The organism is Vibrio sp. 10N.261.52.C2 (assembly GCF_041471425.1).
Lineage (GTDB): Bacteria > Pseudomonadota > Gammaproteobacteria > Enterobacterales > Vibrionaceae > Vibrio > Vibrio crassostreae_C.
In genome coordinates this window covers 1-57671 of record NZ_JBFROH010000001.1, presented here as the reverse complement: position 1 = coordinate 57671, position 57671 = coordinate 1, and the positions used below count along the sequence as shown (strand labels likewise).

The 57671-nt window shown below is 46.1% G+C and carries 60 protein-coding genes (1 of these 60 running past the window's edge); 35 read left to right on the top strand and 25 right to left on the bottom strand.

Features of this window, described 5'->3' with window-relative positions:
- The 4 genes from gyrB to dnaA all read right to left on the bottom strand — a co-directional run.
- On the bottom strand, positions 1 to 225 hold the 5' portion of the coding sequence (gene gyrB, locus AB4307_RS00300) for a DNA topoisomerase (ATP-hydrolyzing) subunit B (RefSeq protein WP_017058811.1). The gene continues 2193 nt to the left of window position 1, outside the view; the window shows 225 of its 2418 coding nt (coding positions 1–225); the start codon lies at positions 223 to 225; the stop codon falls past the left edge of the window.
- Between the two features lie 17 nt (positions 226 to 242).
- Positions 243 to 1322 (bottom strand): DNA replication/repair protein RecF, encoded by a 1080-nt coding sequence (gene recF, locus AB4307_RS00295; protein ID WP_017058810.1) that lies wholly within the window; start codon positions 1320 to 1322, stop codon positions 243 to 245.
- Between the two features lie 53 nt (positions 1323 to 1375).
- The gene (dnaN, locus tag AB4307_RS00290) at positions 1376 to 2476 is read right to left on the bottom strand and encodes a DNA polymerase III subunit beta (protein WP_017058809.1); all 1101 of its coding nucleotides are present in this window, start codon (positions 2474 to 2476) and stop codon (positions 1376 to 1378) included.
- An 81-nt stretch (positions 2477 to 2557) separates the two neighbouring features.
- A complete protein-coding gene (gene dnaA, locus AB4307_RS00285) occupies positions 2558 to 3979 on the bottom strand; it encodes a chromosomal replication initiator protein DnaA (protein WP_017058808.1) in 1422 nt (473 codons plus the stop codon).
- A gap of 311 nt (positions 3980 to 4290) precedes the next feature.
- Here dnaA and AB4307_RS00280 point away from each other — a divergent pair, with 311 nt between their 5' ends.
- From AB4307_RS00280 to glmU, 23 genes are all read left to right on the top strand, one after another.
- Positions 4291 to 5040, top strand: a complete 750-nt coding sequence (locus tag AB4307_RS00280) for an amino acid ABC transporter substrate-binding protein (RefSeq protein WP_009848135.1) — start codon at positions 4291 to 4293, stop codon at positions 5038 to 5040.
- A gap of 135 nt (positions 5041 to 5175) precedes the next feature.
- A complete protein-coding gene (locus AB4307_RS00275) occupies positions 5176 to 5847 on the top strand; it encodes an amino acid ABC transporter permease (protein ID WP_372128555.1) in 672 nt (223 codons plus the stop codon).
- Entirely contained in the window at positions 5844 to 6581 is a 738-nt protein-coding gene (locus AB4307_RS00270) for an amino acid ABC transporter ATP-binding protein (protein ID WP_017063027.1), read from the top strand. Before AB4307_RS00275 ends, AB4307_RS00270 begins: the two co-directional genes overlap by 4 nt.
- A gap of 206 nt (positions 6582 to 6787) precedes the next feature.
- Positions 6788 to 6922, top strand: coding sequence for a 50S ribosomal protein L34 (rpmH, locus tag AB4307_RS00265; protein ID WP_004735800.1), 135 nt, complete (start codon positions 6788 to 6790; stop codon positions 6920 to 6922).
- Positions 6923 to 6967: 45 nt separating this feature from the next.
- Entirely contained in the window at positions 6968 to 7291 is a 324-nt protein-coding gene (rnpA, locus tag AB4307_RS00260; protein WP_017055478.1) for a ribonuclease P protein component, read from the top strand.
- Positions 7258 to 7515 carry a membrane protein insertion efficiency factor YidD gene (yidD, locus tag AB4307_RS00255; protein ID WP_004735802.1) on the top strand — a complete coding sequence of 86 codons (258 nt, stop codon included), beginning with the start codon at positions 7258 to 7260 and terminating at the stop codon, positions 7513 to 7515. The genes rnpA and yidD overlap by 34 nt, the downstream gene beginning before the upstream one ends.
- 2 nt (positions 7516 to 7517) lie before the next feature.
- Positions 7518 to 9140, top strand: a complete 1623-nt coding sequence (gene yidC / locus AB4307_RS00250; protein ID WP_017058806.1) for a membrane protein insertase YidC — start codon at positions 7518 to 7520, stop codon at positions 9138 to 9140.
- A 130-nt stretch (positions 9141 to 9270) separates the two neighbouring features.
- Entirely contained in the window at positions 9271 to 10632 is a 1362-nt protein-coding gene (gene mnmE / locus AB4307_RS00245) for a tRNA uridine-5-carboxymethylaminomethyl(34) synthesis GTPase MnmE (protein WP_029235098.1), read from the top strand.
- 50 nt (positions 10633 to 10682) lie between these two features.
- Positions 10683 to 11117, top strand: coding sequence for an FMN-binding protein MioC (mioC, locus tag AB4307_RS00240; protein ID WP_017058804.1), 435 nt, complete (start codon positions 10683 to 10685; stop codon positions 11115 to 11117).
- 482 nt (positions 11118 to 11599) lie between these two features.
- Positions 11600 to 13495, top strand: a complete 1896-nt coding sequence (gene mnmG / locus AB4307_RS00235; protein ID WP_017058802.1) for a tRNA uridine-5-carboxymethylaminomethyl(34) synthesis enzyme MnmG — start codon at positions 11600 to 11602, stop codon at positions 13493 to 13495.
- Positions 13495 to 14127, top strand: a complete 633-nt coding sequence (rsmG, locus tag AB4307_RS00230; protein WP_017058801.1) for a 16S rRNA (guanine(527)-N(7))-methyltransferase RsmG — start codon at positions 13495 to 13497, stop codon at positions 14125 to 14127. The genes mnmG and rsmG overlap by 1 nt, the downstream gene beginning before the upstream one ends.
- Positions 14128 to 14141: 14 nt before the next feature.
- Positions 14142 to 14915 (top strand): ParA family protein, encoded by a 774-nt coding sequence (locus AB4307_RS00225; RefSeq protein WP_372128554.1) that lies wholly within the window; start codon positions 14142 to 14144, stop codon positions 14913 to 14915.
- A 23-nt stretch (positions 14916 to 14938) separates the two neighbouring features.
- Positions 14939 to 15820: a ParB/RepB/Spo0J family partition protein gene (locus AB4307_RS00220; RefSeq protein ID WP_017058799.1), complete on the top strand. Its 882-nt coding sequence runs from the start codon at positions 14939 to 14941 to the stop codon at positions 15818 to 15820.
- Positions 15821 to 16012: 192 nt separating this feature from the next.
- On the top strand, positions 16013 to 16402 hold the full coding sequence (locus AB4307_RS00215) for a F0F1 ATP synthase subunit I (RefSeq protein WP_017058798.1): 390 nt from the start codon (positions 16013 to 16015) through the stop codon (positions 16400 to 16402).
- Positions 16403 to 16410: 8 nt separating this feature from the next.
- The gene (gene atpB / locus AB4307_RS00210; RefSeq protein WP_017058797.1) at positions 16411 to 17208 is read left to right on the top strand and encodes a F0F1 ATP synthase subunit A; all 798 of its coding nucleotides are present in this window, start codon (positions 16411 to 16413) and stop codon (positions 17206 to 17208) included.
- A gap of 48 nt (positions 17209 to 17256) precedes the next feature.
- On the top strand, positions 17257 to 17514 hold the full coding sequence (gene atpE, locus AB4307_RS00205) for a F0F1 ATP synthase subunit C (RefSeq protein WP_004411110.1): 258 nt from the start codon (positions 17257 to 17259) through the stop codon (positions 17512 to 17514).
- A 59-nt stretch (positions 17515 to 17573) separates the two neighbouring features.
- Positions 17574 to 18044, top strand: a complete 471-nt coding sequence (atpF, locus tag AB4307_RS00200; protein ID WP_032545592.1) for a F0F1 ATP synthase subunit B — start codon at positions 17574 to 17576, stop codon at positions 18042 to 18044.
- A gap of 15 nt (positions 18045 to 18059) precedes the next feature.
- Positions 18060 to 18593: a F0F1 ATP synthase subunit delta gene (atpH, locus tag AB4307_RS00195; RefSeq protein WP_017058795.1), complete on the top strand. Its 534-nt coding sequence runs from the start codon at positions 18060 to 18062 to the stop codon at positions 18591 to 18593.
- A 13-nt stretch (positions 18594 to 18606) separates the two neighbouring features.
- Positions 18607 to 20148 (top strand): F0F1 ATP synthase subunit alpha, encoded by a 1542-nt coding sequence (gene atpA, locus AB4307_RS00190; protein ID WP_010433235.1) that lies wholly within the window; start codon positions 18607 to 18609, stop codon positions 20146 to 20148.
- A gap of 48 nt (positions 20149 to 20196) precedes the next feature.
- Entirely contained in the window at positions 20197 to 21063 is an 867-nt protein-coding gene (gene atpG, locus AB4307_RS00185) for a F0F1 ATP synthase subunit gamma (protein WP_016794171.1), read from the top strand.
- Between the two features lie 34 nt (positions 21064 to 21097).
- Complete coding sequence (gene atpD, locus AB4307_RS00180) at positions 21098 to 22501, top strand: F0F1 ATP synthase subunit beta (protein WP_048610850.1); 1404 nt, start codon at positions 21098 to 21100, stop codon at positions 22499 to 22501.
- Positions 22502 to 22519: 18 nt separating this feature from the next.
- Positions 22520 to 22942 (top strand): F0F1 ATP synthase subunit epsilon, encoded by a 423-nt coding sequence (locus AB4307_RS00175; protein ID WP_004735742.1) that lies wholly within the window; start codon positions 22520 to 22522, stop codon positions 22940 to 22942.
- A gap of 182 nt (positions 22943 to 23124) precedes the next feature.
- Positions 23125 to 24486, top strand: a complete 1362-nt coding sequence (gene glmU, locus AB4307_RS00170; protein ID WP_065676899.1) for a bifunctional UDP-N-acetylglucosamine diphosphorylase/glucosamine-1-phosphate N-acetyltransferase GlmU — start codon at positions 23125 to 23127, stop codon at positions 24484 to 24486.
- Positions 24487 to 24610: 124 nt separating this feature from the next.
- Here glmU and punC read toward each other — a convergent pair whose 3' ends face one another.
- Positions 24611 to 25822, bottom strand: a complete 1212-nt coding sequence (gene punC / locus AB4307_RS00165; RefSeq protein WP_248638737.1) for a purine nucleoside transporter PunC — start codon at positions 25820 to 25822, stop codon at positions 24611 to 24613.
- A 163-nt stretch (positions 25823 to 25985) separates the two neighbouring features.
- On the opposite strand from punC, the gene punR reads away from it, so the two are divergent.
- Positions 25986 to 26900, top strand: coding sequence for a DNA-binding transcriptional activator PunR (punR, locus tag AB4307_RS00160; RefSeq protein ID WP_372128553.1), 915 nt, complete (start codon positions 25986 to 25988; stop codon positions 26898 to 26900).
- 99 nt (positions 26901 to 26999) lie between these two features.
- On the opposite strand, the gene ilvA is transcribed toward punR, so the two are convergent.
- The 5 genes from ilvA to ilvG are packed head-to-tail and all read right to left on the bottom strand — an operon-like array spanning position 27000 to position 33335.
- The gene (ilvA, locus tag AB4307_RS00155) at positions 27000 to 28544 is read right to left on the bottom strand and encodes a threonine ammonia-lyase, biosynthetic (RefSeq protein WP_048610859.1); all 1545 of its coding nucleotides are present in this window, start codon (positions 28542 to 28544) and stop codon (positions 27000 to 27002) included.
- Between the two features lie 2 nt (positions 28545 to 28546).
- Entirely contained in the window at positions 28547 to 30388 is a 1842-nt protein-coding gene (gene ilvD, locus AB4307_RS00150; RefSeq protein ID WP_048610861.1) for a dihydroxy-acid dehydratase, read from the bottom strand.
- 33 nt (positions 30389 to 30421) lie between these two features.
- Entirely contained in the window at positions 30422 to 31390 is a 969-nt protein-coding gene (locus AB4307_RS00145) for a branched-chain amino acid transaminase (RefSeq protein ID WP_210447661.1), read from the bottom strand.
- Between the two features lie 12 nt (positions 31391 to 31402).
- Positions 31403 to 31687: an acetolactate synthase 2 small subunit gene (gene ilvM, locus AB4307_RS00140; RefSeq protein ID WP_017055442.1), complete on the bottom strand. Its 285-nt coding sequence runs from the start codon at positions 31685 to 31687 to the stop codon at positions 31403 to 31405.
- A 1-nt stretch (position 31688) separates the two neighbouring features.
- The gene (ilvG, locus tag AB4307_RS00135; RefSeq protein WP_102331971.1) at positions 31689 to 33335 is read right to left on the bottom strand and encodes an acetolactate synthase 2 catalytic subunit; all 1647 of its coding nucleotides are present in this window, start codon (positions 33333 to 33335) and stop codon (positions 31689 to 31691) included.
- A 472-nt stretch (positions 33336 to 33807) separates the two neighbouring features.
- On the opposite strand from ilvG, the gene AB4307_RS00130 reads away from it, so the two are divergent.
- Positions 33808 to 35331 (top strand): YifB family Mg chelatase-like AAA ATPase, encoded by a 1524-nt coding sequence (locus AB4307_RS00130; RefSeq protein ID WP_017058783.1) that lies wholly within the window; start codon positions 33808 to 33810, stop codon positions 35329 to 35331.
- Between the two features lie 62 nt (positions 35332 to 35393).
- Here the strand turns inward: AB4307_RS00130 and AB4307_RS00125 are convergent, their stop codons facing one another.
- The 6 genes from AB4307_RS00125 to AB4307_RS00100 form a co-directional block, all read right to left on the bottom strand.
- Positions 35394 to 36350: a DUF2860 domain-containing protein gene (locus AB4307_RS00125; protein WP_017069572.1), complete on the bottom strand. Its 957-nt coding sequence runs from the start codon at positions 36348 to 36350 to the stop codon at positions 35394 to 35396.
- A 140-nt stretch (positions 36351 to 36490) separates the two neighbouring features.
- Positions 36491 to 37090 carry a thiol:disulfide interchange protein DsbA/DsbL gene (locus AB4307_RS00120; protein ID WP_017063015.1) on the bottom strand — a complete coding sequence of 200 codons (600 nt, stop codon included), beginning with the start codon at positions 37088 to 37090 and terminating at the stop codon, positions 36491 to 36493.
- Positions 37091 to 37145: 55 nt separating this feature from the next.
- On the bottom strand, positions 37146 to 38132 hold the full coding sequence (locus AB4307_RS00115) for a serine/threonine protein kinase (RefSeq protein ID WP_372130748.1): 987 nt from the start codon (positions 38130 to 38132) through the stop codon (positions 37146 to 37148).
- Positions 38133 to 38205: 73 nt separating this feature from the next.
- Positions 38206 to 39624, bottom strand: a complete 1419-nt coding sequence (gene ccoG / locus AB4307_RS00110; protein WP_372130741.1) for a cytochrome c oxidase accessory protein CcoG — start codon at positions 39622 to 39624, stop codon at positions 38206 to 38208.
- A 326-nt stretch (positions 39625 to 39950) separates the two neighbouring features.
- Positions 39951 to 40214 carry a YihD family protein gene (locus AB4307_RS00105; RefSeq protein ID WP_009848104.1) on the bottom strand — a complete coding sequence of 88 codons (264 nt, stop codon included), beginning with the start codon at positions 40212 to 40214 and terminating at the stop codon, positions 39951 to 39953.
- 131 nt (positions 40215 to 40345) lie between these two features.
- Positions 40346 to 40513, bottom strand: coding sequence for a hypothetical protein (locus tag AB4307_RS00100; RefSeq protein ID WP_004739323.1), 168 nt, complete (start codon positions 40511 to 40513; stop codon positions 40346 to 40348).
- Positions 40514 to 40796: 283 nt separating this feature from the next.
- Here AB4307_RS00100 and AB4307_RS00095 point away from each other — a divergent pair, with 283 nt between their 5' ends.
- Positions 40797 to 41588 carry a sporulation protein gene (locus tag AB4307_RS00095; RefSeq protein ID WP_372098867.1) on the top strand — a complete coding sequence of 264 codons (792 nt, stop codon included), beginning with the start codon at positions 40797 to 40799 and terminating at the stop codon, positions 41586 to 41588.
- 156 nt (positions 41589 to 41744) lie between these two features.
- Entirely contained in the window at positions 41745 to 42398 is a 654-nt protein-coding gene (trhA, locus tag AB4307_RS00090; RefSeq protein ID WP_017063010.1) for a PAQR family membrane homeostasis protein TrhA, read from the top strand.
- Here trhA and AB4307_RS00085 read toward each other — a convergent pair.
- The 6 genes from AB4307_RS00085 to def all read right to left on the bottom strand — a co-directional run bounded on the left by AB4307_RS00085 (position 42395) and on the right by def (position 48894).
- The gene (locus AB4307_RS00085) at positions 42395 to 42970 is read right to left on the bottom strand and encodes a DUF3157 family protein (RefSeq protein ID WP_017065828.1); all 576 of its coding nucleotides are present in this window, start codon (positions 42968 to 42970) and stop codon (positions 42395 to 42397) included. The two genes, trhA and AB4307_RS00085, sit on opposite strands and share 4 nt — an antisense overlap.
- A 26-nt stretch (positions 42971 to 42996) precedes the next feature.
- Complete coding sequence (locus AB4307_RS00080; RefSeq protein ID WP_029235459.1) at positions 42997 to 44442, bottom strand: TrkH family potassium uptake protein; 1446 nt, start codon at positions 44440 to 44442, stop codon at positions 42997 to 42999.
- 95 nt (positions 44443 to 44537) lie between these two features.
- Positions 44538 to 45914: a Trk system potassium transporter TrkA gene (gene trkA, locus AB4307_RS00075; protein WP_004735766.1), complete on the bottom strand. Its 1377-nt coding sequence runs from the start codon at positions 45912 to 45914 to the stop codon at positions 44538 to 44540.
- A 109-nt stretch (positions 45915 to 46023) separates the two neighbouring features.
- Positions 46024 to 47304 carry a 16S rRNA (cytosine(967)-C(5))-methyltransferase RsmB gene (gene rsmB, locus AB4307_RS00070; protein ID WP_017058774.1) on the bottom strand — a complete coding sequence of 427 codons (1281 nt, stop codon included), beginning with the start codon at positions 47302 to 47304 and terminating at the stop codon, positions 46024 to 46026.
- A 92-nt stretch (positions 47305 to 47396) separates the two neighbouring features.
- Positions 47397 to 48344: a methionyl-tRNA formyltransferase gene (gene fmt, locus AB4307_RS00065; RefSeq protein ID WP_017058773.1), complete on the bottom strand. Its 948-nt coding sequence runs from the start codon at positions 48342 to 48344 to the stop codon at positions 47397 to 47399.
- A 37-nt stretch (positions 48345 to 48381) separates the two neighbouring features.
- Positions 48382 to 48894 (bottom strand): peptide deformylase, encoded by a 513-nt coding sequence (gene def / locus AB4307_RS00060; protein WP_017058772.1) that lies wholly within the window; start codon positions 48892 to 48894, stop codon positions 48382 to 48384.
- Positions 48895 to 49034: 140 nt separating this feature from the next.
- Here def and AB4307_RS00055 point away from each other — a divergent pair, with 140 nt between their 5' ends.
- From AB4307_RS00055 to AB4307_RS00040, 4 genes are read left to right on the top strand one after another with little or no spacing between them, the layout of a single operon-like run.
- Entirely contained in the window at positions 49035 to 50126 is a 1092-nt protein-coding gene (locus tag AB4307_RS00055) for a LysM peptidoglycan-binding domain-containing protein (RefSeq protein ID WP_372130738.1), read from the top strand.
- Positions 50123 to 51235 (top strand): DNA-processing protein DprA, encoded by a 1113-nt coding sequence (gene dprA, locus AB4307_RS00050; RefSeq protein ID WP_372130735.1) that lies wholly within the window; start codon positions 50123 to 50125, stop codon positions 51233 to 51235. Before AB4307_RS00055 ends, dprA begins: the two co-directional genes overlap by 4 nt.
- A gap of 3 nt (positions 51236 to 51238) precedes the next feature.
- The gene (locus AB4307_RS00045) at positions 51239 to 51715 is read left to right on the top strand and encodes a DUF494 family protein (protein WP_029235095.1); all 477 of its coding nucleotides are present in this window, start codon (positions 51239 to 51241) and stop codon (positions 51713 to 51715) included.
- 12 nt (positions 51716 to 51727) lie between these two features.
- Positions 51728 to 52297: a DNA topoisomerase family protein gene (locus tag AB4307_RS00040; RefSeq protein ID WP_372130732.1), complete on the top strand. Its 570-nt coding sequence runs from the start codon at positions 51728 to 51730 to the stop codon at positions 52295 to 52297.
- Between the two features lie 88 nt (positions 52298 to 52385).
- Here AB4307_RS00040 and AB4307_RS00035 read toward each other — a convergent pair whose 3' ends face one another.
- Both AB4307_RS00035 and purE read right to left on the bottom strand, forming a co-directional pair.
- On the bottom strand, positions 52386 to 53516 hold the full coding sequence (locus tag AB4307_RS00035; RefSeq protein ID WP_102321074.1) for a 5-(carboxyamino)imidazole ribonucleotide synthase: 1131 nt from the start codon (positions 53514 to 53516) through the stop codon (positions 52386 to 52388).
- A 5-nt stretch (positions 53517 to 53521) separates the two neighbouring features.
- Positions 53522 to 54007: a 5-(carboxyamino)imidazole ribonucleotide mutase gene (purE, locus tag AB4307_RS00030; protein WP_004735777.1), complete on the bottom strand. Its 486-nt coding sequence runs from the start codon at positions 54005 to 54007 to the stop codon at positions 53522 to 53524.
- A 195-nt stretch (positions 54008 to 54202) separates the two neighbouring features.
- Between purE and tsaC the strand changes: the two genes are divergently transcribed.
- The 4 genes from tsaC (at position 54203) to AB4307_RS00010 (ending at position 56892) form a co-directional block, all read left to right on the top strand.
- Positions 54203 to 54760, top strand: coding sequence for an L-threonylcarbamoyladenylate synthase type 1 TsaC (tsaC, locus tag AB4307_RS00025; RefSeq protein ID WP_017058767.1), 558 nt, complete (start codon positions 54203 to 54205; stop codon positions 54758 to 54760).
- Positions 54761 to 54779: 19 nt separating this feature from the next.
- Positions 54780 to 55697 (top strand): oxygen-dependent coproporphyrinogen oxidase, encoded by a 918-nt coding sequence (gene hemF, locus AB4307_RS00020; RefSeq protein ID WP_372100684.1) that lies wholly within the window; start codon positions 54780 to 54782, stop codon positions 55695 to 55697.
- Positions 55698 to 55774: 77 nt separating this feature from the next.
- Positions 55775 to 56605, top strand: coding sequence for a shikimate dehydrogenase (gene aroE, locus AB4307_RS00015; protein WP_017067739.1), 831 nt, complete (start codon positions 55775 to 55777; stop codon positions 56603 to 56605).
- 17 nt (positions 56606 to 56622) lie between these two features.
- Positions 56623 to 56892 (top strand): DUF1488 family protein, encoded by a 270-nt coding sequence (locus AB4307_RS00010; protein WP_017058764.1) that lies wholly within the window; start codon positions 56623 to 56625, stop codon positions 56890 to 56892.
- Here AB4307_RS00010 and AB4307_RS00005 read toward each other — a convergent pair.
- Positions 56889 to 57434, bottom strand: a complete 546-nt coding sequence (locus AB4307_RS00005) for a gamma carbonic anhydrase family protein (protein ID WP_017058763.1) — start codon at positions 57432 to 57434, stop codon at positions 56889 to 56891. The genes AB4307_RS00010 and AB4307_RS00005 overlap by 4 nt on opposite strands.
- Positions 57435 to 57671 lie beyond the last annotated feature (237 nt).

The window sequence follows — 57671 nt, the reverse complement described above, 5'->3', positions numbered from 1 at the left end:
GCCGTCATCGCTCACAGACACAGAACTATCTTCATGGATAGTTACAATGATGTCATTACAGTGACCAGCTAGCGCTTCATCAATAGAGTTATCTACCACCTCAAAAACCATGTGGTGCAGACCGGTACCATCATCCGTGTCGCCAATGTACATTCCAGGACGCTTACGTACCGCATCCAGACCCTTCAGTACTTTAATACTCGATGAATCGTAATTATCTGACATAGTTACTCTCTGACTAATTATCCTTGCTCTATTTTGCCATGTTCCACATGAAACATCCTGCTATTTTCGTCATGCATATCTGCAATCTGATCAGCGGTAATAGAGCTTACAAAAACTTGAGCCTGGGTCGCCTTTAAACACTCAGCAAGACGTGCTCGGCGTTGGCTATCTAATTCGGAAGCGAAGTCATCTATCAAATAGATGCACTGCTTACCTGTCATTTGAGTGAGGTGTTGCCCTTGTGCTACTCGTAGCGCGCACACCATCAACTTCAATTGACCTCGTGACAAGACATCTTCCACTGGAGTGCCGTTCACTTTTATCTTCAGATCCGCTTTGTTTGGCCCACTAAAGGTGTAACCAAGCTGCTGATCCCTTTCAAAATTCTTTTCTAATATATCGGCGTACGGGGTGTCTTTGTCCCAGCCACGATAGTAGTTAATCTTTATCTCAAACTCAGGAAGGAAGGTCGCACAGATTTCTTCGGCGACTTCTTTGAGCTGATCAACGTAGGTGGCACGCCACTGACTGATGCTTTCTGCTAAACGGGCCAATTCTTGGTCCCAATAGCTCAGCTCTCGATAGTGCGTTGCCGTTTTCAATAAGGCGTTTCGCTGCTTATTGAGGCGCTTTACCCTGCCCCACGCATCATAAAAGCCCGACTCACTGTGGAAGACTCCCCAATCAATGAATGCTCGGCGATGCTTAGGTCCATCGGTTAGTAAATCAAACCCTTCAGGGTGAATCAACTGCAAAGGTAAGACTTGAGCTAACTGAGCCAACTTTTGCCCAGTTTGACCGCTTATTTTAACCTCTGTCGTGCCATCGCGCTGCTTATTAATGCCAATTGGCAGCTCAAATTGATCCGAGGTCATAAAACGGCCATGTACAAACAGCTCACTACACTCGTTTTGTATGATACGACCGGTAAGTGAACTCTTGAATGAGCGACCATGTCCGAGCAGATACACAGCTTCAAGGACACTGGTTTTGCCGCTTCCGTTAGCCCCTATAAGAAAGTTAAAGCCTGATGACGGTTGAATGTCACAGGCTTCAATATTTCTAAACTGCTTAACGATTAAGCGCGATAAAGGCATAACGTCTTCATATTAATCTTCAATCACGACTCGGTAGGTCAACATAGGGCTGCTTATAAGCGAATTGGCATAACAACGTACATCGCGCTGTCATCTTGTGCGTTCTCGATAAGAGCACTCGCATTGGCGTCTGACATTGAGATGCGAACCTGTTCACAACGCAGTGTGTTCAGAACATCCAATACGTAGCTTACGTTGAAGCCAATCTCTAGCGCGTCACCGTCGAAGTTAACATCGAGTACTTCTTCTGCTTCTTCTTGCTCTGGGTTGTTCGCGGTAATGCGCATCTCGCTATCCGCAAGGTTAACGCGAACACCACGGAATTTTTCATTCGATAGAATCGCAGCACGAGAAAATGCTGAACGTAATTCATCACAGCCAGCTTCAAGTGTCTTGGTGGTATTTTGCGGCATTACGCGGCGATAATCAGGGAAACGACCATCAACCAGCTTAGAAGTGAAGACATAGTTGTTCACTTCAGCTCGCACGTTAGAGTTACCAATTTGCAGTGTTACTGGCTGTTCAGGTGCATCCAATAGCTTCACTAACTCTTGAACACCTTTACGAGGAACAATGATCTGCTTCTGAGCAAAATCCGCACCCAGTTGTGCTTGAGATACTGCCATACGGTGACCATCGGTCGCTACGCTGCGCAGGATAGAGCCTTCAATCTCAAACAACATACCGTTGAGGTAGTAACGAACATCTTGGTTAGCCATTGAGAATTGTGTTTTCTCGATAAGACCGCGAAGTTCAGCTTGTGTCACTGACACTTCAACTTCACTGCTCCAGTCTTCAATATTTGGAAAATCTGCCGCAGGTAATGTTGCTAAAGAGAAGCGGCTACGACCAGAGCGAACCTGAATACGGTCACCATCCAATACCACCGTGATCACTGAGTTATCTGGCAATCCACGGCAGATATCTAGGAATTTACGTGAAGGTACGGTAATGCTACCCGCTTCGAAATCACCTTCAAGCGTTACACGGCTGATCAGTTCAACTTCTAGATCCGTCGCTGTCATCGACAACACGTTATCTTCTACTTTAATCAGTAGGTTTCCTAGAATTGGAAGCGTTGGCCTGCCACCGAGTGCGCCAGATACTTGTTGTAATGGCTTAATCAGGTGACTACGTTCAATGGTAAATTTCATATCTTGCTCTTACGGTCTAAATGGCACTGCGTAATAGTACGTGGCCAAGATTCTGCTTATTAAGGTTAAGAATACTGTGTATTAAGAAGAAAGGGTACGAATCAAGTTCGAATAATCTTCTTTAATGTCGTGGCTCTCTTCACGCAGCTGAGCAATCTTACGACAAGCATGCAGTACCGTCGTGTGGTCACGACCACCGAATGCATCGCCAATCTCAGGCAAGCTATGGTTTGTTAGCTCTTTCGCCAGTGCCATCGCCAATTGACGTGGACGAGCAACAGAACGAGAACGACGCTTAGACAATAGATCAGCGACTTTGATTTTGTAGTACTCGGCTACTGTCTTTTGAATGTTATCAATAGTGACCAGTTTTTCTTGCAGTGCAAGTAGGTCACGCAGTGCTTCACGCACGAAGTCGATCGTGATCGGGCGGCCAGTGAAGTTTGCATTCGCAATAACACGGTTCAATGCGCCTTCCAGTTCACGAACGTTAGAGCGTAGACGCTTGGCAATAAAGAACGCCACTTCATCCGCAAGGTGAATTTGGTGGTCTTCGGCTTTCTTCATCAAGATCGCAACACGTGTCTCAAGCTCTGGTGGCTCAATCGCTACCGTCAAACCCCAGCCGAAACGAGATTTAAGACGATCTTCTACCCCGTTGATCTCTTTTGGATAACGGTCAGACGTTAGGATGATCTGTTGATTGCCTTCAAGCAGCGCGTTAAAGGTATGGAAGAACTCTTCTTGAGAACGCTCTTTATTAGCAAAGAATTGGATGTCATCGATAAGCAATGCATCAACACTACGGTAGTAGCGCTTAAATTCTTCGATCGCGTTGTTTTGCAGAGCCTTTACCATATCCTGAACAAAACGCTCTGAGTGCATGTAAACCACTTTCGCATTCGGCTTATTATCAACAATGGCGTTACCCACCGCATGCAACAAGTGCGTTTTACCTAAACCAGTGCCGCCGTATAGGAACAACGGGTTGTAGGCTGTACCTGGGTTATCAGAAACCTGACGTGCCGCAGCCAAACCGAGTTGGTTCGACTTACCTTCAACAAAGTTATTGAACTTATGTTTTGGGTTCACGTTTGAGCGGTGATTCAAGTCAACCGCGACAGGCTCTTCATCACGCCAGATATTATGGACAGGTTTGCGAGCTTGTAATTGCGCAGGTGCTGATGACTCAGCGGCCACATCAGCTGCAGTGCGAGTCTGAGTTGGTGTCGGTGTCGCAGGCTTTGGTGCAATCACACGCTTGCTTCCCACTTCAAAATGAAGATGTGGGATATCGTTACCGCAATATTCTTGCAGCAGACGGTTAATGCTATTTAGATACTTATCACGAACCCAATCGAGTACGAAACGGTTCGGTGCAAATAGAGTTAGAGTATTGTCATTGAGTTCCGCTTGTAACGGACGAACCCACATACTGAATTCTGTAGCTGGTAACTCTTCTTGAAGCTGTTGCAAACACTGCAACCAAAGCGAAGATGACACGGTGCCCTCACTCTATTTAAAGTAATATGAAATGACCGCTAATTTTACCTGTTGATAAGTCAGATCACCAGCAATTGATCACAGATCCAGTGAATAAGATCCAAGTTATTCACAATAAATTTGTAATTTATCGGTGGATCCACACATCTTGCCCCTAATTTACTCACACAATGATCCACTTATGCCCGGATCCTTGCTAGTTATCCCCAAATCGGGAATTCAATCTGGTTATGGTTAATAACATCTGGTTATTTATTCTAGTGAGCATTTTCCCAGTAACATCCAAACCCATAAATATAAGGAGTTACCAAATGAATAACTGGATTAAGGCTGCAATTGCGGCTATCGCACTCTCTGCTGCTACTGTTCAAGCTGCGACTGAAGTTAAAGTCGGCATGTCTGGTCGCTATTTCCCGTTTACGTTCGTTAAACAAGACCAGCTACAGGGTTTTGAAGTGGATTTATGGGATGAGATCGGTAAGCGTAACGATTACAAGGTTGAATACGTAACGGCAAACTTCTCTGGTCTGTTTGGTCTTCTTGAAACGGGTCGCATCGATACCATTTCAAACCAAATTACAATGACGGATGCACGTAAAGCGAAATACCTATTCGCAGACCCATACGTAGTAGACGGCGCACAAATTACCGTTCGTAAAGGTAATGACAGCATTAAAGGCATCGAAGACCTTGATGGCAAGACGGTTGCGGTAAACCTAGGCTCAAACTTTGAACAACTGCTTCGCAGCTACGACAAAGATGGCAAGATCAATGTCAAAACCTACGATACAGGTATTGAACATGACGTGGCACTGGGTCGTGCCGATGCATTCGTAATGGATCGCCTATCAGCACTAGAGCTTATCAAGAAGACTGGTCTACCATTACAACTAGCAGGTCAGCCATTCGAAACAATTGAAAACGCTTGGCCTTTCGTCGACAACGATAACGGCAAAAAACTGCAAGCAGAAGTAAATGAAGCATTAGCAGCAATGCGCGCAGATGGTACGCTAGAAAGTATCTCTCAGAAATGGTTTGGTGCGGACATTACTCAGAAGTAATTACTCACTTTCTCCATTCAAGGCCCACTGCTTTATACAGCGGTGGGCTTTTTGCTTTTGTGCACTGATTAAAAAACCTGATACAACAGTACTTACATATAGAACAAAACTGCCAATAAAAATACGAGATAGATTATGGGATTTGACTTTAATTACATGCTAGAGCTGTTGCCAATACTACTGAAGTATTTAGGCACCACGATGGAGATGGCGACCTGGGGCTTGTTCTTTGCTCTGATCCTGTCTCTGATACTGGCGAATATTCGTGTATTCAAAATCCCAGCGCTCGACCAACTGAGCCAGCTGTACATTAGCTTCTTCCGAGGCACACCACTGTTGGTGCAGCTGTTCCTCCTTTATTACGGCTTACCACAAGTCTTCCCGTGGATGGTTGGGTTGGATGCCTTCAGCGCCGCTGTGATTGGCTTAACCCTGCACTTTGCCGCGTATATGGCAGAAAGTATTCGTGCCGCGATTATCGGTATTGATCGCAGCCAGATGGAAGCCAGCCTTTCGGTCGGTATGACAACCAGCCAAGCGATGCGCCGAGTGATCTTACCGCAAGCAACTCGCGTGGCACTGCCGTCGTTGATGAACTACTTCATCGATATGATCAAGTCGACTTCACTTGCCTTCACCCTAGGTGTCGCCGAAATCATGGCTAAAGCTCAGATGGAGGCTTCTTCAAGTTTCCGCTTCTTCGAGGCTTTCTTAGCAGTCGCACTGATTTACTGGGGCGTGGTGGTTATCCTCACTCGTATTCAAATTTGGGCCGAAGTGAAACTGAATAAGGCGTATGTACGATGATCAAATTACAAAGTATCCACAAGCAGTTTGGTGACACCGAAGTTTTGAAAGGGATCGACCTAGAAATCAAACAAGGTGAGATAATTGTCATCATAGGTTCAAGTGGTACGGGTAAATCTACCCTACTGCGTTGTGTGAATTTTCTAGAGCAAGCCGATCAAGGCACGATTTCGATTGATGATATCAAGGTTGATACTCAGAAACACACTAAGGCAGAGGTGCTTGCACTGCGTCGTAAGACCGGTTTTGTGTTCCAAAACTATGCACTGTTCGCTCACCAAACCGCGAGACAGAATATTGCTGAAGGTTTAATTACCGTTCGTGGTTGGAAAAAACAGCAAGCCCATGAAAAAGCACAACAAATACTTGATGATATTGGCTTAGGTGACAAAGGTGATAGCTACCCAGCCGCGCTCTCTGGTGGCCAGCAACAACGGGTGGGTATTGGCCGTGCAATGGCACTACAACCCGAGCTTTTACTGTTTGATGAGCCGACTTCAGCGCTCGATCCTGAGTGGGTTGGCGAAGTGCTTAACCTAATGAAAAAACTGGCAAATCAGCATCAAACCATGCTGGTGGTTACCCATGAAATGCAGTTCGCGAGAGAGGTCGCAGACCGAGTGATCTTCATGGCTGACGGTCATATTATCGAGCAGGGATCTCCACAGGATATTTTTGGTAATCCACAGGATCCTAAATTAAAAAAATTCTTAAATAAGGTTGGGATCGACTAAGGATCCTTGTGATTTTAGTTATTCTACGTATAATCCCCCGACCGGAATTTTAGTTAACCCAATCATTGACACTTTTTGTGACAGTGATTACAATTCCGCCTCTTTGTTGAGAGGCGTCGGTTTTCCTTTCTTATATAAAGAAGAGAAAAAATGCCCACGCCGGGTTTAACAAAAACCTAAAACTACTGATCAGTAAGGTAATTACAATGAAACGCACTTTTCAACCTACAGTTCTAAAGCGTAAGCGTACTCACGGTTTCCGTGCTCGCATGGCTACTAAGAACGGTCGCGCAACAATCAATGCACGTCGTGCAAAAGGCCGTAAGCGTCTTTCTAAGTAATCTTTGATTATTTTGAATAAGCTAGCCTTCGGTCGGGAGTTACGCTTGTTAACTCCCGAACATTATCAAAATGTCTTCAAGCAAGCTCATCGAGCTGGCTCCCCTCATTTCACCATCATTGCCCGAAATAACTCTCTTTCAAATCCTCGTCTTGGATTAGCCGTTCCGAAAAAGCAGATTAAAACCGCCGTGGGTCGTAACCGATTCAAGCGTCTTACTCGTGAAAGCTTTCGTAACACTCAACACAAACTTCCTAACAAAGATTTTGTTGTAATCGCTAAGAAGAGCGCGCAAGATTTAAGCAATGAAGAAATGTTCAAGCTACTCGACAAATTATGGCTTCGCCTGTCTCGCCCTTCGCGTGGATAGCGCTAATACCCATCTATTTTTATAGATGGTTTATTAGTCCACTCATCGGCCCACGCTGCCGATTTACTCCAACCTGCTCTTTATATGCGATAGAAGCGTTGAAAGCTCACGGTTTTGTAAAAGGGTGTTGGTTATCAGGCAAACGTCTATTAAAATGCCATCCTTTGAACGAAGGGGGCTTTGACCCCGTTCCACCAGTCCAAAAACAAGACAGAGATAAATAACGATGGATTCTCAACGTAATATCCTGTTAATCGCATTGGCTTTGGTTTCTTTCCTACTGTTCCAACAATGGAACGTAGCTCAGAATCCAGCACCACAAGCGGTTGAGCAGGCACAATCTGGCAGCACCCTACCAGCGCCATCTTATGCAGATGATCTAGACCCGGCTCCTGGTCAAGTTGCTTCTTCTGCTAAAACTATCACAGTAACAACTGATGTACTGACTCTGTCAATTGATACGGTTGGTGGTGATGTCGTTAAAGCAAACCTAAACGATTACTCTGCTGAGTTCGATTCTGAAGATACGTTTGTTCTTCTTAAAAACGAACCAGGTCACCAATTTATCGCACAAAGCGGTCTAGTGGGTCCTCAAGGTATCGATTTAAGCAGCACAAACCGCCCAAGCTACACAGTTTCAGCAGACAGCTTCACGCTTGCTGATGGTCAGGATGAACTACGCATCCCGATGACTTACCAAGCGAACGGCCTTGATTACACGAAAACATTCATCCTTAAGCGTGGCAGCTACGCAATGGATGTTGAATACGATGTAGTCAACAACTCTGGTAACAACGCGACATTCGGCATGTACGCTCACCTGCGTCAGAACGTAATGGATGACGGCGGTAGCCTAACAATGCCAACTTACCGTGGTGGTGCTTACTCTACGGAAGATACGCGTTACAAAAAATACAGCTTCGACGACATGCAAGATCGCAACCTGTCTCTTAACCTAGCAAACGGTCAAGGTTGGGCAGCGATGATTCAGCACTACTTTGCAAGTGCATGGATCCCACGCGACGAAGCAGGCAGCAACCTTTACACTCGTGTAATTGGTAACCTTGGCGACATCGGTGTTCGCATGCCGAACAAAACCATCGCTACTGGCGACGAAGCAAACTTCAAAGCAACGCTTTGGGTTGGTCCTAAACTTCAAGACCAAATGGCTGCTGTTGCACCTAACCTAGACCTAGTAGTTGACTACGGTTGGTTATGGTTCATTGCTAAACCACTTCATACTCTGCTTTCGTTCATTCAAGGCATCGTTGTGAACTGGGGTCTGGCAATCATCTGTCTAACTTTCATCGTTCGTGGTGCTATGTACCCACTAACGAAAGCTCAGTACACGTCTATGGCGAAAATGCGTATGCTTCAGCCTAAGCTGACTGCAATGCGTGAGCGTATCGGCGACGACCGTCAACGCATGAGCCAAGAAATGATGGAGCTTTACAAGAAAGAGAAAGTAAACCCACTAGGTGGCTGTTTACCTATCCTTCTGCAAATGCCTATCTTCATTTCGCTATACTGGGCACTAATGGAGTCTGTTGAACTGCGTCACTCACCGTTCTTCGGTTGGATTACTGACCTTTCAGCACAAGACCCATACTACATCTTGCCACTTCTGATGGGTGCTTCAATGTTCCTAATCCAGAAGATGAGCCCGACAACTGTAACGGATCCAATGCAGCAGAAGATCATGACCTTTATGCCGGTTATGTTCACATTCTTCTTCCTGTTCTTCCCTTCAGGTCTGGTTCTATACTGGCTAGTATCGAACATCGTAACTCTGATTCAGCAAACGCTTATCTACCGCGCGCTGGAAAAGAAAGGCTTACATTCTAAGTAAGTTCGATAATAGAAAGAGACAAAGAAAGGCGACCAAAAGGTCGCCTTTTTGTTTTTAGCTGATTACAATTCAGCTAATTGATTAATCGTGAGCGCCCCTTTTTGGCTTTCACATGCTAGCAGGCACAACTATGACTACAGATACGATTGTTGCTCAAGCGACTGCACCCGGCCGTGGCGGCGTCGGTATTATTCGCGTTTCAGGCCCACAAGCAGCCCAAGTTGCGCTTGAAGTTACCGGCAAAGTACTGAAACCACGTTACGCTGAGTACACCCCTTTTAAATCTCACGATGGTTTAGAGCTAGACCAAGGCATCGCGCTTTACTTTCCTAACCCGCACTCGTTTACCGGTGAAGACGTTTTAGAGCTGCAAGGCCACGGTGGTCCTGTGGTAATGGATATGCTCATCAAGCGCATCCTCGCTATTCCAGGGCTACGCGCAGCACGCCCAGGTGAGTTCTCGGAGCGTGCCTTCTTGAACGACAAGATGGATTTAACCCAAGCAGAAGCGATTGCTGACCTCATTGATGCCAGTTCAGAAGAAGCGGCGAAATCAGCTCTGCAATCGTTACAAGGCGAGTTTTCAAAACGCATTAATACGCTGGTGGATTCTCTGATTCACTTACGCATCTATGTTGAAGCCGCTATCGACTTCCCAGAAGAAGAGATTGATTTCCTTGCTGACGGTAAAGTAAGTGCTGACTTACAAGCTATCATCGACAACCTCGAAGCGGTTCGCCAAGAAGCCAATCAAGGTGCCATCATGCGTGAAGGTATGAAGGTGGTGATTGCAGGTCGTCCTAATGCCGGTAAGTCGAGCTTACTGAATGCATTATCGGGTAAAGACTCCGCGATTGTGACTGATATTGCAGGTACAACCCGTGATGTACTTCGTGAACATATCCATATTGATGGTATGCCACTGCACATTATTGATACCGCAGGCCTGCGTGAAGCCTCGGATGAAGTCGAAAAAATCGGTATTGAACGCGCTTGGGAAGAAATTGCTCAAGCCGATCGCGTTTTATTTATGGTCGATGGCACCACTACCGATGCAACCGACCCGAAAGATATCTGGCCAGATTTCGTTGATCGTCTGCCGAATAACATCGGAATGACCGTGATTCGTAACAAAGCCGATCAAACCGGTGAAGATCTCGGGATTTGCCATGTTAATGATCCAACTCTGATTCGACTATCAGCAAAGACGGGACAAGGCGTTGATGCACTACGTAATCACTTAAAAGATTGCATGGGCTTTGCTGGTGGCAATGAAGGTGGCTTCATGGCACGTCGTCGCCACTTAGATGCCCTAGAACGCGCATCTGAGCATCTAGATATTGGCCAGCAACAGCTCGAAGGCTATATGGCAGGGGAAATCTTGGCAGAAGAACTGCGTATAACGCAGCAACACCTTAACGAGATTACTGGTGAATTCAGTTCCGATGACCTACTCGGCCGTATCTTCACCTCTTTCTGTATTGGTAAATAACCTTTAAAGGCCGGCTCATGCTGGCCTTTTTCTTTAGTAAGGACAGCTTAATGATCCACATTATTACAGGCAGCACCTTAGGTGGTGCAGAGTACGTTGGCGATCACCTTAATGATCTTCTTGAAGAGCAAGGCCACGAGATCACCCTTCATAATCAGCCTGAATTCGATGATATTCCCCAACAAGGCTTTTGGTTGCTGGTGACTTCAACTCATGGTGCGGGTGAATTTCCAGATAATATTAAGCCGTTTATCGACGCATTGACCCAGCAATCTCCAGATTTAAGCCCGGTTCGCTTTGCTGTCGTGGCGCTTGGTGATTCGAGTTACGATACCTTCTGTTTGGCGGGAAAATCAGTCCACAGCCAGATGAAAGAGCTCGGTGCTCAGCCTATTTCTGACTGTTTTACCATCGATGTATTGGAAACTCCGGTACCAGAAGACGCAGCAGAAGCTTGGTTCAACGATCATAGCGACCAGTTTTAACCTCTCTCGTCTCTCAAAAAGCGGCTTATGCCGCTTTTTTTGTCTCTGAACATCGTGATTGTGAATAACTTTTTTTCAAAAACACCGAAAATTAGCGATCTATTTTCAATTTCTGCTGTGGATAAGATCATACATATACGGTGATTAACCTATAGTTATCCAAATAACAAGTTTTAGGCTAATTTCCTCCTGTGAATAAGTAGCCATTTTGATCCCAGCTAATCCTCATCCTGATCAAAGTTAGATCACATCATTTGATCCAAAAAAGATCCATGATCTCGTTGATCATTTCCGACTTATCCACAGATACCCTCGATCCTAATAATAGATCTAATAAAAGATCTCCTTAAAGATCTTATCTATATTAATTAAAAACAGCTTTTTCGAAAAATCCCAAAAACGTTTTCTCAGGCTATGAAAACAGGTAGAATATCGCTCCTTTTTATCAATCTAGAAAACGTTTGAATACCTGAGGTCGGTTCATGCTTTATCACGAAAAATTTGACGTCATCGTTGTTGGTGGTGGCCATGCAGGAACGGAAGCCGCACTCGCATCTGCACGTACTGGTCAAAGTACGTTATTGCTTACTCATAATATCGATACACTAGGACAAATGTCTTGTAACCCAGCCATTGGCGGGATCGGTAAGGGCCACTTGGTAAAAGAGGTCGATGCAATGGGTGGATTAATGGCGCAAGCTATTGATCATGCAGGTATTCAGTTCAGAACATTGAACGCATCAAAAGGCCCTGCGGTTCGTGCTACTCGTGCACAAGCTGACCGCGCACTGTACAAAGCCTTTGTTCGTAACGTTCTTGAAAACACGCCAAACCTGACTTTGTTCCAACAGTCGGTTGATGACTTGATCGTTGAACAGGATCAAGTGGTAGGTGTGGTAACGCAGATGGGCCTTAAGTTCCGCGCAAGCGCTGTGGTTCTGACTGTGGGCACATTCCTAGGCGGCAAGATCCATATTGGTATGGAAAGTTCTTCAGGTGGCCGTGCTGGTGATCCACCATCGATCGCACTGGCTGACCGTCTTCGTGATCTTCCATTCCGAGTTGATCGCCTGAAAACAGGTACTCCTCCTCGTATCGATGCGCGTAGCGTTGATTTTTCTGAGCTTGAGGTTCAGCACGGTGATAACCCGACGCCTGTTTTCTCGTTCATGGGCAGCCGAGCTCAACAACCTCGTCAAATTCCATGTTACATCACGCATACCAATGAAAATACGCATGACGTAATTCGTGCCAACCTTGATCGCAGCCCTATGTACGCGGGTGTGATTGAAGGCATTGGCCCTCGTTACTGCCCTTCGATTGAAGACAAAGTAATGCGTTTTGCTGACAAGAACAGTCACCAAATTTTTATTGAGCCAGAAGGTCTAACGACTCACGAGCTATACCCGAATGGTATCTCTACCAGTCTGCCGTTTGATGTACAGGTTCAAATTGTTCGTTCGATGAAGGGTTTTGAAAATGCTCATATCGTTCGCCCTGGCTATGCGATTGAGTACGATTTCTTTGATCCTCGCGACCTTAAGCTGACTTACGAAACTAAGTTTATCAAAGGTCTATTCTTTGCGGGTCAAATCAACGGTACCACTGGCTATGAAGAAGCGGCTGCACAAGGCTTGATGGCCGGTCTGAATGCAAGTTTGTTTACTCAAGGCAAAGAAGGCTGGAGTCCACGTCGTGACCAAGCTTACATGGGCGTGCTTATCGACGACCTATCTACCATGGGTACCAAAGAACCTTACCGCATGTTTACGTCTCGCGCGGAATACCGTCTGCTGCTTCGTGAAGACAACGCCGATATCCGCTTGACTGAAAAGTCGCGTGAACTTGGCCTTGTTGATGACGCTCGTTGGGCTCGTTTCAACGAGAAGATGGAAAACATGGAGAAGGAGCGTCAACGTCTGAAAGAGACTTGGATTAATCCAAAATCTGAAGATATTGATCAACTGAACCAAATTCTGAAAACACCAATGTCTCGTGAAGCGAGCGGTGAAGATCTTCTTCGTCGCCCTGAAATGACTTATTCACAGTTAACCGCATTGGATCGTTTTGGTCCTGCACTGGAAGATCAACAAGCGTCTGAGCAAGTTGAGATCCAAGTGAAGTACGATGGTTACATTCAGCGTCAACAAGACGAAATTGAAAAATCACTGCGTCATGAAAACACCAAACTGCCTGCTGATATCGATTACAGCAAGGTAAAAGGACTTTCTAACGAAGTGGTTCTTAAACTAACGACAGCTAAGCCTGACTCAATTGGTATTGCTTCGCGAATTTCAGGTATCACACCTGCAGCAATCTCAATTCTGTTGGTTTACTTGAAAAAACACGGCCTGTTGAAAAAAGGTGAGGAAGCATAATGAGCGCATTACGCGAAAAACTGGATCACCTTATTGGCCAGACTGAACTTGAAGTATCTGAAAAACAACGTGGCCAGTTGGTTGGCTACGTTGAGTTACTGAACAAGTGGAACAAAGCTTATAACCTAACATCAGTTCGTGACCCACAAGAAATGATGGTGAAACATATCTTAGATAGCATCATTGTTAGCACTCACTTACAAGGTAAGCGCTTTATCGATGTGGGTACGGGACCTGGTCTTCCTGGGATTCCGCTCTCAATCATGAATCCAGACTGCGAGTTTTACTTGCTAGACAGCCTAGGTAAGCGTATTCGTTTTATCAAACAGGTGATTCATGAGCTGGGTATCGACAACGTGGTACCGGTTCAAAGTCGCGTTGAAGAATTTCAACCAGAAGAAAAGTTTGATGCAGTGCTCAGTCGCGCATTTGCGTCAATGACAGACATGGTAGAGTGGTGTCACCATTTACCTAAAGAGCAATCCGGTGTATTTTTGGCTCTTAAGGGACAACATCCTAGAGACGAAATCGACCTGTTACCTGAATGGTGTTCAGTGACAGACATTAAAGCTTTGCAAGTGCCAGAGCTTGATGGAGAGCGTCATCTAGTTACTTTATCGCGTCAGGGATAATCAGCGAGGCCATAGTGGGTAAAATCGTAGCAATTGCCAACCAGAAGGGCGGCGTAGGAAAAACAACAACTTGCATTAATTTGGCAGCATCAATGGCGGCAACAAAACGCAAGATATTGGTTGTTGACCTCGATCCTCAAGGTAATGCCACTATGGCGAGCGGTGTCGATAAGTATCAAGTTGAAGCAACTGCTTACGATTTGCTGGTTGAAGACACCCCATTTGATGAGGTAGTTTGCCGAAGTACATCTGGCAATTATGACCTCATCGCCGCAAACGGTGATGTGACTGCGGCAGAAATCAAGTTAATGGAAGTATTTGCTCGTGAAGTTCGTTTAAAAAACGCACTCAAATCCATTCGCGACAACTATGATTTCATCTTTATTGATTGCCCACCTTCATTGAACCTTCTTACAATCAACGCGATGGCTGCGGCCGATTCCGTATTGGTTCCTATGCAATGTGAATATTTTGCTTTGGAAGGTTTGACTGCGTTGATGGATACCATCAGTAAGCTCGCTGCGGTAGTAAACGAGAATCTGAAGATCGAAGGTCTTCTTCGTACAATGTATGATCCTCGTAACCGCTTATCGAATGAAGTCTCTGATCAACTCAAAAAACACTTCGGTAGCAAAGTTTACCGAACTGTGATCCCTCGAAATGTACGTTTGGCAGAAGCGCCGAGTCATGGCAAGCCAGCAATGTACTACGACAAGTATTCCGCAGGTGCTAAGGCATATCTTGCTCTTGCAGGCGAAATGTTGCGTCGTGAAGAAGTCCCAGTATAGGTCTAACCAAAGGAATTCGCTCAATGTCTAAGCGTGGTTTAGGAAAAGGGTTAGATGCATTACTTGCAACTAGCTCATTGGCTCGTGAAAAACAGCAAGTTGCTTCTCATAGTCAGGCGTTGTCGGCTGATGGTGAGCTTATTGAACTGGCTGTTGGTTGCTTGAAGCCTGGTGTATATCAACCGCGTAAGGATATTGCGCCTGAAGCGCTAGAAGAGCTGGCAGCATCAATTCAATCTCAAGGCATTATCCAACCGATCGTAGTTCGCCCATTGGCGCACGACCAGTTCGAGATTATTGCTGGTGAACGTCGTTGGAGAGCGGCTCGTCAAGCTGGCCTTAAACAAGTGCCATGTTTGGTCAAGAGAGTCGAAGACAAAGCCGCTATCGCGATGGCGTTGATTGAGAATATTCAGCGTGAAGATCTGAATGTTATCGAAGAAGCACAAGCGCTAGAGCGACTACAGAACGAATTTGAGCTGACACACCAACAAGTCGCTGATGTAATCGGTAAATCGAGAGCTACGGTGAGTAACTTATTACGTCTAAATCAGCTCGAAAATGAAGTAAAAGGTTTAGTTTCCAATAAACAACTGGAAATGGGGCATGCTCGAGCACTGCTTGCGCTTGAAGGTGATACCCAGGTTGAAGCAGCAAACACTGCGGCAACCAAAAAAATGACCGTGCGTCAAACTGAGCAACTTGTCAAAAAGTGCTTAAAACCAGACGTTGAAGGTGAATCGAAGCCTGAAGACACAGAAGCTATCGAACTTTCACGAAGACTCACGGAAAAATTGCAAGCAAACGTTTCAGTTACTCGTTCTGTTAGCGGTAAGTCAAAAGTGACAATTACTCTTGATGAGCCTCACAAATTAGAGCAACTTATTGCTAAACTAGAGTACTAAATGAGATAATTGATTTAGGTCAATTATGTAATAAACAAGTAATTTCGTACAAAAGTTGTAGGTTTGTATGCAAAAATGTAAATGATTGCTGCATTGTTATTGCAATCAATTTGGCTGAACGTATAATTTTCGCCAATTTCTCAGCACGCTTTTAAGCGAGTAGTAAAGAAGGCTTAAAAGAGGAACGAATACATGGTAGCGGCGTTAGCAAGACCAGGACGAGTGCTTGCAAAGCAAATGTTATTGATCGAGCTTAGCGCGGTTATATTAGTGGCGATAGGGTTAGGTTTAGCTGTTAATCCTGATTGGGGTTTTGCTGCATTAATCGGTGGCGGTATTTTTGTCATCGCAAATGCAGTTTTTTGTGTGTGTGCTTTCCTATTTAGTGGAGCTCGCGCAACTAAGTTAGTTGCGGCGTCGTTCTATGCAGGCGAAGCGCTAAAAATCCTTATCACAGTTCTACTATTCTCTATTGTCTACATGTATATGCAGGTGGAATTAGTTCCCCTCAAACTGACCTATTTACTGGTTCTAGGTATTAATATCTTTGCGCCAGTGCTTTTCATTAACAATAAAAAATAGGATGAGTTATGGCTGCGCCAACAGCATCCGGATACATTGAGCACCACTTACAAAACCTTTCTTTAGCTAAGTTTGGTCTTGTAGAGGAGACAAGTTTCTGGAACGTACATATAGACAGTCTGTTTTTTTCGGTGTTGACAGGGATGTTATTCCTTTGGGTTTTTCGCTCAGTCGCTAAGAAAGCAACAGTAGGTGTACCTGGTAAGCTTCAGTGTTTTGTTGAAATGGTAGTTGAATTCGTTGATGGCAACGTTAAAGACACTTTCCATGGCCGCAACCCTCTGATTGCTCCATTAGCACTGACTATATTCTGCTGGATTATTTTAATGAACTTGATGGACTTAGTGCCTATCGATTTCTTACCATATCCTGCGGAGCATTGGCTAGGTATCCCTTATTTGAAAGTGGTTCCTTCAGCTGATGTTAATATAACCATGTCAATGGCCTTAGGTGTTTTTGCTCTGATGATCTACTACAGCATCAAAGTAAAAGGCTTAGGTGGATTTGCCAAAGAACTTGCTTTACATCCATTTAATCACCCAATCATGATCCCGTTTAACCTACTGATTGAAGTGGTATCGCTACTCGCGAAGCCTCTATCACTTGGTATGCGTCTATTCGGTAACATGTTCGCAGGTGAGGTTGTATTCATTCTTTGTGCGGCAATGCTACCGTGGTATTTACAATGGGTAGGCTCTCTACCTTGGGCTATCTTCCATATCTTGGTTATTTTGATTCAAGCATTTGTTTTCATGATGTTAACAATTGTTTATTTATCAATGGCCCATGAAGATGGCGATCACTAAAAATTTTTAAGTTTTATTCTAACTATTAATGTTAATCGGAGAACGTAAATGGAAACTGTACTAAGTTTTTCAGCAATCGCTGTTGCTATTATTGTTGGTCTTTGTGCCGTAGGTACTGCAATTGGTTTTGCTATTCTTGGTGGTAAATTCCTAGAAGGCGCTGCGCGTCAACCTGAAATGGCTCCAATGCTACAAGTTAAGATGTTCATCATCGCTGGTCTACTGGATGCTGTTCCAATGATCGGTATCGTAATCGCACTACTATTCACGTTTGCTAACCCATTTGTTGGTCAACTAGCAGGCTAATTAACTGTTAATTAGTTAATTAAATTTTTGTAGTTGATTCTTAACGAGGGGTAGCTGTTGTGAATATGAACGCAACTCTGTTAGGTCAAGCAATTGCTTTTTCTATGTTTGTTTGGTTCTGCATGAAATATGTATGGCCACCAATCATGCAAGCAATTGAAGAGCGTCAGAAAAAAATTGCTGACGGTCTAGTAGCCGCTGAACGCGCTGCTAAAAACTTGGATCTAGCACAAGCCAACGCTTCTGACCAATTGAAAGAAGCGAAGCGCACCGCAACTGAGGTTATTGAACAGGCAAATAAACGCAAGGCTCAAATTATTGATGAAGCTCGCGAAGAGGCTCAGGCAGAACGCCAGAAAATCTTAGCGCAAGCGGAAGCCGAAATTGAAGCTGAGCGCACACGTGCCCGTGATGACCTGCGCAAACAAGTCGCAACTCTGGCAATTGCTGGTGCTGAGAAAATCCTTGAGCGTACAATCGATAAAGATGTACACGATGATCTTCTTAACAACATTACTGCAAAACTTTAAAGCAAGGGGCTGTATATGTCTGATTTGACTACAATCGCACGCCCCTATGCTAAAGCAGCGTTTGACTTTGCGGTAGAGAAAGGTGAGCTAGACCAATGGGGTCAGATGCTTACTTTTGCTGCCGAAGTGGCACAAAATGATGATGTTCACAATTTCTTAAGCAGCTCTCAAACTGCTGAAAAATTAGCTGAAGTATTCATTGTAATTTGTGGCGAACAATTTGATGAATTCGGCCAGAACTTGATAAAAGTAATGGCAGAGAATGGCCGCTTAATGGCTTTTCCTGATGTTTGCAAAGAGTTCTTATTGCTCAAACAAGAGCACGAGAAAGAGATCGACGTTGAAGTCACTTCAGCGGTTGAACTTTCTAAAGAACAACGCGCAGAGATCAGCAGCAAATTGGAACAGCGCTTAGCGCGCAAAGTTCAGCTGAATTGCAGTATAGATGAGACTCTACTTAGTGGAGTTATTATTCGAGCCGGAGACCTAGTCATCGATAACTCAGCGCGCAGTCGTCTAGACCGCCTGAGCGATGCATTGCAGTCTTAATGGGGATTGGAGCATGCAACTTAATTCCACTGAAATTAGCGATCTAATTAAACAACGTATTGAATCTTTCGACGTTGTTAGTGAAGCTCGCAATGAAGGTACTATCGTTTCTGTAAGCGATGGCATCCTTAGCATCCACGGCCTAGCGGACGTGATGCAAGGTGAAATGATCGAACTACCGGGTGGCCGTTACGCTCTAGCACTAAACTTGAACCGTGATTCGGTTGGTGCTGTTGTAATGGGCCCGTATGCTGACCTACAGGAAGGCATGAAAGTTACAGGTACTGGTCGTATTCTAGAAGTACCAGTAGGTCCTGAAATGCTTGGTCGTGTTGTAAACACGCTAGGTGAGCCAATTGATGGTAAAGGTCCAATCGAAGCTAAATTGACTTCGCCTGTAGAAATTATCGCACCAGGTGTAATCGACCGTAAATCGGTAGATCAACCTGTTCAAACTGGTTACAAGTCTGTTGACTCAATGATCCCTATCGGTCGTGGTCAACGTGAACTAGTAATCGGTGACCGTCAGACTGGTAAAACAGCAATGGCGATCGATGCGATTATTAACCAAAAAGATTCTGGTATTTTCTCTATCTACGTAGCTATCGGCCAAAAAGCGTCGACTATTGCTAACGTAGTTCGCAAACTAGAAGAGCACGGCGCACTAGCAAACACTGTTGTTGTTGTTGCATCTGCTTCTGAATCTGCAGCGCTGCAATACCTTGCACCGTATGCTGGTTGTGCGATGGGCGAATACTTCCGTGATCGCGGTGAAGATGCACTGATTGTTTATGATGATCTATCTAAGCAAGCTGTAGCTTACCGTCAAATCTCGCTACTACTTAAGCGTCCACCAGGTCGTGAAGCGTTCCCAGGTGATGTTTTCTACCTTCACTCTCGTCTACTAGAGCGTGCTGCTCGTGTAAGCGAAGCATACGTAGAAAAATTCACTAACGGTGAAGTGACAGGCAAGACTGGTTCTTTAACTGCTCTACCTATCATCGAAACGCAAGCTGGTGACGTATCTGCATTCGTACCAACGAACGTAATCTCGATTACTGATGGTCAGATCTTCCTACAAACTGAGCTATTCAACGCGGGCGTACGTCCAGCTGTTGACCCAGGTATCTCAGTTTCTCGTGTAGGTGGTTCGGCGCAGACTAAAATCATCAAGAAGCTATCTGGCGGTATCCGTACTGCTCTAGCTCAATACCGTGAACTTGCAGCATTTGCTCAGTTCTCTTCGGATCTTGATGAAGCGACTAAGAAGCAGCTAGACCACGGTCAAAAAGTTACAGAACTGATGAAGCAGAAGCAATACGCTCCTATGTCTGTATTTGACCAAGCTCTAGTAATCTTCGCTGCAGAGCGTGGATACCTTCAAGACGTTGAACTTTCTAAAGTTCTAGACTTTGAAGCTGCTTTACTGTCGTTTGCTCGTGGTCAATATGCCGATCTAGCAACACAGATCGACACAACGGGTGCTTTCAATAAAGAAATCGAAGCTGAGCTGAAGAAGCTTGTTGACGATTTCAAGGCAACCCAGACCTGGTAATTGGTAGGTGGTCTTAGGGCCACCTCATACCATTAACGGAGAGTAACGATGGCCGGCGCAAAAGAGATACGTAATAAAATCGGTAGTGTTAAAAGCACACAGAAGATTACGAAAGCAATGGAAATGGTAGCAGCTTCAAAAATGCGTCGTTCTCAAGACGCAATGGAAGCTACTCGTCCATATGCAGAAACAATGCGTAAAGTGATCGGTCATTTGGCTAATGGTAGCCTCGAGTATAAGCATCCTTATCTTGAGGAACGTGAAGCCAAACGTGTTGGTTACATCATCGTTTCTACAGACCGTGGTCTTTGTGGTGGTTTGAACATTAACTTGTTCAAAAAAGCCATGAACGATATGAAAGATTGGTCTGAGAAAGGTGCTGACGTTGAACTTGCAATTGTAGGTTCAAAAGCGACAGCATTTTTCAACAACAGCGGCGCGAAAGTGGCAGCTCAAGTTTCTGGTCTGGGCGATCGTCCAAGCCTTGAAGACTTGATTGGCTCTGTAAGCGTTATGCTGAAGAAATATGATGAAGGCGAATTAGATCGCCTGTTCGTAGTGTTCAACAAGTTTGAAAACACTATGGTTCAAGAACCAACGATCGATCAATTACTTCCTTTGCCTAAATCAGACAGCGAAGAAATGAAACGCAGTCATTCTTGGGACTACATTTATGAGCCCGAGCCAAAACCACTACTAGATGCATTATTGGTTCGCTATGTCGAATCTCAAGTGTACCAAGGTGTGGTTGAGAACCTTGCTTGTGAGCAAGCGGCTCGAATGATTGCAATGAAATCAGCAACAGATAACGCTGGTGACATTATTGATGACTTAGAACTTGTGTATAACAAAGCGCGTCAAGCGGCGATTACACAAGAACTTTCTGAGATCGTTTCAGGCGCAGCTGCGGTTTAAGCTTAGGTAAAACTAAATAGTTAGAGGATTAACGATGGCTACAGGTAAGATCGTACAGATCATCGGTGCGGTAGTCGACGTAGAGTTCCCACAGGGTGAAGTACCTCGTGTATACGACGCTCTGAATGTTAATGAAGTACAAGAACGTCTAGTTCTTGAAGTTCAGCAACAACTTGGCGGTGGCGTAGTTCGCGCAATCGTAATGGGTAGCTCTGATGGTTTACGTCGTGGTTTGACAGTTGAAAATACTGGCGCTCCAATCTCAGTACCAGTAGGTACTAAGACATTGGGTCGTATCATGAACGTCCTAGGTGACGCGATTGATGAGTGTGGCGAGATTGGTGCTGAAGAGCATTACGCCATTCACCGTGAAGCTCCAAGCTACGAAGAGCAGTCTAACGAGACAGCTCTTCTAGAAACTGGTGTTAAAGTAATCGACTTGATTTGTCCATTCGCTAAGGGTGGTAAAATCGGTCTATTCGGTGGTGCTGGTGTAGGTAAGACCGTTAACATGATGGAACTTATCAACAACATCGCACTTCAACACTCAGGCCTATCTGTATTTGCAGGTGTAGGTGAGCGTACTCGTGAAGGTAACGATTTCTACTTTGAGATGCAGGAAGCAGGTGTTGTAAACATCGAAAAACCTGAAGAATCAAAAGTAGCGATGGTTTACGGTCAGATGAACGAGCCACCAGGTAACCGTCTACGTGTTGCACTGACTGGTCTAACAATGGCAGAGCGCTTCCGTGACGAAGGTCGTGACGTTCTATTGTTCGTTGATAACATCTACCGTTACACACTAGCAGGTACTGAAGTATCAGCACTTCTAGGTCGTATGCCTTCTGCGGTAGGTTACCAACCTACACTAGCTGAAGAAATGGGTGTTCTACAAGAGCGTATCACGTCAACTAAATCTGGTTCTATCACGTCTGTACAGGCGGTATACGTACCAGCGGATGACTTGACTGACCCGTCTCCAGCAACAACGTTCGCTCACTTGGATGCAACGGTTGTACTTAACCGTAACATCGCATCTATGGGTCTATACCCAGCGATCGACCCGCTAGATTCTACTTCACGTCAACTGGATCCATTGGTAGTTGGACAAGAGCACTACGACATCGCTCGTGGCGTTCAGTCTACTCTTCAGCGCTATAAAGAGCTGAAAGATATCATTGCTATCCTAGGTATGGATGAGCTATCTGAAGAAGATAAGCAAGTTGTATCTCGTGCTCGTAAGATTGAGAAGTTCCTAACTCAGCCTTACCACGTAGCGGAAGTATTTACAGGTGACCCAGGCGTTTACGTACCTCTTAAAGAGACTCTACGTGGCTTCCAAGGTCTTCTATCTGGTGAATACGATGACATTCCAGAGCAAGCGTTCATGTACTGTGGTGCAATTGACGAAGCTATCGAGAATGCTAAGAAGCTATAAGGCTAACTAGGAGGCGATATGGCAGCAATAACCTTTCACCTAGACGTTGTAAGTGCAGAGAAACAAATTTTCTCAGGCCTTGTAGAGACGTTTCAGGTGACCGGTAGTGAGGGTGAGCTTGGTATTTTCCATGGTCATACTCCACTGCTGACCGCTATCAAGCCTGGTATGGTGCGTATTGTTAAGCAGCACGGCCACGAAGAAATCATTTATGTTTCTGGTGGTATGGTAGAAGTTCAGCCTGGTACAGCGACTGTACTGGCTGATACAGCTATCCGTGGTGAAGAGCTAGACGCAGCAAAGGCGGAAGAAGCTAAACGCAAGGCTGTGGAGAATATCCAAAATCAGCATGGCGACATAGACTTCGCACAAGCGGCCGGTGAACTGGCTAAAGCCATTGCTCAGTTACGAGTTATCGAACTGACAAAACAGCGTCGTTAATCTTTTTAAGATTATAGACTCTGAGACAAAGGCGACCTAAGGGTCGCCTTTTTGCATTTTTAGATTCTCAAAAATGCTTCTTTTACGTATCACTACTGGTTAAATGGTTATTGCGATTTAATTTTTTGCCCAAAAACGGTTACAATATCGGCTTAATAAAAATAACGTTGGATAGGTTTACAATGAAGTTTAGCGCGGTAATTCTCGCGGCGGGCAAAGGCACTCGCATGTATTCAAACACACCAAAGGTTCTGCACACACTTGCGGGTAAGCCAATGGTGAAGCATGTTATCGATACATGTAATGGTCTAGGCGCTCAAAACATCAACCTGGTTTACGGCCACGGTGGTGATCAGATGAAGGCTACCTTAGCTGAAGAATCTGTAAACTGGGCACTGCAAGCTGAACAGCTCGGCACAGGCCACGCTGTGGATCAAGCATCTGCACATTTCGCTGATGATGAAAAAGTATTGGTGCTCTACGGTGATGTTCCACTGATCTCACCTGAAACCATTGAAAACCTATTAGACGCTCAACCAAACGGTGGTATCGCGCTACTTACTGTCGTGTTAGACAACCCAATGGGTTACGGACGTATTATTCGTCGTAATGGCCCTGTTGTGGCTATCGTTGAACAGAAAGATGCAACGGATGAGCAGAAGCTTATCAAAGAGATCAACACTGGCGTTATGGTGGCGACTGGTGGCGATCTCAAGCGCTGGTTGTCTGGCCTAAGTAACGACAACGCACAGGGTGAATATTACCTGACTGACGTTATCGCAGCGGCTCACGACGAAGGTCGTGCAGTTGAAGCGGTACACCCAGTAAGCCCAATTGAAGTGGAAGGCGTAAACGACCGCTCTCAACTGGCTCGTCTAGAGCGCGCTTACCAAGCTGAGCAAGCAGACAAGTTATTGAAGCAAGGCGTAATGCTACGCGACCCAAGCCGCTTTGATCTACGTGGTGAACTGCAGTGCGGTATGGACGTTGAGATTGACACTAACGTTATCATCGAAGGCAGCGTCAGCATTGGCGACAACGTGATTATCGGCACTGGTTGTGTATTGAAAGACTGTGAGATCGATGACAACACCATTGTTCGCCCATACAGCGTGATTGAAGGTGCAACAGTTGGTGAAGACTGTACGGTTGGTCCTTTCACTCGTTTACGTCCTGGTGCTGACATGCGTAATAACTCGCACGTTGGTAACTTTGTCGAAGTGAAAAACACTCGCCTTGGTGAAGGTTCTAAAGCGAACCACTTAACGTATCTAGGCGATGCTGAAATTGGTCAGCGCGTAAACGTGGGTGCGGGTGCAATTACTTGTAACTACGATGGTGCGAATAAGTTTAAGACCATCATCGGCGACGACGTATTCGTTGGTTCAGACAGCCAATTAATCGCGCCTGTTACGATTGGTAATGGTGCTACCGTTGGAGCTGGCTCTACCGTAACACGCGATGTTTCTGAAAATGAGCTAGTTATCAGCCGTGCGAAAGAACGTAAGATTGCTGACTGGCAGCGTCCGACTAAGAAAAAGTAGTCTCTTAATAAATAAGATGATTTAAATGAAAGTCAGTAGTACCGCTACAGGCTTTTTCTTATTTATCTAGATATAGAAAAAGAGCGAGTAATCTCGCTCTTTTTTGTTTTCGTTAATCCAGAAACTAATCTTGTTTCTCGTCAGCGACCACTCGAGAGTTGTCTGGTGTCGCGAAGTGTTCAGAAAGCTCTTTGTTCGAAACAATATAGCCAACCCACAATGCACCCAAGCAAATCACAACCGCGATACCCGTTGCGCTTAGTGCTTGGCTAGCCATTGCTGCGACCAATGCACTTGATAGGCCACTGATACTGATTTGTAGGCTGTTTTGTAGACCAGCAGCTGTTGCTGGGCTCTGTTTAGCGCTTGATAGGGCACGGTTTACTACGATTGGGTAAAGTGCGCCGTTTGCGACAGCAATCAAACAGAAAGGCGCAAGTAGAGGCCAGATTGACGTCAGTTCCCATTGTGATGCGATGAAGATAAGCATCGCCGCTACGCTGAACAAACCGATAAGGTTTCTTAGTACAACGCCATCGCCATATTTCTTCACTGCTTGCTTACCGAAGTAACCACCCGCCATGAACGCGATTGTTTGTGGGATAAAGCTCAAACCGATGTCTTTTGCTTCATAACCTAGTTGAGCCATGATCTCTGGCATACCCGTTAGGTAAGCGAAGAACGCTGCAGATGCTGATGCAAACATTAAAACATTACCCATGTAAGGCTTTGATTTAAGCAACATCTTGATGTCTGTCTTAATCGATGTCTGTTTTACTTCTGGCGCTTCTTTTGGTTGAGCCATGGTCGTTGCGATCAACAATGCGCCCATTAGCGTCAGTGTGATAAAGATACTGTGCCAACCAAAGCTGTCTGCTAGCAACACACCCAGTTGCGGTGCTAGTGCAGGAGATAGCGCAACCAAAGGCATTATGGTTGCAAAAATTTGCTGGCTACTGCTTTGCGAGTAACGCTTGATAACCATTGCTTGCCAGATTACCGCTGGAGCACATACACCGATCGCTTGAATGAATCGCAGTGTCAGTAGGTGCCATACTTCGGTACTGAATGCTAAGCCGAATGAAGCTGCAGTAAAGATAACAAGACCAACCGCTAGCGTATTACGGTGACCATACTTGTCACTCGCCAGACCCCAAAGAAGCTGACCCATTGCCATGCCACCAAGGAATACGGTTAGAGACAGAGCAATCTGCTCTGGGCCGGTTGCAAAATCGACTTCCATTGCCTTAAATGCAGGAAGGTACATATCGGTCGCAATAAAGCCAAGCATGGAAAGAACTGCAAGGTAGACCAATTGAAATTTAGAAATATTCATAAGATGCCATTAAGCTAAAGGTAGTGATGTTTTTATCATCAAAAAAATTGTTAGATACTCAGGAGAAGGAACCCCTGTTTATTTATGCTGACATTCTATTTTTCAGAGCTGATAAAATAAAACGCTAAAATATGTAGTTATCAATCAAAAAATTTGAAGGCTTATGTTCTCTAAATCCTCGTTAGAAATGCTTGATACCGTTGCTCGCTTGGGCAGCTTCACTGCGGCTGCAGAGCAATTGCACAAAGTACCATCGGCGATCAGCTATGGGGTTAGGCAGGTAGAGCAAGAGCTTGATGTTCTACTTTTCAGACGCTTACCAAGAAAAGTAGAGCTGACGCCTGCTGGGGAGCTGTTTATTGAAGAGGCTCGTCAACTGCTGAGACAGATGGAAGAACTCAGTGCGCAAACTCGCCGAGCTGCGCGTGGTTGGAAGAAAACCTTACGTCTAACCCTTGATAACGTGGTTAAGCTCGATAAGATGAAACCGATGATTGAAGAGTTTTACCAAACCTTTGAGTTTGCAGAGCTTCAGATCAACATGGAGGTGTTTAACGGATCTTGGGAAGCCATTGCACAGGGCAGAGCGGATATTGTGATTGGTGCAACCTCGGCGATTCCGGTTGGTGGAGACTTTGAGGTCAAAGATATGGGGCGCTTAGATTGGGCGTTTGTGATGTCGCCGAGTCATCCGTGTGTGCGAGAGCAAAACCTCAATGAAGAGTTTGTTAGCCAGTATCCCGCGATATGTTTGGACGATACCTCTAGCGTGCTCCCTAAGCGACACACTGGCCACTACTCAAATCAAAGACGCCTGTTGTTACCCAACTGGTATAGCGCGATTGAATGCCTTAAAAATGGAGTAGGGGTGGGTTATATGCCAAGACACATTGCTGCACCTATTATCGAGCAAGGCTTGCTGGTGGAGAAAATACTGCCTGAACCGAGCCCGCAGAGTCATTGTTGTTTAGTGTGGCGAAAAGACGATAACCATAAACTGATCGAATGGATGGTCAATTATTTAGGATCGAGTGAACAACTTCATCAAGATTGGCTGGATCATCGCAAGGCGATCTAATGATCTCTTTATAAGAAGATCCTTTTCAAGCTCGAGCTGAATCAGTACCAATAAAAAGAGCGAGTAAATACTCGCTCTTTTTGATTCGGTCGTTAACTCTTAAGACAAGAAGAACTTGTAGGAAGGGTTATCGGTTTCATCTTTACACTGATAGCCAAGTTCTCGTAGATGTGTCGAGAACTGAGCCAAATCATCATCATCAAGCTCAAAGCCACACAATACACGACCGTAGTCGGCACCGTGGTTACGATAATTGAACAGGCTGATATTCCAGTGGGTACCTAAGGTATCAAGGAATTTAATCAATGCACCTGGGTATTCTGGGAACTCAAAGCTGTATAGACGTTCTTTCAAAGGTTTCGATGGTTTACCGCCAATCATGTAGCGAATGTGCAGTTTTGCCATCTCATCATCAGAGAGATCGACAACTGGGTAGCCGCCTTCACGTAGGTCATTGATGATGTGTTCGAGTTCTTCTTGGCCACCTTGTAGACGTACACCAACGAAGATATTCGCTAGGCTTTCGTCGTTGTGGCGGTAATTAAACTCAGTCACCGCTCGACCACCAATAATATTACAGAACTCTAGGAATGCCCCTTGTCGCTCTGGAATCGTCACAGCAAGTAGACCTTCTCGCTTCTCACCCAGCTCACAACGTTCAGAGACATAACGCAGACCGTGGAAGTTGGTGTTAGCACCAGACAGTACCGTTGCCAATTGCTTGTCTTGCAGTTGGTTCTGTTCAGCAAACTTCTTCAAGCCAGCCAGAGCAAGCGCTCCTGAAGGTTCAGCAATCGCACGAGTGTCTTCAAAGATATCTTTCACCGCAGAGCAGATCTCATCACTAGAGACTGCAATGTGACCGTCAATGTACTGTTGGCAAAGACGGAATGTCTCTTCGCCAATGCGTTTAACCGCAACACCATCAGCAAACATGCTGACCTGATCCAGTACCACAGGTTCACCGGCATCGAGGGCCGCTTTTAAGCAAGACGAATCTTCTGGTTCTACTGCAATGACTTTAATCTCTGGCATCAGCTGTTTTACTAATACTGCAACACCCGCAGCTAAGCCACCACCGCCAACCGGCACAAAGATATAATCCATGTGACCGTTTTGCTGCAGCATCTCCATACCCATCGTACCTTGCCCTGCAATCACCAGTGGGTGATCGAAAGGAGGCACAAAGGTAAAGCCATGTTCAGCAGAAAGACGCTCGGCTTCTGCCTTAGCTTCATCAAAGTTGCTGCCGTGCAGAACCACGTTACCGCCAAAGCCACGTACCGCATCAACCTTGATGTCTGGTGTGGTTTTTGGCATCACAATCGTGGTCTGAATACCCAACTTAGAGCCAGACAGCGCCATACCTTGAGCATGGTTACCCGCCGATGCAGCAATCACACCTGCGGCTTTTTGCTGCTCAGAAAGGCTTGATACCATGTTGTAGGCACCACGTAGCTTGAACGAGTGCACCGGCTGACGGTCTTCTCGCTTAAGCTGAACCTGATTACCAATGCGCGCGCTTAAACGTGGCATATCCTGCAGAGGTGTCACGATTGCCGCTTCGTAAACCGGCGCTCTCAGGATCTGACGCAGATAATCTGCGCCAGTTTGTTTCTGGGGACTGGAGGTGTCATCACTCATAGTTAGCCCTCAAGTTTAGACTTATCGCGCACTGCGCCTTTGTCGGCACTGGTCGCCATGCTTGCGTAAGCCTTCAGTGCGAAAGACACTTCACGCTGACGGTTTTCAGGTTTCCAGCCTAGTGCATCTTGTTTAACGCGACGTGCTTCAAGCTCGGCTTCTGGCACATCAAGTGTGATTGAGCGGCTAGGGATGTCGATAGTGATAATATCGCCAGTGTTCACTAGACCAATCACACCGCCACTTGCTGCTTCTGGAGAAGCGTGACCGATAGACAAACCTGATGTACCGCCAGAGAAACGTCCGTCAGTTAGAAGAGCACAAGACTTACCTAGACCCATAGATTTTAGGTAAGTAGTTGGGTAGAGCATTTCTTGCATGCCCGGACCACCTTTAGGACCTTCGTAACGGATAACAACCACTTCGCCTGCTTTTACTTTACCCGCTAAGATGCCGTCTACTGCTGTGTCTTGGCTTTCGAATACGATTGCAGGGCCTTGGAACTTAAGGTTTTCTTCATCAACACCCGCGGTCTTAACGATACAACCATCAACGGCGATGTTACCTGAAAGTACCGCTAGACCACCTTCTTGGCTGAATGCATTCTCTTTGGTACGAATACAACCATCGACGCGGTCATCATCAAGGCGATCCCAACGACAATCTTGTGAGAAAGCTTTGGTGGTACGGATACCAGCAGGGCCTGCGCGGAAGAACTTAAGCACGGCTTCATCTTCTGTCTGCATGATGTCGTATTGAGCGAGTTGCTCTTGCATGCTTAGACCAAGAACGGTGCGAGTTTGGTTGTTCAATAGACCTGCACGATCAAGCTCACCTAGGATAGCCATTACGCCACCAGCGCGGTGAACGTCTTCCATGTGGTATTTAGGTGTTGAAGGAGCAACCTTACATAGGTGTGGAACACGGCGAGACATCTCGTCGATATCACCCATATCAAAATCAATCTCACCTTCTTGAGCTGCCGCTAAAAGGTGAAGTACTGTGTTGCTTGAACCACCCATCGCGATATCTAGCGCCATTGCATTATCAAAGGCTGCGCGGTTAGCAATGTTGCGTGGCAGTGCTGATTCGTCGTCTTGCTCGTAGTAACGCTTAGTTAGGTCAACGATGCGTTTACCAGCATTGATGAACAGCTCTTCACGGTCTGCGTGGGTTGCCAGCATAGAACCGTTACCTGGCTGAGATAGGCCAAGTGCTTCTGTTAGACAGTTCATTGAGTTGGCTGTGAACATACCTGAACATGAACCACATGTCGGACATGCAGAACGTTCTACTTGCTCACTTTGCTCATCAGAAATCGTTGGATCGGCACCCTGAATCATCGCGTCAACAAGGTCGAGCTTGATGATTTGATCTGAAAGCTTGGTTTTACCTGCTTCCATTGGGCCGCCTGATACAAAGATCACAGGGATGTTAAGGCGCATTGCAGCCATCATCATTCCCGGAGTGATTTTGTCACAGTTAGAGATACACACCATCGCATCTGCACAGTGTGCATTGACCATGTATTCTACTGAGTCTGCGATAAGCTCACGTGATGGCAGTGAGTACAGCATGCCGCCGTGACCCATTGCGATACCGTCATCGACTGCGATGGTGTTGAATTCTTTAGCGATACCGCCCGCTTTCTCGATTTCACCCGCAACCAATTGACCCATGTCTTTAAGGTGAACGTGGCCTGGAACGAATTGAGTGAAAGAGTTTACAACTGCGATGATTGGCTTACCGAAGTCATCATCTTTAACACCAGTTGCACGCCATAAAGCGCGCGCACCAGCCATGTTGCGTCCGTGGGTAGTCGTTGCTGAACGATAGATTGGCATTGCTTAAATCCTTATAAAATATTTGGCTGTTGCTTACTTAGTTGTTTGTGTTTGGTTTTCTGAAGTTTGGTATGCTGGGTACACATAGTCTAACCAGCCCCACTTATCTTCAGTGGTGCCATTGAATAGACCAAAGTAAGCCGCTTGAACCTTTTCAGTGATAGGGCCGCGTTTGCCTTCACCTACTGTAATTTTGTCTACACTGCGAACCGGAACGATCTCTGCAGCTGTGCCTGTCATGAATACTTCATCGGCAAGATATAGCGCTTCGCGAGCAATGTTCTCTTCACGGATCTCATAACCCATGTCTTTTGCTAGTGTCATGATCGAATCACGAGTGATGCCCGGCAGAATTGCACTGGTCGCTGGTGGTGTAGATAGTACGCCATTGCGCACTACAAAGATGTTTTCACCAGCGCCTTCAGAAAGGTAACCATCAACACTTAGCGCGATACCTTCATCGTAACCATGACGACGTGCTTCACCACCAACCAGTAGTGAAGATAGGTAGTTACCACCCGCTTTAGCAGCGGTTGGGATGGTGTTTGGTGCCGCACGGTTCCAGCTAGAGATCATCGCGTCTACGCCATTCTCTAGCGCTTCTTCACCTAGATAAGAGCCCCAAGGGAAAGCAGCGATGATCAGTTCCATCTCAGTGTTTTCTGGTGGACATACACCTAAACCAACGTTCCCGACAAAGCCGAGAGGGCGGATGTACGCTGACTCTAGCTTATTTTGACGTAGCGTTTCGCGAGTCGCTTCCATAATTTCTTCCTCAGTGTAAGGAATAGGGAAGCGGTAGATTTTTGCTGAGTCTTTTAGGCGCTTAGCGTGCTCAGGGTGACGGAAAATAACCGGACCCTTTGGTGTGTTGTAGCAACGAACACCTTCAAATACGGAAGTACCGTAGTGCATTGCGTGAGTCAGGACGTGAACGTTCGCCTCTGCCCAAGGAACCATCTCACCGTTAAACCAAATATAGTCTGCCGTTTTAGCTGTCATGTTTGTGGTTCCTTATGCGTTTATCTTTTGTTGTAAGTTGTTGTTTGGCAATTCATTACGACTGATAGAGATAACGTCAACGGTACGCACATCCCACAGCTTTTCGATTTGATTGACTAAGAAAGAGATCGGACGGTCACTGTCTACAATGATCTCAACACTCGCAACTTTGCTTTCGTGGTTTTGAGTGCCCGCGACTTGCTTAACAATAAAGCCACGGTGGCGGATAACACGAAGAACACGCTCTAGTAGTACAGGCTTATCATCGGCTTTGATGTCTAATAGGTATCTTTTCATGTTATGTGTTCTCCAACATCTCACTGTTTGAAGCACCTGGCGGTACTAGTGGCCATACGTTCTCTTCTTCATCGATAAGAACATGAAGTAGGTAGGCGGTTTTGCTCTCTAGCATCTCTTTTAGTGCTGGTTCTACTTCTTCTTTACGCGTGATGGTTTTACCCGGGATATCGAACGCTTTCGCTAGCATTACGAAGTCTGGGTTGTCATCTAGGATAGTTTCACTATGGCGGCCATCGAAGAACAACGATTGCCATTGGCGAACCATACCCAAGCGAGAGTTGTTAAGAAGTACCATCTTCACTGGGATTTGGCGGCGTTTCAGCGTGCCAAGCTCTTGCACGTTCATCATGAACGAGCCATCACCAGAGATAAGAATAGATTGGTCATCAGGACGCCCAACCGAAGCACCCATTGCAGCTGGCAAGCCAAAGCCCATGGTGCCTAAACCGGCAGAGGTAATGAAGTTCTGTGGATCGCGAGGCTGAATGTGCTGAGCTGCCCACATTTGGTGTTGGCCCACATCAGTCGATACGATAGAGCTTGCTGGCATCATGTCTGACAGTTGCTTCAACAGCAGTGGAGCAAAAATCAGATCACCAGGGTGGTCGTAACGCCATTTGAATGAGCTACGAAGACCTTCAGAGTGATGAACCCAAGAGGAGATGTCTTGGCTTAGCTCTAGTTGAGGCATGATCTTGTTGATGTCACCGCGAATTGGCGCATTGGCAAGACGCAGTTTGCTGAACTCAGCGGCATCGATATCGATATGGATAACCTTAGCATGCGGCGCAAAGGTATCGAGTTTGCCAGTTACTCGGTCATCAAAACGAGCACCGACAACAATCAACAGGTCACTCTCTTGAACCACAAGGTTAGCGGCTTTAGTGCCGTGCATACCCAGCATGCCAAGGTAGTGTGGGTCGTCACGTTCGATAGTGCCCAAGCCTTTCAGTGTGCTTACTGCTGGCATTGGGTTTAGGCGTAAAAACTCACGAACCGCATCGGTTGCTTTAGCAAGTTGAACACCACCACCTACGTATAAAACAGGACGGGTCGCTTGAGACAAAAAGTACTGTGCCTGTTCAATGGCATCAGTTGTCGCAACAGGAATTGCGGGTGGAGTAAATTCAGGAAGAGCGTTAACAGGTGCTTCTGCTAGTTGAACGTCTTTAGCGATATCGACGATAACCGGGCCAGGGCGGCCAGACTTTGCTACCACAAACGCTTCAGCGAGGGTTGGAGCTAGCTCTTCAATATCAGTTACTAGGTAGCTGTGTTTAGTACATGACAGAGACATACCAATCACATCCATTTCTTGGAATGCATCGGTACCAATGTGGGAACTCGCAACTTGACCAGTGATGGCAACCATTGGGATAGAGTCCATAAAGGCATCAGCAAGGCCAGTAACTAGGTTGGTAGCACCTGGGCCAGACGTTGCCATACAAACAGCGACATCTTGTGTTGCTCGAGCCATGCCGATCGCGGCCATAGCGGCGCCTTGCTCATGGCGACATAGGATATGTTCAACCCCGCCGTCATAGAGTGCATCGTAGATTGGCATGATGGCACCACCGGGGTAACCAAATACGGTCTCAATTCCTTGTTGCTTGAGTGCGGATACGACTAGTTCTGCGCCTTTCATCGGAATTCTCCCGTATTACCTTTATTTTGGTAACTGTTTCCTTTGTCTCTGCACATCTTGTGCTCCCATTCTTCCTGTAAATCGGCAAAGCCGAAAATGCTCAAAAATATAAAAATCGAATGTTTAAATTAGAAAAAACCCCCGGACTTGTCAGTGCGGGGGTTTTTTCTAATTCGTGGTTACTTTCTTCCCACTCGCCCCCGCGCAGTCTTAATAATGACTACGATAATCAGGTTAATCAGTGCGTAAATGCGAGCGTTAAAAATCATAATATTCGAGTTTTCTCGTTTATTGTCTTCAGTAAATGTCTACATCTCTAGTGTTATCACACAAATCTGCCGCATGACAAGGGAAATGTCATTCTTTTTTCACATTAAAATACCATTCCACCAAGCTATATAACAACCTTATCGCTTTGGTGAGCAACGAATATCCAGAGCGAATACTTTTAAATCAAAGACAAAGGAAAGTTATGGGACTCGCGATAATTCATAGCCGAGCTAGTGTGGGTGTAGAGGCGCCAGAAGTGACCGTTGAGGTGCATATAAGCAACGGAATGCCTGGCTTCACGCTGGTGGGTCTACCTGAAACAACGGTCAAGGAATCTAAAGACCGAGTGAGAAGCGCGATCATCAATTCTCGCTTTGAGTTTCCATCGAAAAGAATCACGGTCAATCTCGCCCCAGCCGATTTGCCCAAAGAAGGTGGCCGTTTTGACCTGCCCATCGCGCTTGGGATTTTGGTGGCGTCAGATCAGCTTCCGACATCAAAAATAGCTCAACATGAATTTATCGGTGAGTTGGCATTGTCAGGAGAACTTCGCTCGGTAAAGGGCGTTTTGCCTGCGACGTTAGCCGCCGACAGTGTAGAGCGATGCTTAGTTGTCCCACATCATAACGGTGATCAGGCTGCGCTGGTGGGCAAGGGAGCGCATAAATCTGCACAAACCTTGTTGGAGGTTTGTGCTGACATGTGTGGACAGGCTCAGCTTGGGCTATATAGAACGGAACATCATCAGGCTGATGTTTCAGTGCTTCGCGACCTACAAGATATTATCGGCCAACAACAAGGAAAGCGAGCTCTAGAGATAGCCGCTGCTGGGAATCATAACTTATTGTTTCTTGGCCCACCCGGAACCGGAAAAACTATGCTCGCTTCTCGACTGCGTGACCTATTACCTGAAATGAGTGATGACGAAGCGATGGAAACCGCGTCGGTGGCCTCGTTAACGCAACAAGAAATCAATCAATACAACTGGAAGCAACGACCTTTTCGCTCTCCTCACCATTCCAGTTCAATGGCGGCATTAGTGGGTGGTGGTTCGGTGCCTCGCCCCGGAGAGATCTCTTTAGCGCATAACGGCTTATTGTTCTTAGATGAGATGCCGGAGTTTGAGCGCAAGGTGCTTGATTCATTACGAGAGCCACTAGAGTCGGGCGAGATCATTATCTCCCGTGCTGCGGGCAAGACTCGTTTTCCTGCGCGTTTTCAATTGGTCGGTGCACTTAACCCAAGTCCAACGGGTTATTACGAAGGTAACCAGGCGCGCGCCAACCCACAGATCATCCTGCGTTACCTCAATCGCTTATCTGGGCCCTTGCTGGATAGGTTCGATATGTCATTGGAGATACCTCTGTTGCCAAAAGGAATGTTGGCCGAAGGCGGTGATCGCGGTGAAACCACTCAAGTAGTTAAGCAAAGGGTTAGGCAGGCGCGAGAGTTAATGCTATCTCGCAACCATAAATCGAATGCACTGTTAGGTAGCCGAGAAATTGAGAAGTATTGCCCACTGCGACGCGAAGATGCAGAGTTTCTTGAGACAGCACTACATCGCTTGGGTTTATCGATTCGTGCTTATCATCGAATTATTAAGGTGGCACGAACCATTGCCGACCTTGACGGTAACGAGCAGATCGAAAAGAAACATCTATCAGAAGCGCTAGGCTATCGCGCGATGGATCGCTTGCTGAAACAACTCACGGCTCAAGCTGTCTAGCAAGCAGAAAAAGCCTGCTTAGATGCAGGCTTTCGTTGGATTGCAGTTCATACTCGCTAAGGTTAGAACTTGTAGTTCAAGCCAACTGAAACGATATATTGAGACTCGTCGTAGAAGGTAATGTTCGAGTCGCTGGTGCCGTAGCCTGCCAGTGAAATAAACGACCAGTTTTCCCAATCCATGAATTGATCATACTCATAGGCGGCGAATAGGTTGATATTGTCGTCGCTGCGTTTCTTGTCGTAGATCGGGTTGCTCGCATCGTAAGAGCGTTGGTTGTAACCCGCTGTTAGTGCGTACTGGTGACGCCCCATGCCACCAAACAAGCTTACCTCACCACCGAATTGGTCGTAAGATTCAGCTTTACCATCAGCATCACGTGTTTGATAGATGACGGATGGAATAAGCATCATGGTACGACTAAGTGGCAGGCGATATTGACCTTTCAAGTAGAGAGTATTGGCATCTCGTTTGAGCTCTTGATCTTGAATATCATCCTTGTCGACATCTTTGGTCGCATAGGCCATGTCTAGCGAGAAAGCTGAGCCCGCAATGTTGCTTAGCTTCAAACGAAACGCATTGCCAGTTTCATCGGTCTTGGTGCGAGCTGATGTGGTGTTGTATGGATCAGCCCAAGTTTCACCAGACATAATGGTTGGCAGCAGTGAAGCGTCGATCACCATGCCTGACTCAAGTTGGTATTTGTAACCGACTTCGAGAACTACAGTACCTGTTGCTACATCATCTCGCGCGGTACCTGTGTATACCTGATGGTTTAGCTTTTCACCAAAGGTATAAGCAACACTACCTAAAGGAGCAACCAGAAAAGAGCTTTCCGAAGAAGCCTTCTGATCTGTGGATGAAAGATTGCTATCAGCATCGGTATTAAAGTTCGAGGTGGAAGAGGTAACCCCGGTATTGAGAGAGATTTCACCACTGAAACCTTGTTGGTCTGCAAGCTTGGCAAAAGCGGGAGAAGCCGCAACGCTCAATGCCAAGAGAGTTATTTTTATTTTCATTCAAGGGCTCCTTGCCCACAGGTTCTTAGGACGGGTTATTAATAGCAGTAAAGCTTTAAACTTCCAGGTTAATTATTTATCAATAATGATTTTTGAACTAGCAAAAAAAAAGGAAGCCGAAGCTTCCTTTCATCAATGGCTTACTTCTTTAATAAGAAGTTCACGAGCTCGAAGTACTCATCAAGAGAGTTGATACCTTGAGCTTCTACTAGGTAGCGGTTGTTAACCACAACAGCGGGTACACCTGAAAGGCCGCTGTCTTTGAATGCTTTGTCGAAGCGACGAACCATAGAATCTACAGCAAAGCCGTTATACGCAGCATCGAATTTCTTCGCATCAACGCCTTCGTCTAGGAAGATTTGACGCAGTTCTTCTTCATCACGTGGTGGCTTGTTCATTGTGTGGATGCGGTTAAACATCACTGGCACCATTTTATCTTCAACTTTCAGTGCAATCATTGTCGCGTAAGCTTTGCTCATTGGCAGACCCATGTTGCCACCCATGAATGAAACATGGTTCTTCTGTAGCTTAGCGTCTTTAGGTAGCTGTTGTTTTAGCTGCTGGATGATTGGCTCAAAGCTATTACAGTGTGGGCAGTAAAAAGAGAAGAACTCTGTCACCATTGGTTTTTTTGATGCTTCTAGGTCGAGAACTTTGTAGTGTTCACCTTCGTTAAATTTCGCAGCGTGAGCGGTAAGGCTCAACATGATCAATGAGAAAAATGCGAATAGCTTTTTCATTTATCCAATCTCCATTATGTTTGAATTTTTATCTAGTTGTATGTTGCGATTGCTGTTACCACTGAGGCATTAACGAAAGTGGTGGCTCTTGCAGGGTAGCAATTTGCTCTTTACAAGCAAGTACTTGTTGCTCCCAATATTTCGGATCATTAAACCACGGGAAGGCCAGAGGAAACGCAGGATCGTGCCATCGTTTCGCCAACCATGCCATGTAATGCACCATACGTAGACCGCGTAGTGGCTCGATTAGTTTCAGTTGTGCGGTATTAAAATCGCAAAACTCTTGGTAACTCTCTAGCAAAATATCCAGTTGCATCAGCTTATCTTGGCGCTCGCCATTGAGCAGCATCCACAGATCTTGTATCGCAGGGCCGTTACGTGCGTCATCAAGATCGACGAACATTGGCCCATCGCGCCACAAAATATTGCCAGGGTGGCAGTCACCGTGCAGGCGGATATTCTCAATGTTGCTCGGCCACTGGCTCTCTAGCTCTTTGATCAGAAGGTCAACGTCATTGAAGAAGGCATTTTCTAGGTGCGTCGGGATAAACTGAGAGTTCTCTAGAATCTTACGTGGCTGATAAAGGTATTCATCTAAGCTGATGGTCGGGCGATGCTGGAATGTTCTTCCCGCGCTGGCTTTATGAATACGACCAAGAAAGCGTCCTACGCCTTCCAATTGATCTAGATTGTCAACTTCATACTGTCTGCCGCCAACACTTTCAAATAGTGCAAATAGGTAGCCTTGGTATTCATGTAAGGTTGCACCGTTGATTCGTATTGGAGGAGCAACAGGCATCTCTTGCTCGATAAGCTCGAGTGCGAAGTCATGCTCTTCTTGGATCTGTGCCTTGTTCCAGCGTTGCGGACGATAAAACTTAACGACGTAGCGCTTACGGTCTTCATCGGTGAATTGATACACCCGGTTTTCGTAGCTGTTGAGAGCGAGAAGCCCGGATTCAGCACGAACTCCAATGCTCTCCAGTGCGTACCACATGAAGTCAGGAGTCAGGTTATCAAAGTTAAAGGCTTGCATCGTCATAGAATAAAAAAGGCTCATTACTGAGCCTTTTTCCATTTATTGGGTTGTTATACCAAGCACTACGGTGCGGGTATCAGAGCTTCTTGATAAAGCGGCTTTCGACTTCCATCGTAAACTCTTCATTATCCGAGAGTATAAACTGAATTGTCGAAACTGGTGAGCTCAGTTTTTCTGGGTCGGCGCCCAAACTGATAGGTAGGTTCAAAACCTCGCCTGGATCGACAGTAATCGTCTGTTTACCATACCAGATAGAATCGGGCAGTCCGCTAACATCGAGTTTGTACTCTTGCTCTTGTTGAGTCTTGTTGATCACTTTCAAGGTGTAGGTGTTTTCAACCAACCCTTGGTTATTGACTCTAAACAGTTGGTTTCGGTCACGCAGAACACTTAGGCCGGCAGGATCAACGCTCGCGATTTGGGCGAAGAACAAGCCCAGCATCACGATCAAGATAGCGCCATAGCCCAACAGCTTGGGACGCATTACCTTGGTCGAGTGACCTTTAAGTCTGTGCTCGGTGGTGTAATTGATCAGGCCTTTCTCATAGCCCATACGCTCCATCGTGTTGTCACAGGCATCAATACACGCGCCGCAGTTAATACACTCGTATTGCAGGCCGTCACGGATATCGATACCCGTAGGGCACACTTGTACACACAGATTACAGTCAATACAGTCGCCTAGACCAAGCTCTTTTGGATCGGCTTTACGAGAGCGAGGGCCACGGCTTTCACCACGTTCTGTGTTGTAACCAACGATGAAGGTGTCTTTATCGAACATTGCCGACTGGAAACGCGCGTAAGGACACATGTGCAGACAAACAATTGAACGCATCCAACCCGCATTGGCATAAGTACATCCAGCAAAGAACAGTACCCAAAACACCGGCCAGAAAGACGAGTTAAAGGTAAAGAAGCCAACCACTAACTCTTTGATTGGGATGAAGTAACCAACAAAGGTTAAGCCCGTCGCAATGGCAATCGCCCACCACGCAATGTGTTTGAGGGTTTTTCTGAGGATTAAATTGCTCGTCAGTTTGCCCGAGTCTTGCTTTCTTCGCTTATTGGCAGCGCCTTCTAGCTTCTCTTCGAACCAGATATACATGAAGGTCCAGACGGTTTGTGGGCATAAATAGCCACACCAGACACGGCCTAAGAAGGTGGTTATGAAAAACAGGCCAAACGCGGCAATCATAAATAGGATCGCGAGTAGGGTCAGATCTTGCGGGTATAAGGTGGTGCCAAAGAAGTTGAACTGTTGGCTGCCGATATCGAGCAAGATCGCTTGACGTTCACCAAAGGGAATCCATGGGATAAGCGCAAAAAGTAAAAGTAAGAACCAACCGCCATAGCGACGCAGTTGTTGGAATTTACCTTTGCTTTCTCGAACATAGATTCGGTTACTTGGGTTAAATCGATCTCCATTACCTTTATGTGTTTTCGGGTTAAAGGTTTTAGGAGTCACATCTTTGATATCGATTTTATCCTGACTCATGGACTATCCTTTTTGTGGCTTGTTTGCCCGGTTAAGTCGGGCATGACGACATTACTTGAAAGTATGGTTTAGAGAACCTGTTGAAATTGAGCTTGGTGCATTTGTTGTTATCGCACTCACTCTTATTATTTTAGAAGATTCTTATGGATGGCGATTATAGCGACAATCTTGTTCTCATTTCTTTAACGCTATCAACCTTTAACAACAAAAGTCATAACAGTTGTGACGAAAAAATAGCGAACAGAAACAAAAAAGCGACCTGGTGGTCGCTTTTTAAAATTGAGTGTTTTATCTATACGGCAATTGAGCTCTAAACTAACGGGCGACTAAAGAAGGCCACGTGCTTTTAGAATTGCGGTTTTGAAATCATCTTCTTGGTCTTTTTTCAGGCCCGGGATCATCTCATCTTTTTCGCTGTTGCGCATTTTTAGGTGATAGATAAGAACATCGTCAGTCAGTTCTTCAAGCTTGCCTTGGTAGCCCGCTTCTTTTGATAGCTTAATGATGAACTCTAATAGGTTAAGCTCTTGATCTTTCTGCCACTCAGGCTCCATCAGTTCAAGCAGTTCTTCAATGCGGTGACACTTCATACTTTATTTCTCCACAAATTTTATAATGATTTGTGGCTAAGGTATCAAATCGGGTAGGGAATACCAATGTGTAAACACATTTCAAGATGGGAGCGGGCAAGAAAAAAGCGCAGTAAAAACTGCGCTTTTTGTTAAGCGGCTTTAATCACTTTCGTTGTAGTCGGTGCTAATAAAGCAGTCTTCTCAACTAGAGTCATTGTAGGAGCCAATTTCTTAGCCGTTGGAGCAGCAACAAAGCCACTACGACGACGCATCGCACTACGGTTGGTGTGCGAGAACCTGACAGCTGTTGGGCGCATTAATTTACCTAACGGTCAGGCATATCCATTGCCAATCTAATGGCCTGATTTACCATGAGCTCCACCTCAATTGCTTGAAGCGTCACTCGTCTGGCTTTCGCCAATCCGAAGAATAAATCAGGATAATGATATGCATGCATATCAAGGCTTAGATTATCACTATCTAAGTTATCGATCGACGCCTGAGTGATAAATAGACGATATTAGAGCTAAAATAGTGTGAGCAGTATATTTGAGTTTGAACCTCTTTCAGGCTTAAGATGATGCTTTAAAGGAGGTGCATATGTCGTTCTTAAAGAAAACGTTAGCAAGTTTTGGAATTGGATCTGCCAAGGTGGATTCTGTATTGCAACAGGAAGTGCTTTATCCAGGCAAGAAGGCGAGCATTATTGTGCATGTCTATGGTGGCGCTCAGCCACAAGAGATCGACAATATCGATCTCAACTTGTGCTGTCGTTACGTCAAAGAAATTACTATGAATTCGCAAAGGCAAGAGGGCGGTCAAACACGTCGAATGCACCAAACATACTCGTTGGCCAAATGGAGCCTGCCGTATTCCTTTGTTATTCAGCCGGGTGAAACCCGTGATTTTGAATGCGAGTTTGATGTGCCGTTGAATACCCCAGTGACGATTGGTGACTCAAAGGTGTGGCTTGAAACCGGGCTCGATATTGCGATGGCGATTGACCCTTCGGATAAGGATATTTTAACGGTTCGCCCAGATGCACTTCTTGATGGCATTTTTAACGAACTCGAAGCTCAAGGTCTGCGTATTCGCCAAGTTGAATGTGAAGCGGTAGATGGCTTTGAATTACCGTTTGTACAAGAGTTTGAATTTGTCCCTACCACTGGTCCATATCATGGCCGCTGGCGTGAGCTGGAAGTGGTTGCTCATCGTGATGATACGGAGCTTAAGCTGTGGTTTGAGATAGACCGCAATCGCGATGGTGCAAAAGGCATGTTGGCGAGCTTGTTAGGCATTGGCCAACTGCAGCGTCAATTGAGTGTGCCATTGGATACGTCACCACAAGATGCGGGCAAGATGGTACTTGAGTATCTAGACAACGCATCTTAGTTAGCTCTTTGGTTCTGTAGCTTTAGAGACCTTAGCTTCATCACACCGTTTAGGCGTTATTAATGTCATAAAAGATGTCATAAAAATTTAAGCTTACACGTGTAAGCTTAATGTGCAATACTAGGCAAATCGAACATTTACTCTAGTAGGATAATCATGTCTGCATCATCGGCGAGCGAATACAGTGACATCGAAGAACGCGCCAATGCGATAACCCATGGCTTGGGTGTTGTGCTTGGCGTGGTTGGTTTAATCCTGCTGCTGATTCGTGCGTTTGACCATCAAGCCGACATACTGACTATTGCGAGTATGGCGGTATATGGCAGCAGTATTATCCTACTCTTTCTCGCTTCCACGCTTTATCACTCGATCACCACAGAAAAGACCAAGCGATTACTGAAAACTCTCGATCACTGTGCGATCTACTTATTGATCGCGGGCAGTTACACGCCATTTTTATTGGTGAGTTTAAGAACACCATTGGCGATGGGTTTGATGGCAGTGATTTGGGGTATCGCGCTAGTCGGAATCATTATGAAGATTGCCTTCGTCTACCGATTTAAGCGTTTGTCATTGGTGACTTACTTGGCGATGGGTTGGTTATCGCTGATTGTGGTTTATCAACTGGCGATGAATATCGAGATGGGTGGTTTGGTGCTACTAGCACTCGGTGGCGTGATTTACTCGTTGGGTGTGATTTTCTATGTGGCAAAACGCATCCCTTACAATCATGCCATCTGGCATTTGTTTGTGTTGGCGGGCTGCGCTTGCCATTTCTTCGCTATTTATTTGTACGTGACTCCGGTTTAGCGAGCCAGTACCTCAGTAATCTCAGCTTTAATCTGATATTCAGGGTGTTGTTCTAGGTCGAGCTTGATGAGCTTGCCTTCTTCACCCGTCTTTGGTCGTAGGTATGTGTCGGCCATTCGTTTGATTGATTTCCACACAGCAACTTCTTCTTCTGCCAACAACTCACCTTCTGCAGTAAATACGCTGATGTTAAGTGATACCAAAATGACCGCTTGAGTGCCTTGGTTAGTGATGGCTGTCGGAATGATAAGCTCACCATCTTCATAGCGACTTGCACCCAGTACAACATCCACTCCTGACTGAGACAGCTGTAAGCTTGGCTTTTTACTATTAACCACAATCGTAGTGCCACGCGTGTTCGTTGCGACAGGTACGGCTACGACAGGCACTGCAGTCTCTGATGTTGTCGTTGCTGCTTCCGTTTGCTTTGGTGCCACGTATTGCCAAGTAAAATCATCTTTGAGTAACACTTGCTTGCCATCAGGCAAGGTGACCATTTGATCAGCAAAGGCAGAACTTACGAATACTGAGTTTGCGAGCAATGCGCTAGCGAGAAGTACGTATGATTTCATCTGTGTTTCCTTGATTTTGTGCTTGGTTAACGTCGCCAAAAGGCTGGGAAAAATAGAACAATGAGCGTCAATATCTCGAGTCGCCCCATCAGCATTCCTAAGCTTAGCAACCATTTAGCGGCGTCGGGCAGTGGAGCAAAGTTCCCGGTTGGACCGATAACGCTGCCCATACCAGGACCAACGTTGGCAACGGCTGTGATAGCGCCAGATATACTGGTCACGGGATCAAGCCCCATCGCGCTCAAGCCACCTGCAATTAAGATAATCGTAATAAAGAACATCAAACCAAATGCGACTAGTGAACGCACAATATCGTCATTCACCGGTCGCTGATTGTAGCGTTGAACAAACACGCCCGACGGGTGAATCAGTTTCATCATCTGCTTATGAAGCATGGTCATCGCGATCTGGAAGCGGAAGATCTTGATACCACCAGAGGTTGAACCTGAGCACGCGCCCGCCATCATTAAAAAGGCAAACAGCGTGGTAGGCAAAGCGCCCCACGCGGTGAAATCTTCTAAGCCAAAACCGGTTGTGGTTACGACTGACACAATGTTGAACATCGAAACACGCATCGCATCCATGACTGTGTAACCATCTCTAACCACCAACCATGTTGATATTACGGCGCTGGTGACCAAGAACAGGTACGTGAAACCTCTCACTTGCGCGTCTTTGTAGAGGATTGAGAGTTTTCGGCCTCGCAGTGCGCTAACAAACAGTAAGAACGGCAGGCCGCCAAGGAACATGAACAGTGTTCCCACCCAGTGAGCACTGTTAGAGAAGTGGTTCATCGAGCCATCTGATGTTGAGTAACCACCCGTAGACAGTGTTGTGAAGGCATGATTGATTGCGTCAAAGATACCCATGCCTGCAAACAGGTAGCTAATGATGCACAACCCAGTCAGAACCAGATAAACCGCCACGATGTTCTTGGCGACCGTTTTCGCTCGTGGGCTGCTTTTATCTGACCAATCGGATGATTCGGTTTGGAACAGGCGCATACCACCGACGTTGAGCATTGGCAGAACCGCTACCGCCATAACGATGAAGCCGATGCCACCTAACCATTGCAGTATAGAACGCCACAACAGAATACTTGGAGCCATGCTGTCTAAGCCGCTTAATACGGTTGAGCCTGTCGTGGTGATACCAGACATGGTTTCAAAATAGGCGTCAATGAAGCTGATGTGGTTGATGAAGACAAACGGCAGTGCAGCAAAGGCACTGGCTATCGTCCATACCAGAGAGGTGATCAGGAACATGTCCCGTACCCCAAGTCGGAACTTAGCTGAACGGCCTAAGCTCAAGCAGATGAACGCCACAATGTGCGTGATCACTACCGACTGACCAAACTCGAGGAAGCCACCGGTGCCTGTGAAAAAGGCAACCAATGTAGGGATGTACATGAAAAGGGCGAGTTTTGATAACACTAACCCTATCACTAATAATATCGGACGAAAGTTGACCATAGCTTAATAGACCATAGCTTTAATTGATTACAGCTTTGTGCCGGAGCGCCGTTCTCACAAAAGAAAGTTGCGAGAAGAAGCTCACGAGAACAAGGCTATAAGAAGAACGGGCTCGGTTGGAATAGAGACTCAACATCCGGTACGTATTTCTTGTCCACTAGGAACATCACTACGTGGTCATCCTGTTCGATTACGGTTCTATCGTGCGCGATAAGTACTTCTTCTCCGCGAACAATCGCACCAATAGTGGTGCCCGGTGGTAACTTGATGTCGCCAATCGCTCGGCCAACCACTTTAGAGGTGGTTTCGTCACCGTGAGCAATCGCTTCGATCGCCTCTGCAGCGCCGCGACGTAGAGAGGATACGTTTACGATATCAGCACGACGAACGTGAGTAAGCAGCGCAGAAATGGTCGCTTGCTGTGGCGAGATAGCAATATCAATCACACCACCCTGAACAAGGTCTACGTAAGCACCACGCTGAATCAGTACCATTACCTTCTTGGCACCCATTCGCTTCGCCAGCATGGCTGACATGATGTTGGTTTCATCTTCATTGGTTAGGGCGATGAACACATCAACTTGATCGATGTTCTCCTCGGTCAGCAGCTCTTGATCGGCGGCATCACCACAGAATACGATGGTGTTTTCTAATTCTTCAGACAGCTTCTCGGCGCGAGTGTAGCTGCGCTCGATAAGCTTGATACTGTAGCTCTGCTCAAGGCGTTTTGCCAAGCTTGCACCAATGTTACCACCACCGACAATCATGATGCGGCGGTACGGTTTCTCTAGGCGCTGTAGCTCACTCATTACTGAGCGGATGTGGTTACTCGCTGCGACGAAGAACACTTCATCATCGGCTTCAATGATGGTGGTGCCTTGTGGACGAATAGGGCGACCTTGACGGAAAATAGCGGCAACACGGGTATCAATGTGCGGCATGTGCTCACGCAAAGCAGACAATGCGTTACCAACCAGTGGACCACCGTAGTAGGCTTTTACTGCTACTAGGCTAACCTTCTGTTCAGCAAAGCTCACAACCTGCAGTGCGCCTGGGTATTGAATCAGGCGCTCGATGTAGCTGGTCACTAGCTCTTCGGGTGCGATCAGGTGATCGACTGGGATGGCACCTGATTTGAATAACGCTTCTTTCTCTTCTAGGTATTGAGGAGAGCGAATACGAGCAATTCGGTTCGGCGTATTGAAAAGAGAGAAAGCAACCTGACACGCAGCCATGTTGGTTTCATCCATGTTGGTTACGGCAACCAACATGTCGGCATCTTGCGCACCCGCTTCACGTAGTGTGTTTGGGTGGCTGGCATAACCGTTTACAACCCTAAGGTCGTACTTATCCTGAAGTTCACGAAGTCGGTCAGCATTACGGTCGACAATGGTGATGTCGTTGTTTTCACCAACCAGGTTTTCAGCAAGGGTACCGCCAACTTGTCCAGCACCTAGGATAATGATCTTCATAGCCTTTCTCTTTTCTTTACCGTGGTAATTCTAGTTATCTAACTTTATTTTGATAATGCACTAGAAAGAAACAGCGGCTAAGAAATAAATTCTTAGCCGCTGTTAGTTGTTATGCCTGTTTTACTAGAACTGCGTAGTAGAAGCCATCCATATCTTCTTCTCCAGGTAGTATTTGACGACCCGGATTTTCGATATCAGACCCAACCAACGTAGCGTTCTCAGTGCGTGCTAGGAATGCTTTCACTTGCAGCACGTTTTCTTGCGGCGTGATAGAACAAGTCGCATAAACCATGGTGCCGCCTTCTTTCAGCTGACGCCACATTGCATCCATAATCTCGCTTTGCAGTTCAGCCAGCGCATCAATGTCAGACGCACGACGTAGCCACTTGATATCAGGGTGACGGCGAATTACGCCAGTCGCTGAACAAGGCGCATCAAGCAGGATACGGTCGAACTTATCACCCATCCACCACTCTTCAGGGTAGCGAGCATCACCACAAATTACGTCGGCACGCAGTTGTAGACGCTCAAGGTTATCGTAAACACGGTCTAGGCGTTTAATGTCGCAGTCAATCGCAACCACTTCAGTGTCTTGAGTGTGCTCAAGAATGTGTGCCGTTTTACCACCTGGCGCAGCACAACAATCTAAGATCAGCTCACCATCTTTTGGTGTTAGGTAGTCAACCGAAAGCTGAGCGGCAGCGTCTTGCACTGATACCCAACCTCTGTCGAAGCCAGGAAGCAAAGTAACATCACAAGGTGCAGCTAATTTTATGGCATCGGCTGCTTCTGGGTGCAATGTGTATTCAATGTTTTCGTTTTTAAGTAGTTCAACATACTCGTCACGAGTGTGGTGTTGGCGGTTAACGCGCAGCCACATTGGTGCCTTACTGTTGTTTGCTTCAACTAGTTGCTCCCATTGATCTGGGTAGCTCTCTTGAAGCATTTTTAGAATCCAGCTTGGGTGGCCGTATTTGCCTGCATTGTGACTAACGGCTTTCTCGTCCAGTTCTTCTTGGTCACGTAGGTAGCTACGTAGCACAGCGTTGATCAAACCACTCAGGCTTGGACCACGCAGTGTTTTAGTGCCCTCAACCGTTTCAGCAACCGCGGCATGCGAAGGGATACGCATGAAGCTTAGTTGGTAAATGCCCACCAAGATTAGGTGGTGGAATACACGCTTTTTACCTTTAAGCGGGTTTTCCATCAGTTCGTTAGCGATTGACTCTAAACGAGGCAGGTAACGAAGTGCGCCGTAGCAAATCTCTTGCAGTAGAGCATGGTCTCGTGGACGGATCGTTTTTTGAGCCGCAGGGAGAGCGTGTGACAGAGAGTGGCCTTTATCGACAACTTGGAATAGGACATTTGCAGCAGCAGCGCGAACATTCATGAGGGGTACCGAATATTTATTTGAATACATGAGGGCATCTCTGCCCTCGTAAAGGTTTTCTTAGCTGCGTAATTAGCAGCTTTAAAAGCGGATTAAGAAAGTTGTGTACCAACTTCAAACCAGCTTGCACGTGAGTTCAAGATATCCTGAACTGACATGGCTTTTTTACCTGGAACTTGCAGTTGTTCAAGAACAAGTACGCCTTGCCCTGTCGCAACATAGATACCAGTTTTATCCGCTTGCAGAATGGTACCTGCAGGCTTATCAGAAGTTTGCTCTGCCACACGGCTTTGCCATACTTTAATGCTGTTCTCAGCAGCTTCAAAGTGACTCATTGGCCATGGGTTGAAGGCACGAACGCAGCGCTCAATATGCGCAGCTTCATCACTCCAGTTGATACGCGCTTCTTCTTTGCTTAGCTTCTTCGCGTAGTTCGCAAGCTCATCGTCTTGCTTTTCTGCAACTGCTTTGCCAGAAGCGATGTCCGCTAGACATTCAACAAGCGCATCAGGGCCAAGGCCCGCTAATTTCTCGTACATAGATGCGCTAGTATCTGTCGCTTCGATAGGCAGCGTCGCGATACTTAGCATGTCGCCAGTATCTAGGCCGATATCCATCTGCATGATCGTCACGCCTGTCTCTTTATCACCCGCCCAAATAGAGCGTTGAATCGGAGCAGCACCACGCCAGCGCGGTAGGATAGAGCCATGTACGTTGATACAACCTAAGCGAGGCGTATCTAATACAACCTGCGGAAGCAATAAGCCGTAAGCGACAACAACCATGATGTCAGCGTTCAATTCAGCTAGCTCTTGCTTAGCCTCATCTGACTTGAAGTTTTCTGGTTGGTAAACCGGAATATTGTTTTCAAGTGCGATGTTTTTTACTGGGCTCGCAGTGAGTTTTTTACCGCGGCCTGCTGGGCGATCTGGCTGTGTGTAAACAGCAACAACTTCATGCTCCGAAGACAACAACGCCGCCAAGTGACGGGCGGCGAAATCCGGAGTACCTGCAAAGACAATTCTTAAAGACTGACTCAAGGTAGGCTTCCTTCTAATTTAGTAATAGCAGCGGTTATTAACCTTGTTTCTCGTTGAAACGTTTAATCTTCGCTAGCTTATCTTGGATACGTTTACGCTTTAGTGGCGATAGGTAATCAACAAACAACTTGCCTTCTAGGTGGTCAAGTTCGTGCTGAACACAGATAGCCAGAAGGTCGTCAGCGTCGAATGTGAATTCGTTGCCGTCACGGTCTAGTGCTTTAACCGTTACTTCTGCAGCGCGAGGTACTAGAGCTCGAGCGCCTGGTACAGATAGGCAGCCTTCTTCGATTCCATCTTCGCCGCGCTTCTCAGTAATTTCAGGGTTGATAAGCACCATTGGCTCATCACGTGTTTCTGAAATATCGATAACAACGATGCGTTGGTGGAAATCTACTTGCGTTGCCGCAAGGCCGATACCTTCTTCGTCGTACATGGTTTCAATCATGTCATCAACGAACTTTTGAATCTCTGGGGTAACTTCTTTTACCGGTTTCGCCACGGTACGTAGACGATCATCTGGTAATGTTAATACTTGTAATACAGACATATACACTCGAAATATTGAACTGTGCCGAAACAGCTTAAACCTTGTTGGCTCAATTCTAGACATTTTAGAGGTCAAATGACAGCATCCTGAAGGTAATTCTCCAATCAGATGTCATATATTCAGACCAAGGAACCTAGGTCATGCGTCATTTATTGCCTGCTTTATCTCTTATTTGTGCCTCGATTTCGTTCGCCGCTACGGCTGAAAATAGTGAGCAACCTTTAACCATTAAACAGGGCGCACCTGAGGCGTATGTGGTGGTTAAGGGCGATACTTTGTGGGATATCTCTGCGATGTATCTCGATAGTCCATGGTTGTGGCCAAGGTTATGGCAGGTCAATCCAGAGATAGAAAACCCTCATCTCATTTATCCCGGAGATAAACTGTCTTTGGTTTGGATTAATGGCGAGCCTGTATTGAGCCTCAAGCCTGTTATCAAGCTTAGCCCTAAGATTCGTGTCTCTGAGAAGAAAGCAGTACCTACCGTCAATGAAGGGCTGGTTTTGCCATATTTACAGTCTGATCGCTTGGTAGAGCAGCAAGATATCGAATCAGCGCAACGAGTATTAGGTACCAGCGATGGCAAACGCTTCTTATCGGGTGCAGACCGGTTGTTTATCTCAGGTAACCAACAGCATCAAAAGTGGGGTATCTACCGCGCAGTTGAAACCTACCAACGGCAGCAACCCCAAGCAAGTATGACCTCTTTGCGTTTGGTCGCCACGGCGCGCTTAAAAGAAGTGGATGCTGAGTTCAGCAGCTTGCAGATAGACACTCAGCAGCAAGAGGTATTGCTGAACGACCTTGTGCTACCAGAACTTGGTGTTGATCAGGTGAAGCTCTCTACCACGTTTTATCCTGCACCTAGTGCGGCGGGTCAATTTGCTAATATCTTGGGCTCATTAGATGGCAGCCAATACAGCGCGAAGAATCAGGTGGTAGTGATCAACAAAGGTTCACAGGATAACCTTCGCCAAGGTTCTATGTTTACCCTCAGCGAAAGCGGTGCGGTGGTGTTTGGTAAGCAAGGTGAATACAGTTATAAAGAGTCTGCGGCGAGCGATAAGGTGCAATTGCCAAGTACCTCGCTGGGTAGCTTGATGGTCATTCGTCCTTATGAGTATTTTAGCCTCGCGTTGATCACTCAGAGCTCTAAGCCTGTTAGCAAGGGCATTCTGGCAGTATCGCCTTTGGATCTTGCTTTGACAGAAGAGGTTAAGGGCACCGAGTGAATGAGCAACAACTGAGTGCTTGGCTAACTCTAAGTTTTGTTCCTCAATTGGGTGGCAAACGCCTTTCTCGCCTGCTGAGTATCGATTCCCCTTCGAACATTGTTGGCTACTCAAGCCAGCAGCTGCAAGTGATGGGTTTATCAGGCAAACAAATTTCTTATCTAAGAGAGCAAGCCCCAAGAGAAGTGGAGGCTTGCTTATCATGGCAAGCAAAACAGCCTAACCATCACATCATTACCCCTAATTGCCCACATTATCCCAAACTGCTTAATGAGATTGCCTCTGCGCCCAGTGTTCTTTTCGTTAAAGGTCACGTTGAAAAACTGATCGAGCCTCAAATCGCGATGGTCGGCAGCCGCAATGCCAGTATTGAAGGACTGCAGACCGCCAAGTCCTTCGCCAAAGAGTTTGTCCAAAACGGTTTAATTGTCACCAGTGGCTTAGCTTTAGGTATCGATGGCTATGCTCATGATGGTGCTCTAGATAAAAGAGGGGAAACTTTTGCAGTGTTGGGGTCTGGCTTGGACTCCATTTATCCTGCCCGCCACCGAAATCTAGCTGAGAGGATCTGTGAGAACGGAGCGCTGATTTCAGAGTTTCGACCGAATGCTAAACCAAGACCTGAACATTTCCCCCGTCGTAACCGTATTATAAGTGGCTTGTCGTTAGGAACCTTGGTGGTGGAAGCGGCTGAGAAGAGTGGCTCTTTAATTACCGCTCGCTATGCCATGGAGCAAGGTCGAGAAGTGTTTGCGCTGCCCGGTTCTATTCATAGCCCAACCAGTCGCGGAGGTAACAGTCTCATCAAAGCTGGAGCATGTTTAGTGCAAAATGCTCAAGATGTTCTGATTGAAATAAAGAGTCTGTTAAACTGGTCTATAGATCAGCAGCCGAGCTTATTCGAACCTACGCCGAATGAGGGTGAAAATGAACAATTGCCATTTCCACAGCTGTTAGCTAACGTAGGATTAGAGGCGACACCCGTTGATATTTTGGCACAGAGAACCCATATACCTGTGCATGAAGTCATGATGCAGCTTTTAGAGCTTGAGCTCTCAGGGCATGTTGTTGCAGTTTCCGGTGGCTATATTCGAAAGGGGAGAGGCTAAGCTATGATGATGGACATACTGATGTACTTGTTTGAAACCTACATCCATAGCGATTCTGAATTGCAGGTGGATCAAGACGAACTTGAAGATGAACTTCTTCGAGCGGGGTTTCACCAAGATGATATTTATAAGGCTCTCCATTGGTTAGAAGACCTTGCTGCACTGCAAGATACCGATAACCAAGCGGCGATTACTATGTGCTCTAATACCTCGATGCGTGTTTACACAAGTAAAGAGATATCACGTATTAATATGGAGTGTCGTGGTTTCTTGTTGTTCCTTGAGCAGATCAACGTCCTCACGACAGAGATTCGTGAAATGGTGATTGATCGTGTCATGGGGTTAGAGACCAATGAATTTGAGTTGGATGATCTGAAGTGGATTATCTTAATGGTACTGTTCAATGTACCGGGTAATGAAAGTGCTTACACGCAAATGGAAGAGCTGTTGTACACCAAAGAGCAAGGTATCTTGCATTAATACAGGCTTATCATGAGTAGTAAGATTGATAATCAGCTTTTTTCAGCACATGAACATGCGTTTGAGCATGAACCATGTCCACAGTGTGGTGGGGAGCTTCAGCTTCGCCACGGTAAGCTCGGCCCATTTTTAGGCTGTAAGCAGTATCCGAGCTGTGATTACATCAAGCCTCTTCATCAAAATGATGGTCATGTGGTGAAAGAGCTGGGCGTTCCGTGTCCTAAATGCCAAAACGAATTGGTATTAAGGCAAGGTCGCTTTGGGATGTTCATTGGCTGTAGCAGTTATCCAGAGTGTAATCACATCGAATCTTTGGACCAACCGAAAGAACAACCTGAAGAGCAGCCACTTGTTGCCTGCCCTGAGTGTGGTCGAGGCCACTTGGTTGAGCGTAAATCTCGCTATGGCAAAACCTTCTATGCGTGTGATAACTACCCTAAGTGTAAGTTCGCCGTTAATCAGCCACCTGTTATAGGTCGTTGTGAACAGTGCCAGTTCCCGTTGTTACTTGAGAAGAAAACAGCCAGTGGTACCAAGAAGCAATGCGCTGATCGCAAGTGTCACCACATTCAATCTCAATAACTCGATATTATAGACACAAAAAAACGGCGCTCACTGAGCGCCGTTTTTGTTTCCAATAAACTTTTTATATCAATAAGCCAATGTAGGCTTACTTCATCTGCTCAGCAAACTCATGCACAGCAGGGTAGGCTTGCTTATCAAGAATCTCAGCCAATGAGCACAAAGCTCTTTGTAATTCTGCGTTGTAGTCAGCGCTCACGTTAATGTGACCCATCTTGCGACCTGCACGCTTTTCTTTGCCATACCAATGAACATGACAACCACCTTGAGCAAGAATAGCCTCAGGAAGAGTATCTTCGCCAAGAATGTTGATCATTGCGGTTGGACGAATCAGTTTAGTGCTACCTAGTGGCATGCCACACACTGCACGTAGGTGGTTTTCAAACTGACAAGTCTCTGCGCCTTGTTGCGTCCAGTGGCCCGAGTTATGAACACGTGGTGCAATCTCATTAACAAGCAGTGAACCTTGAACATCAAAGAACTCAAGTGCTAGCACGCCAACGTAATCTAAACGCTCAGCAATGGCAGTGAACATGGCTTTAGCTTGCTCTTGCAGTTCAATGTCATCAATCGCTGTCGATAAGCTCAACACGCCGTCGGTGTGAACATTCTCAGCCAGTGGATACACTTGAACCTCGCCATTGGTATCACGAGCACCAACCAGTGATACTTCGCGGTCAAACGGAACAAACTCTTCAGCCACAATCGCTTGGTTGTCGGTCGCGGTAATGCACTCAGCCATTTCTGCCCAAGTCGCGTCAACATTGTCTAATGTCTTTAAGCGCCATTGGCCCTTGCCGTCGTAGCCGCCAAGTGTGCTCTTCAACACCATTGGTAAGCCAACGTGAGCAATTGCAGCGTCAAAGTCTTCGCGAGAGTTAACCACGTAGTACTTAGCATTCTTCACGTTCGCTTCGTCTAACAGGGCTTTTTCAAGACGACGGTCACCGCCAGCTTTGATTGCTTCTGTTGTCGGTAAGAACTTACCGCTGCGCTCACACACCTCAAGTACATCGTGAGGAATATGTTCGAATTCAGCAGTAATGACGTCCGCACGCTCAATCGCATTTTCTAAGCCGTTACCTAGAATCGCTTGCGTTAATGGGTGAACAATATTTTTGCTGCCAACATCAAAAGCAGAAATTTCAATATTCAGCGGTGCCCCAGCTAGGGACATCATGCGAGCAAGTTGGCCCGCGCCTAACACAAGAACATGCATGGAAATTAGTCCTCTGCAGGGTTTGGATTAGCCAAAACCGTTTCTGTTTGCTCAGAACGGAATGCTTCTACTTTTGCCATTACTTCTTCATTGTGTGTACCAATGATTTGAGCCGCTAGGATGCCTGCATTGGCAGCGCCAGCTTCACCGATAGCCAAAGTACCTACCGCGATACCTTTTGGCATCTGCACGATAGAAAGCAGAGAGTCCATGCCTTTCAGTGCTTTAGACTGAACTGGAACACCCAGAACTGGTACGCTTGTGAAAGCAGCAGCCATGCCCGGAAGGTGCGCTGCACCGCCAGCACCAGCAATAATTACTTTAATACCGCGCTCTTTCGCACTGGTTGCGTAGTCTGCAAGCAACTGAGGTGTGCGGTGAGCAGAAACCACTTTTGTTTCGTACGCCACGCCAAACTGATCCAACATTTCTGCAGCTAGCTTCATTGTTGGCCAATCAGATTTAGAACCCATGATAATACCGACAGTCATCTCAAACTCCTTCAGGTACGATTTAATTAGTGATTAGATATTTTGCGCGCATTATACGGGTAAAATTACTTAAGGAAAACGTTTGCGTCAGTCTAAGTTGTTAATTGATACATTTTATAAACAAATAGCTTTAGTCACAGTGAATGATAATTTGTACACTTAGCGAGTTCGATAACTGACTTAATGAGGCAACCCGTGGATAACTTTCAACATACATTGCAGGCATTACAACAAGGTGAAGTCATTGCTTACCCGACCGAAGGCGTTTTTGGGGTTGGTTGTGATCCTGATAATCCACATGCCATCAAGAAATTACTCGAGTTAAAACAGCGTCCAGTTGAAAAGGGCTTGATCTTGATTGCTGCAAGTTACGAGCAGCTGCTTCCTTATATTGATGAAAGCCAGTTGACGGAAGAACAGTTGGTAACAGTGAAAGCGACATGGCCAGGTCCGGTCACTTGGATTATGCCAACCAGCAGCAAAGTTACTGACTGGGTCAGCGGCCAGTTTGATTCCATCGCGGTACGAGTGACGGATCACCCTTTGGTTCAAAGAATGTGTAATGAGTTCGGCAAGCCGTTAACCTCTACCAGTGCCAACCTGACTGGCGAGCCGCCTTGTATGACGACTGAAGAAGTTCAACAGCAACTGGGTCAACACTTAGTCGCGATTCTAGAAGGCCAAACGGGTGGCCGTGAGAAGCCAAGCGAAATTAGAGATGCAAAAACGTCGAAAATATTAAGACAGGGTTAAACCCTGCAAAGGAAGTAAGATGTCAGCAATTGATAAAGAAGCAGTAAAGCAGTTTTTACTGAGCCTACAAGATTCGATTTGCCAGCAGCTTGAGCAAGCTGATGGTGTAGCGTTGTTTGAAGAAGATGCATGGCAGCGAGAACCTGGCGATCGTCTAGGTGGCGGTGGTCGTACTCGCGTGATGACCAATGGTGCTTTATTTGAACAGGGTGGAGTTAACTTCTCTCACGTCGCTGGTAAAGCAATGCCTGCCTCTGCAACCGCTCACCGTCCTGAGTTAGCCGGACGTAAGTTTGAGGCGATGGGGGTTTCATTAGTTATCCACCCTAAAAACCCATATATCCCAACCTCACACGCGAACGTTCGATTCTTCATTGCGGAAAAAGAAGGGGAAGACCCGATTTGGTGGTTTGGTGGTGGTTTTGACTTAACGCCATTTTATCCTGTCGATGAAGATTGCCAATCTTGGCATCAAACTGCTAAAGATCTTTGTGCGCCGTTTGGTGATGATGTTTATCAAGAACACAAAGAGTGGTGTGATAAGTACTTCTATCTTCCTCACCGAGACGAAACACGTGGTGTTGGTGGTCTGTTCTTTGATGACTTAAATGAGTGGGGTTTCGATAAGAGCTTTGCTTATATGCAGGCTGTCGGTGAAGGTTTTGCTGCGGCGTACTTACCTATTGTCGAGCGTCGCAAAGATACACCTTATGGCGAACGTGAGCGTGACTTCCAACTATACCGTCGTGGCCGCTATGTTGAATTCAACCTAGTTTACGACCGTGGTACCTTATTTGGCCTGCAAAGCGGTGGGCGCACAGAGTCTATATTGATGTCGATGCCGCCGTTGGCTCGTTGGGAATATCGCTATGAACCGCAAGCGGGCTCACCAGAAGCTCTGCTTTATAGTGACTACCTCAAACCTCGAGTTTGGTAGTTCTTCCTTCCTTATAGGGATAGTGATAGGGTCATCTATATAGATGACCCTTTTTATTATTTCTGTTAGGTAAGGATATGACACAGCAAGTAGATCGTTATGCCGTTTTCGGTAATCCTATTGGGCAAAGCAAATCGCCATTCATTCACACATTATTTGCTCGCCAAACCAGCCAACAACTTACCTATACAGCATTACAGCCAGAGCACGGTCAATTTATCACTGCTGCCAAAACCTTTTTCAGCGAAGGTGGTCGAGGGTGCAATGTCACAGCGCCTTTTAAAGAAGATGCCTATCAGTTAGCCAATCGCCTAACTGAGAGAGCTGAACTAGCTGGTGCCGTAAATACCCTTAAGAAGTTAGATGATGGAGAGATCATTGGTGATAACACCGATGGTGAGGGCTTAGTTCAAGACCTGCTTCAACATCAAGTCACGCTAAAAGGAGCACGTGTTCTTCTTCTTGGCGCTGGTGGTGCTGCGAGAGGAGTGATTCAACCTCTTCTCGACCAAAAGCCACAACAGCTGGTGGTCGCTAATCGAACCAGCTCCAAGGCTGAACTTCTGGCTGAGATGTTTTCGTCGCATGGCAACATCAAGGGGATGGGGCTAAGTGATGTTAATGAAGGCTTTGATGTCATTATTAACTCTACCTCATCTGGTCTAAGCGGGCAGCTTCCTGAAGTGTCTGAGGTGATTTTCAATTCTACTAGCGCCGTTTATGACATGGTTTATGGATCTGGAACGACGGTATTCAATCAATGGGCATTAGATAATGGTGTTCATGCTGCTTATGATGGTTTGGGTATGCTAGTGGGGCAGGCAGCAGAAAGCTTTATGCTTTGGCGTGGTCTTCGTCCGGGAACAAAACAGATTTTAAGAGAATTACGTAAAAATCTAGAGATGTAATGGGGTGTTTATAAAAAATGAATCAATCAATTCTATTTCCTGATATCCAAGATTGGGATGAAGAGAGCCGAACAATCACGTTCCCAGCACAACAGTCGGGCGCATTGATTGAATGTGTCATGTCTATTGAGGAATTATCACGATTGGCAGGTAAAGATATAGAAGAAGGCGATCAAGCTTTAGTTATCTTTTCAGAGTTACGTTTCGATATTGAAGAGCTAGCGGAAGAGTTAATAGAAGAAGAGGAGTATGACTCCTCTAATCGGATTCAGATCAAAGCGCTTTAGACTGAAATTACAGAGTCTAGATAGTCATTTTTATTCTGAACGTAGTTGTCTGCAGACTTCTGTAGAAAGGCACGCTCTTTATCATTTAATGGGCGAGCTTGTTTTACTGGGCTTCCTACATAGAGGTAACCGCTTTCAAGTACCTTGTTTGGTGGCACTAAGCTACCAGCACCAATCATCACTTCTTTTTGGATAATCACGCCATCCAACACGATCGCTCCCATACCAACAAGTACACGATCCTCAATAGTGCAGCCATGCAGCATTACTTTATGCCCGATAGTGACATCATTACCTATTAAGAGAGGATAACCGTCAGGGTTTTCAGCATTCTTATGGGTGACGTGCAAGACACTACCATCTTGGATATTCGTTCTCTCTCCAATATGAATGTGGTTCACATCCCCTCGAGCTGCAACCAAAGGCCACACGCTAGAGTCGTTACCGATTTTGATATCACCAACCAGTACTGAACTGGTATCTATATAGACACCTTGCCCAATCTGAGGGGATATTCCTTTATAACTGCGTATTGAACTCATAAATCCTCCTTTATATAGGCACCTTAAGCCCTTAATTAAGAGGAATACTAGTGAAAATGGGGTGTTTTGAACAAAAAACGCTCGAACAATCAAAAAAGTAAGAAAAACTTCAAAAAGGGCTTGCCAGTGTGATCGAAATCTCTATAATGCCACCTCGCTGACACGGGATGGCTTCGTAAGAAACCAAAACGAATCAGCAGGTCAAATTAGCCAAGCTAAGCGCTTGAAAAAAGTTTT

Coding starts and splice junctions, on each gene's coding strand:
- recF (WP_017058810.1), bottom strand. CDS start 1,322: ATGCCTTTATCGCGCTTAATCGTTAAGCAGTTTAGAAATATTGAAGCC.
- dnaN (WP_017058809.1), bottom strand. CDS start 2,476: ATGAAATTTACCATTGAACGTAGTCACCTGATTAAGCCATTACAACAA.
- AB4307_RS00280 (WP_009848135.1), top strand. CDS start 4,291: ATGAATAACTGGATTAAGGCTGCAATTGCGGCTATCGCACTCTCTGCT.
- AB4307_RS00275 (WP_372128555.1), top strand. CDS start 5,176: ATGGGATTTGACTTTAATTACATGCTAGAGCTGTTGCCAATACTACTG.
- AB4307_RS00270 (WP_017063027.1), top strand. CDS start 5,844: ATGATCAAATTACAAAGTATCCACAAGCAGTTTGGTGACACCGAAGTT.
- rpmH (WP_004735800.1), top strand. CDS start 6,788: ATGAAACGCACTTTTCAACCTACAGTTCTAAAGCGTAAGCGTACTCAC.
- yidD (WP_004735802.1), top strand. CDS start 7,258: ATGGCTTCGCCTGTCTCGCCCTTCGCGTGGATAGCGCTAATACCCATC.
- yidC (WP_017058806.1), top strand. CDS start 7,518: ATGGATTCTCAACGTAATATCCTGTTAATCGCATTGGCTTTGGTTTCT.
- mnmE (WP_029235098.1), top strand. CDS start 9,271: ATGACTACAGATACGATTGTTGCTCAAGCGACTGCACCCGGCCGTGGC.
- mioC (WP_017058804.1), top strand. CDS start 10,683: ATGATCCACATTATTACAGGCAGCACCTTAGGTGGTGCAGAGTACGTT.
- mnmG (WP_017058802.1), top strand. CDS start 11,600: ATGCTTTATCACGAAAAATTTGACGTCATCGTTGTTGGTGGTGGCCAT.
- rsmG (WP_017058801.1), top strand. CDS start 13,495: ATGAGCGCATTACGCGAAAAACTGGATCACCTTATTGGCCAGACTGAA.
- AB4307_RS00220 (WP_017058799.1), top strand. CDS start 14,939: ATGTCTAAGCGTGGTTTAGGAAAAGGGTTAGATGCATTACTTGCAACT.
- AB4307_RS00215 (WP_017058798.1), top strand. CDS start 16,013: ATGGTAGCGGCGTTAGCAAGACCAGGACGAGTGCTTGCAAAGCAAATG.
- atpB (WP_017058797.1), top strand. CDS start 16,411: ATGGCTGCGCCAACAGCATCCGGATACATTGAGCACCACTTACAAAAC.
- atpE (WP_004411110.1), top strand. CDS start 17,257: ATGGAAACTGTACTAAGTTTTTCAGCAATCGCTGTTGCTATTATTGTT.
- atpH (WP_017058795.1), top strand. CDS start 18,060: ATGTCTGATTTGACTACAATCGCACGCCCCTATGCTAAAGCAGCGTTT.
- atpA (WP_010433235.1), top strand. CDS start 18,607: ATGCAACTTAATTCCACTGAAATTAGCGATCTAATTAAACAACGTATT.
- atpG (WP_016794171.1), top strand. CDS start 20,197: ATGGCCGGCGCAAAAGAGATACGTAATAAAATCGGTAGTGTTAAAAGC.
- atpD (WP_048610850.1), top strand. CDS start 21,098: ATGGCTACAGGTAAGATCGTACAGATCATCGGTGCGGTAGTCGACGTA.
- AB4307_RS00175 (WP_004735742.1), top strand. CDS start 22,520: ATGGCAGCAATAACCTTTCACCTAGACGTTGTAAGTGCAGAGAAACAA.
- glmU (WP_065676899.1), top strand. CDS start 23,125: ATGAAGTTTAGCGCGGTAATTCTCGCGGCGGGCAAAGGCACTCGCATG.
- punC (WP_248638737.1), bottom strand. CDS start 25,822: ATGAATATTTCTAAATTTCAATTGGTCTACCTTGCAGTTCTTTCCATG.
- punR (WP_372128553.1), top strand. CDS start 25,986: ATGTTCTCTAAATCCTCGTTAGAAATGCTTGATACCGTTGCTCGCTTG.
- ilvA (WP_048610859.1), bottom strand. CDS start 28,544: ATGAGTGATGACACCTCCAGTCCCCAGAAACAAACTGGCGCAGATTAT.
- ilvD (WP_048610861.1), bottom strand. CDS start 30,388: ATGCCAATCTATCGTTCAGCAACGACTACCCACGGACGCAACATGGCT.
- AB4307_RS00145 (WP_210447661.1), bottom strand. CDS start 31,390: ATGACAGCTAAAACGGCAGACTATATTTGGTTTAACGGTGAGATGGTT.
- ilvM (WP_017055442.1), bottom strand. CDS start 31,687: ATGAAAAGATACCTATTAGACATCAAAGCCGATGATAAGCCTGTACTA.
- ilvG (WP_102331971.1), bottom strand. CDS start 33,335: ATGAAAGGCGCAGAACTAGTCGTATCCGCACTCAAGCAACAAGGAATT.
- AB4307_RS00130 (WP_017058783.1), top strand. CDS start 33,808: ATGGGACTCGCGATAATTCATAGCCGAGCTAGTGTGGGTGTAGAGGCG.
- AB4307_RS00125 (WP_017069572.1), bottom strand. CDS start 36,350: ATGAAAATAAAAATAACTCTCTTGGCATTGAGCGTTGCGGCTTCTCCC.
- AB4307_RS00120 (WP_017063015.1), bottom strand. CDS start 37,090: ATGAAAAAGCTATTCGCATTTTTCTCATTGATCATGTTGAGCCTTACC.
- AB4307_RS00115 (WP_372130748.1), bottom strand. CDS start 38,132: ATGACGATGCAAGCCTTTAACTTTGATAACCTGACTCCTGACTTCATG.
- ccoG (WP_372130741.1), bottom strand. CDS start 39,624: ATGAGTCAGGATAAAATCGATATCAAAGATGTGACTCCTAAAACCTTT.
- AB4307_RS00105 (WP_009848104.1), bottom strand. CDS start 40,214: ATGAAGTGTCACCGCATTGAAGAACTGCTTGAACTGATGGAGCCTGAG.
- AB4307_RS00100 (WP_004739323.1), bottom strand. CDS start 40,513: ATGCGCCCAACAGCTGTCAGGTTCTCGCACACCAACCGTAGTGCGATG.
- AB4307_RS00095 (WP_372098867.1), top strand. CDS start 40,797: ATGTCGTTCTTAAAGAAAACGTTAGCAAGTTTTGGAATTGGATCTGCC.
- trhA (WP_017063010.1), top strand. CDS start 41,745: ATGTCTGCATCATCGGCGAGCGAATACAGTGACATCGAAGAACGCGCC.
- AB4307_RS00085 (WP_017065828.1), bottom strand. CDS start 42,970: ATGAAATCATACGTACTTCTCGCTAGCGCATTGCTCGCAAACTCAGTA.
- AB4307_RS00080 (WP_029235459.1), bottom strand. CDS start 44,442: ATGGTCAACTTTCGTCCGATATTATTAGTGATAGGGTTAGTGTTATCA.
- trkA (WP_004735766.1), bottom strand. CDS start 45,914: ATGAAGATCATTATCCTAGGTGCTGGACAAGTTGGCGGTACCCTTGCT.
- rsmB (WP_017058774.1), bottom strand. CDS start 47,304: ATGAATGTTCGCGCTGCTGCTGCAAATGTCCTATTCCAAGTTGTCGAT.
- def (WP_017058772.1), bottom strand. CDS start 48,894: ATGTCTGTATTACAAGTATTAACATTACCAGATGATCGTCTACGTACC.
- AB4307_RS00055 (WP_372130738.1), top strand. CDS start 49,035: ATGCGTCATTTATTGCCTGCTTTATCTCTTATTTGTGCCTCGATTTCG.
- AB4307_RS00045 (WP_029235095.1), top strand. CDS start 51,239: ATGATGATGGACATACTGATGTACTTGTTTGAAACCTACATCCATAGC.
- AB4307_RS00040 (WP_372130732.1), top strand. CDS start 51,728: ATGAGTAGTAAGATTGATAATCAGCTTTTTTCAGCACATGAACATGCG.
- AB4307_RS00035 (WP_102321074.1), bottom strand. CDS start 53,516: ATGCATGTTCTTGTGTTAGGCGCGGGCCAACTTGCTCGCATGATGTCC.
- purE (WP_004735777.1), bottom strand. CDS start 54,007: ATGACTGTCGGTATTATCATGGGTTCTAAATCTGATTGGCCAACAATG.
- hemF (WP_372100684.1), top strand. CDS start 54,780: ATGTCAGCAATTGATAAAGAAGCAGTAAAGCAGTTTTTACTGAGCCTA.
- aroE (WP_017067739.1), top strand. CDS start 55,775: ATGACACAGCAAGTAGATCGTTATGCCGTTTTCGGTAATCCTATTGGG.
- AB4307_RS00010 (WP_017058764.1), top strand. CDS start 56,623: ATGAATCAATCAATTCTATTTCCTGATATCCAAGATTGGGATGAAGAG.
- AB4307_RS00005 (WP_017058763.1), bottom strand. CDS start 57,434: ATGAGTTCAATACGCAGTTATAAAGGAATATCCCCTCAGATTGGGCAA.